Raw genomic sequence first — 57173 nt, 5'->3', positions numbered from 1 at the left:
CAGACGTTGGGTGATGCGCTTGATGACGCTTCCCTTGCCTGCCGCGTCCCGGCCTTCGAAGATCACCACCACTTTTTCGCCGTGGTGTTCAACCCAGTCCTGCAGCTTGATGAGTTCTGCCTGCAGCTTGATCAGCTCAGTGAAGTATGTGCGACGGTCCAGAGTGTCGGCATGCTGCTTCTTGTAGACCTTGCGCAGTTCGAGTGACAGGACAGATTCCGAGAGTTCGAGTTCGAAGTCTTCGTCAGACTCATCGTCGAGTTCGGCTTTCAACCATTCCAACGCACCCTTGTGGGTTTCCGACATGTCGATCCTCTAATCATTGTCCTCACGAGCCTGCGCCCGCGTTCCCTACTACGAAACTTTAAGAAGCGGGGGCAACCAGATCGACCGTGATCTGATTCCGATTCTGAATGGAAACGATCAAACCGAAGCGTGCTCCATCCTTGAGGTATTCATGACGTTCCTCCGTGGTTGTGGCTGACAGGAGGTTCTGCTGATAGCCCTGTGCGGCGAAGCCTCCCGCATAATGGCCGATGACTTCAGGCAGCGCAGCCTGACCTTGATAACGTACCTGAACATGCTGGTCGGTACGCAACCACTGGACCCGGACCAGACCCGGAAAACGAGCGACGGGTCCCGGGTCGGTTCCCGATACGTCGCTGGTTGGCAGAGTGTTCGCGGAAAGCGCCGGTAGCAATGCCCCCAGCGTTTCCTGGGCACCCGGAATGATCTGCTCGACTTGCGCCGTCGCCGACCGCACGGTCTCCTGGGCTCCTGGCATGAATTGCTCGACCTGGGACGAAATCGACCGGACCGTCTCGGGTGCGGCATCCACGCCTTGCTGCGCCATCCCAAAAAGCCAGCCAGCGATGCTGATCGCTGCCCAGGCGAGGAGTCCCATCAACAAGAGCAGGAAGGCGGCGATGAGAATCCAGGTTTTGCGACTGATGGAAGACAGGCCGCTCAAAAGGTTACGAAATAGCGGGTGTGCGAATGCGTTCATTGCTGTGACTCCATCTTGAACAAAGGGTTGAAACAGGCGCCCACCTTAAAGCGTGCCCGGGTTTTGATAAAGACGAATTATGGTTAATAATATTTCGGATAATTCCGATAGGTTGATATGAACCTCAAGCATCTTCATGTGTTCTGGACGGTTTCCCGTCTCGGAGGAGTCAGCCGGGCGGCGGATCAACTCGGTCTCACGCCACAAACCGTCAGTGGTCATCTTTGTCACCTCGAAAAGGAATTGGGGGCCGTTCTGTTTCGTCCGGCCGGTCGCGGTCTGGAACTGACCGAGGCCGGGCACCTTGCCCTGTCTTACACCGATGAAATCCTGAAGCTCGGCGGGGAAATGAAGCAGGCCTTGTCCGCGTCGCTGCAAAGTCCGATGCCGGTGCTGCGTTTGGGGATCACGGATGTCGTTCCCAAGTCGTTTGCCTACCGCTTGCTGGCACCCGTGGGCAAGTTGCCGGATCCGGTGAGACTGGTTTGCCGGGAAGGCAGTCTGGACGTGTTACTGGCCGAGTTGGCCTTGCAGCGAATCGACATGGTCGTGGCAGACCGTCCGATGCCGTCCGGTTTGGCGATTCGGGGTCATAGCCACAAATTGGGCGAGAGTGCGCTGGCTTTTTTCGGGACCGACTCGCTGTGCAATGATCAGGGTGAATTTCCGGGCTGCCTGAATGGCGCGCCGCTGCTCCTTCCCGGATCGCACGCCGCGATTCGTGGTCATATCGATTACTGGTTAAATGACCAGCGTTTGATGCCGCGTTTGATGGGTGAGTTCGACGATAGCGCACTGATGAAAGCCTTTGGGCAGGCCGGCGCCGGGTTCTTTCCGGCACCCGCCATCCTTGCTGATGAAATATGCGCGCGCTATGAGGTCCGATGCATCGGCCGGGTCGATGACCTGCATGAAGTATTCTGGGCCATTACCGCCGAACGAAGGATCAGTCACCCCGCGATCATGACGGTGATGGAATCTGCCCGTGTGGCGTTGTTTCCCGGGGCGAATCACGCAACAGATCAACTTCCCTGATCAGAAGGCATCATGCAGTCAGACAAACAACGGATTCACAGAGCACTACCATCAATCACCTGGAGCGCGATTCTTCTTGTCTGGAATACGTGCTGATGTTTCGTGACCTCAAACTTGGCGTGGAGTTGAACCATGATCGATGAAGGGTCACCCATTCCGTGGGTCTTGGCAGGCCCGATCCTGCGACAATGCGCGCCGACTCGGCTGGTGTGCTGGCTGGCGGTGCGCGAGCCGGTCCGTTTGCGCATTCGTCTCGATCCCGACGAAGGGGCGTCACAAGAACGGGTGCTCGTTCCCGGTGCACCGGGTTGCCGGTTGCTGACCGCCGGAACGCACCTCCACTATCTGTTGATCGACCTGCACTTCGATACCCCCTTGCCGCAGGATTGCTGGATCGGCTACACGGTGGCACTGCAAAGCCTGACGGCGGTCGATGACGCGTGGCTTGAGCATGTGGATTGGGCGACCGAGCTGTGTTACCCCGACAAACAGTCCCCCGGCTTCGTGCTGCCCTCGCGCATTCACAGCCTGCTGCATGGATCATGCCGCAAGCCGCATCATGCCGGCGGTGATGGTCTCATCGAGGCTGATCGTCTGCTGGAAGATCTGCTTGCGCGGAAGGTGTCGCCGACAGACGGCGCCGCGCCGTCGGAAGCGCCCGATGCGCTGCCCGTCTGGCCGTCGGTGTTGATAATGACCGGCGATCAGGTCTATGCCGACGATGTAGCCGGCCCGATGCTGCACGCGATTCATCAGGTGATCGCGCGACTCGGCCTGCCCGATGAGCCGCTGGCCGGCGGTGAGCTGAGCGGCGCCGACAGCGCGCAGGCGCTTTACCGCCATCCGGCTGGATTTTACCGTCGCGAAACCCTGTTGCCGCGCCATGCGCGCAACTACGCACTGGTCGAGGTGTTGTTCGGCGGCGTGGAGAAGCCGGTGTTCACCACCGACAGCGCCCACAATCATCTGATCTCGCTCGGCGAGGTGCTGGCAATGTATCTGTTGGTGTGGTCGCCGGCCCTGTGGTCGCAGATCGACCTCACGCCGCCTGCCCATCTGGATGCCGACTCCCTGAAGCGCTACAACGCGGAGCGTGACGTGATTGAGGCGTTTGTCGCAGGGTTGCCGGCGGTGCGGCGGCTTTTTGCCCATTTGCCGACAGCGATGATTTTCGATGATCACGACATCACCGACGACTGGAACCTGAGCCGCGAGTGGGAGGAGGTGGCCTACGGTCATCCGTTCTCACGGCGGGTGATTGGCAACGCCGTGTTCGGCTACCTGATCAATCAGGCCTGGGGCAATCACCCGGACGCTTTCGATGCACAACTGCTGGATCAGGTTCAGGTCAGCCTCGAGACGCCCGGAGCCGAAGCACATGACGCGCTGATCGAACGGTTGTTGCGCTTCGACCGCTGGCACTACACCTGGCCTACCCAGCCGCCGCTGGTGGTCATGGATTGTCGCACCCACCGTTGGCGATCGGAGTCTGCCGCCCGCAAGCCTTCCGGCCTGCTGGACTGGGAGGCGCTGACCGATCTGCAGCAGACCATAAAGGGATTACCAGCGGTATTGCTGGTGTCGCCGGCGCCGATCTTCGGCGTCAAGCTGATCGAGTCGATTCAGCGCGTGTTCTCCTGGTTCGGCCAATCCCTGATGGTCGACGCCGAGAACTGGATGGCCCACCCGGGGGCGGGCAACGCCATCCTCAACATCTTCCGTCACCCGAAAACCCCGCAGCACTTCGTGGTGCTGTCGGGCGATGTTCACTACTCCTTCGTCTATGACGTCGAGCTGCGCGGTCGGGTGCGCGGTCCGGACATCTGGCAGATCACCAGCAGTGGGCTGCGCAACACGTTTCCGCCCCGTCTGCTCGATGTGCTCGACCGCAGCAATCGCTGGCTGTACTCGCCGCGTTCGCCACTCAACTGGCTCACGCGCCGTCGTCACATGCGCGTCATCCCGCGCAAGCCCGACGGGATCGCGCACGGTCGCCGCCTGCTCAACGGTAGCGGTATCGGCCTGGTCGAACTCGACGCGGAGGGCGTGCCGTGGCGCATCCGACAACTTCTCCATGATGGCCGGAACGTCAACTTCTCGCGCCGTGAGGCGGAGTCGCGTTGGGATTGAGCGGTCTGGCGCACTGGCGTCACCCGGAACAGCGGTGAAAAAATGGTGTGCCATCCCTTCAAGGATGCGTGACCCATTGGCCGAAACCGTCACGTCAAATGTGAACTCGCGGAAGTTGATGAAATAGAGTTGGCGTTGATTGACGTTCGCCTCCTATCTCGGATCCCGGCAAGCAGAGACCAGCGCGGCGCGAAGGTGAGGTCGGTGGGTGTCAGGCACTTTGAAGATACGTGCTCGACCCGGTTTTGCAACCATCGACAGGAATCGTTCGGCAGTCCAATACCAAGGGCGGTAAAGATAATCGTCGAAGAAAATGGTTGTGCCAGGTTGGGCGTAGTAGGCCGTGGCCAAAGCGCATGCCAGCCGGAATCGCCCGTCAATCAAGACCAGATCAGGTTGATGTCCCGCCACCCAGGGGCGTGATGGGTAGCGCAGCCAACGGCGCATGCTTTTTAACTGCAAGGGATAGCCAAGCGGTCCGACACGCCCAATATCGACGTGAATGGGGTGCCAGTCCAGGTTTGGCGAATCCCTTTGAATGCAACCATCTACAGCGTTGAGAAAACGGACATCGGATTCGACCGAGATCAAGGATTTGACCTCATGAGCGGCAGCGAAACGCGTAGATCCGCCCGCCCCATACTCTAGGAAGCAACGACTGTCTTGCAATAAACGACCCAGCGCATGAATGCAGGTCTTGGTCATCCACGGTGTGTCGCCAATCAAGGGTTCAGCGCGATAGGTCTTGGAAGTCTGGGTCGCCATAGTCATTTGTCAAAAAGTGAATGATGTTGTGGTGTCACGTCGTGTGACTGCTATTTTGAGCCGGGAACTGCGCGGCGCGTAAGACCGCGAGTTCGGCGCGAATCGCCTGAAGCTCGCTCATCACTGCCTGGTGCTCCTCGACCACAAGTGTTCGCGTTTCTTCTTGCTCTACATGTTCCGTGGCACTCATCGCATCCACCATGATCGCGATGAACAGGTTGAGCACGGCGAAGGTCGTGAGCAGTATGAAGGTGATGAAGAAGATCCACGCGAAGGGATGAGCCTCCATGACCGGGCGGACGATGCCCATCGACCAAGACTCCAGGGTCATGATCTGGAACAGGGTATAGAGCGAGGCGCCAATCGAACCAAACCAGTCAGGAAAATCAGCAGCGAATAATTTCGTCGCCATGACCGATGCGATATAGAACAGTAACAGCAACAGGCTCACCACCGAACCCATGCCCGGGAGGGCGCGCAACAATGCGCTGACGACCTTGCGCATCGACGGCAGCACAGAAATCAGGCGAAGTGCGCGCAGGATGCGCAGGGAGCGCAGTACCGCGAGTCCCTCATCGACCGGCGCGACGGTGATCGCCACGATGGTGAAGTCGAAGACGTTCCATCCGCTACGAAAAAAGCTCGCCCGATACACCACCAACTTCAAAACGATCTCCACGACGAAGATTGCGAGGGCGATCTGATCGAGGGCGAGGAGCAACGACCCTGCATGTGCCATGGCGGTGGGCCAGGTTTCCAGGCCCAGCGTGATGGCGTTGACCACGATCACCGCGATGATGAAGTTCTGGAATGCTCGCGATTCCACAAAATGCTGAAGTTTGATGATCATGATTTCGATCCGATGAGCGCAGGAAATGCCTGCCGGACGCCGCGATAAGGATGGATCACGCTGACATTGGCGATCGCGGGCTCAAGTTTTCGGATCCATAGCCATGAAGTCATTTCACGCTCCAAACAAACAAAAAGGGTCTGATCCCGATGGGCACAGACCCTTGATGCTGTTTGCGAGCACGGACCTTGCCTAGCGGCAAGGTCTCGCTTGCAACGGTAATTTCCGTCGCTTCGGGCACCGGGCGGCGATCTGATGATCGGTCTGCCGTGATGACGATACCCGAACGGATGAAGCTACTCCCCTTGATGCTGGGAAGTCTATGAGATGCTGAAACAAAGTCAAGTGAAGCGAAAATTAATGCTTGAATGAACCCGTCCGTTCTGGAGATACCGGTAGCGCGCGCCAACGAACGGCGACCTGCGGTTGCACAAGTAGCCGACGAAGGTTTACGGCTGAGGCCATATTGTTGGTATCAACAATCAGGTCGGCTTCAATGTGGCCGCGACACTGAGTATGCCTTTGTCACCGGGCAACAAGAAGTCTGGTCCTGACGTTCAGTCGGGAAAGCCAAATGACGACTGATGGCGAGGTGCTGAAATAGGATTCCCGAAGGCCCATGGCCGCAAACGCTGCATTGCTGGCGTAGAGGCTGAGAAAAGCTACTTCAGCTTTGGGTCGTCAACATTCGTTCGCACGAACTACTAGGTCGACGCCTGCTCCCCCCGTCTTGCAATCAATCGGCCGAATCATGCGGTCATGAAAAGGTGAAATATGCGTAGAAATGCCGGTGTCCCATCGGGACACCGGCTGGTGGAGGAACGTCAAGCCGCAACCAACTGCCGCGCCAGGGCGACCTCGATCGAGTCGCCATCCTGGTTGAGCACGTCGAGCCCCGATTCCGGGACATCGCCCGACGTGCTTTGCGACACGAGGATCTTCTTGGCCATCAGAGACAGGCACGTCATCTGCGACGTGGCCGCGTACCCCAGGTAGACCACCTTCACGGGTTGCTTCTGACCGATGCGCCAGGAACGGCGTGCGGCCTGCTGCAAGGTGTAGATGTTCCACCCCGACTGCATGAACACAATCGTCGGGAACTCCAGCAAGTCCAGCCCCGTCTTGACCAGCTCGGGGTTGGTGATGAGGACATCGATGCCCCGGTCGAGCTGCTCGGCGATCCAGTCTTCCCGGCGGCTGGCATCCACGCTTGCGCGCAGTACCGCCACATTGAAGCCTTCCTGCTCCAGCAGCACCTTCAAACGCGACGTGGTGTCGCGCGTGCCGGTGTAGACCGAATAGACCAGTGTCTTGCGACCCTCGGCCTTCTCGGCGCGGCAGATGTCGAGCATCTCCCGCTCCTTGGGCATGATTTCCAGCTCATTGAACTGAGCCGGTGTGAAGGCCAGCGTCTGGCGCGTGCGCGGGTGGCGCACGGCTTCCGCCCTGAAGCAGCAGTCGGGCCATGCGAGCAGCACGTTGAGCACGACCCCCAGCAAGGTGGTATCCCGCTTGCGCAGGGCCTCCTTGAGTTCGGCGGTCAGCCGCACGGACAGATCACGGTAGGCATCAGCCTGCTCCGCATCCATGGCGATCTCCCGGAACTCCTCGTCATACGGCGGCAGGACGCCGCCGATGTCGCGCAGTTTCAGGAAGACCGTGTACGGCAGGATGCAGCGCAGCACGCCCTTGGGGCCGAAGCCCGGCGCCTTGACCGTTCTGACCGTGACCTTGCTGCCCTTGGCCGTCTTGTGCGCCGGGCCATCGGACTCGGAGTAGATGTCCTTGAGGACACCATGATCCCGCATGAACGCCATTGCCGCGGCGCTCATGCTGCCAGTGCCGCTCGGACGGTAGCCGTCTTCGATCATGCGCCCAGGCAAGGCCCGGAACAGCAAATGGAACAAATCATCGGCATAGCCGCCCATCAGGGTACCTGTGAGCAGCACAGTCTTGCGAGCCTTGGCTGCCAAGACACCCATCGCCTGGCCTTGTGCCGACCCGCCCGTTTTGTACTCGTGGGCTTCGTCGGCAATGAGAAGATCGAACGTGCATTGCGGGAGGTAGCGTTTGACGTACTCCGAGGGTTGGTAACCCCCTTCGCCAAAACCGAACTCCATGCTCGACATCGCGCGTTCCATGCGCTGGGCCTGCCGGTCGGAAAAAACCAACTCCCCCCGGTCATCCATCAGGTTGATGAAGTTGTGGAGGTTGTCGCCGAGCATCGAGGCCAGGAAGCCGTCGCCGAACGTTTTCATCAGCTTCTGTGCAGTGACTTCGCCGATCGTCGGAATACGCTTCAAGGCCCGCAGCACGGCGGAGGACTGATCGCTGCCGGACAAGGTTCGCGGACGAACCAGCGTCCACAGTGCGCCGTCGCAGACATTGCACTTGCGGCGGGATTCCTCTGCTTCCAGATCAAGCGGGTTGATCGGCTCGCCGTCCAGGTTGTTGATGACCGTACCGCAATGGGGGCAAGCCCCTACAGCACCGTAGCGGGTTGGTCTGCGCACGAAGGCGGGTTTCGAGTGGAAGCCCATGCGCATCCGCGCGATCCTGGGCAGGCGCGAGGCTCATCTGCGGCGGGGGCACGGTCGAAGGGGCCGGTTCGGCCTCGGCAACAGGGCAACTCGGGGTCTCCGGTGCCGTGGGTGGAGCGGTGTCGCCCAGCAGGTCGAGCAGCGCGGCCACGCCGGTGTCCGTGGCTGCGGATGCGATCGGCGCCGTGCTCGCGGGTGCAGCTTCGATGCCTTCCACGTGCGGCCCATCGGCCACCGCCTGTTCCTCTTCGAGCTGCACACGGCCTGCGAACGGCGCCGGCCGGTCGGCGGCATCCCAGATCATCGCCGGCGAGAGTTTCAGGAAGGTGAAGGCGTGCGACCAGCCGGCGTCGCTGGTGACGGTAGCCTTCCAGATCGCCTTCCCATCCGGCGTCGGTTGCACGATGCCGTGATCCTGCAGCACGTTGAACACCGCCGTATTGCTCGCCGGGATGCCGTCGATGCCCTGTGACAGCAAATGTGCGCGCAGCTTGTCGGAGACGGTCTTGCTCACCAGCCACAAGCCATCTTGGGTCAGCCAACCGTCCGCCGGGCCGGCCTGGTTCAGCTTGAACGCTTCCTTGAGCAGGTAGCGCAAGCCGTCGAGCAATTTGCGTTGCAGCGCATGCTTGGGCGCCACCAGCGCCTTGCTGGGATCGCCGCCGAGTTCCTGGGCGACCGATGCCTGATCGGCCTGCACGACCAGCTCGCCGAGCGTGCCGGCGTGCTCGTACTGGCCGGCCAGCACATACAGCAGCGCGGCCCAGAGGTCGGGATAGCCGCTGAGCCAGTCGAAGATGTCCCGATCGAGAAGGCACGCGTAGAGCAGCCCGGTGGCGGCGCTGTGCAGGCGGTACTCGCGCTCCTTTCGGTAACGGAAGCGGTAGGGCTTTCGCAGCGGGCCGTGCCAGGGATGCCAGACGCTGCCGTCGGCATGTTCGACGTGCAGATCGACCGCAATCTTGCCGATGTCGTGCAGCAGGGCCGCGTAGGCCGTGCCTGCGGTCCAGGCTTCGGCCTGGGCCGCCTGTGCCTCCGGCGTGACGCCCGCAGGCAGCAGGTATGACTGCCGCAGCTTCAGCGCATAGGCGACGATCTCCAGGCCGTGGTCCAGCATGCCGCCCGGATAGGCGTGGTGGTGGTTCTCGGAGGCCGGGAACTGCTGGACCAGCTCGGCGTAGCGCTCCAGTGGGGCGAGGTAGAGCGTGGCGAACTGCCGGCGCGAGAGCGATGTGCGCTGCCAGATGTGTTCCAGCAGTTTCTGCCGGCGCGGCGTGGCCAGCAGCGATGCGGCCGGCTCCGGCCGCATCGACCCTTTCGGAGTTTCGATGGCGGAGGTGGGCGGCGTGCCGGCGGTGGGTGGCACCCGTTTGCGCTGGAACAGCGAGAGCATGGCGAACCCCGGATGACGGGCTGCTCGGGGCGCCTTTTGGCCTTTTCAGGATAGGGCCTTTCCCCTTGGCACCCTTCCTTTGCCCCTTCCCAGCCCTTTGGCCTTTGTCGGAAGCCTTTGGGTATAGGGCCGCTGCTTCGCGGGTGCCACGATGAATGCGGCATGGGGCAATCCCGGCAAGTGGGGCGCTGCGGGACGTTCGTCAGCTCTGGCCCAAGCCGGTGTCGAGGGCGGCGGATTGCGCTGCGAAGTCGTCGGGACGGCGCTTGCGGAAGGTTTCGAGATTGCTCAGCTTCCAGCGCAGTGCCGGCAGTTGAGCGGCGTGTTGGCATTGCACCAGCGACCAGTCCGGTTCTGCGCGCACCAGCCCGCTCAGAAACCGCCTGTGCGCGGTGCTCAGTCGCTGTGGCAGCTCGCGCCGCACCCTGGCGCGAGCTTCGAGCAGTGTCTCCAAGGAGCAGTCCACTTCGGTCATGCCGACAAAGGCCCGCTCGTACTCGCCGGCGATGTCCTTGTCGTTGCCGAACAGCACTTCGTGGGGCGGCCGGTTGTGGCCCGCCAGATAGATCACGAAGCACTCGACCATGCCGTCGCTGATGTCGCCCGATTCGTAGAGCTGCCACACGTCGAACAGGTCGAACAGGTCGCGGGGGTGCTGCCGATCCAGCGCGGCCACCAGCTTGCTGGCGTACAACTCGTCCGGTGCCAGAACCGGCAGCTCGAACTCGACGCCGAACAGATCGCTGGTCTTGGCGCTCAGCGGCCGCCGCTCGACGGGCAGCACGCTGCCTCGGAACACGACGTTGACCTCGATCTTCACCTGGTTGGCGTCGTTCTCGACGATCAGCTTGGTGTCCCCCAGGTCCTTGGCGCGAACCAGGCGTGTCTGCACGCCCAGTGGTGCAACGCGAGTGGCGATGGCGGCCAGCTCCTGGTTGATGGCTTGCAGCGCTTCGTCGCGCGGCGTCTGCCATGGGAGGTACACCACGTCGATGTCCACCGACAGGCGCGGCATGTCCCGCACGAAGAGGTTGATGGCCGTGCCGCCCTTCATGGCGAAGATGTCGTTGGCGAACACGTCGGGCGCGACGGCCAGCAGCAGGCGAACGGTGTCCGCGTAGGTCTTATCCATGAGGTTTCAGGCTCAGCAGGGTTCCGTCATCGAGCCGGCTCATCCAGCGCGTGTTGCTGCCGGTGCGAACCGGGTACTGCTCCAGCAGGGCATCGACATCCACGAGGCTGGTCTCGCGCGCCCAGGTGAGGAACAGGCGCACGGCCTTCACGCTGGTGCAGCAGGACAGCAGTTGTCCGAGCAAATCCTTGCGGGGGGAACGCAGTCCATCAAAGATGTTGCGGGCCTCTTCGAGGCTCTGCTTGACGCCGGCTTCGTACAGCAACTCCAGAACGGCACGCTCGGAGGCAGCCACCCGCAGATCCTCGGGCAGGCCAGGCGGCGTGGTCAGGGTCTTGCCGGCCAGCGCCGTGTCCGGCCAGTCGAACAGGCGGGCGTGGACATAGCGGGCCGGAAAGCGCGAAGTGAACCAGGCCGGCAACGCGAAGCGACCGTCGCCCCACAGCACCAGCGCCTCCCGGCTGCCCAGGTTGTGCCGCACACCCTGCAGGGCCAGGGCGCTCTTGCCGCCGACGTGCAGGCCGGGCACGCGCTGTTGCAGGAACTTCAGCGCACCGTAGACCCCGAACTCATCGTTCGGGAAGGCATAGACGCCATGGGCCAGGCGCACGAGCCACCCGCCGTCGGCATAGTGGGCGGCGAGCTGGGGCGACACCCCGAACTGGCTCAGGGTGGCAAGGTCGAACGGCGCCCCGCGGGGGAGTCCCGCCTGCAGTCGCTTGATTACCTGGTGCCGAGTATTTCCATCCATGTTATAAAAATAACACAGAATCCAATCGACCCCTAGAGCCATTGCAAGAACGTGCAGGGAAAGTAGCATAAAGCTTGATTTCCATCGCAGAATCTAATCGACCTGCGACCCAGGCCGACCGGCTCTGCCAGCCGCAACCCGCCCTCCTGATCGCGGTCTATGCTGGAGGGCAGGCCCCGACCGGCCGCTCCATGAGGTGAGGTACCACTGAAGCCGAGGCACATGAGCATGACCACCAACACGCACAACGGGAGATGGAGCCACAGGCCGGGCCGGGGGGCTGGCCGTGCCTGGCGTGGATACCTGCGCCGCGAGCAGCGTGTCGCCGGCTGGCTGGTGACGCGCGGGGTGCCCGCGGGCGCGGCGACGGCGGTGCTCTGGATCGTCAAGCTCGCCGTGCTCGGTGCGCTGCTCTACTCCGCGTTCTGGCTGGCCCTGCTGCTTGCCTTTGCGGTGACTGCTGCATGGCTCGTGCAGCACGACGACCCTGATCAAGAGGAACCGCAACCCGAGTGGAGGGAAGGCCCCAACGGATTCGGGCTTTATGACAAGAGCGACTGGCGCATCGACCCGCATGTGACCGACGACGACTGAACGGCGGTCACTTCTTCGATACGGCGCTCATTGCCATACCAGCGCCACGCCCCCCAGCGCCCTTGGCGTCCGAGGTGGCGGTGGACAACCCCTGCACGATATTTCCCGTGCGAACGCCTGCCCAAGCCAATGCCATGACCCAAAACGTCGGCAGCACGATGAACATCATCGCCATGACGAAGTTAAGGAGCATGTCGCCAAAGGCGTTGTTCAAACCGATCAACGGATCGAAGTTCGTGTGCGGCCTGTCCGCGCCAAACCCCCAGCCGTAGAGCGCGTCCAGGATCGTGCTGTCGATCCAGCGTGCGAGCTGGAACCAGAAGTCCACGAAGAACAGCGCGAACTGGACGCAGCTCACCGTCACCACCGTCTTCAGGTCGTAGGTGCCGATCAGCAGCACCAGCGGGATGCAGATGACGAGCGCCATCTTGAGCATCGTCAGCACCATCGGCAGCGCCTGGCACACCACGTCCATCGCGGGAAAGAAGCCCAGCGAGCCGACGGTCAGCCCCAGGTCGCCCGCGCCGCGCGTGACGATGTTCGGCAGCGTCTTGTCGATCTGGCCGCCGTAGTCGGTGTAGACGGCCCCCTGGTTCATCTTCTGCTGCCGCGGTGAGACGACGGCGCGGATCACCGAGTCATTGACCTCGCTCTGCGACAGGAAGCCCGCCCAGCGCCCGATGCGGGTCAGCAGGTCCGGGTCGACCTGTGCCAGCAGCCGGCTACGCAGTCCCTGGCCGCCATCGGCCCACCACTGTCGGCAGGACGGATAGCCGCCGCCGCTGTCCACCTGTGCCAGCCCCGCATCGCGGGTCGCGTCGTAGGGCCAGGCCGTGCGCGGCGTGCGGGAGTGGTAGGTGTCGTAGAAGCCGGCCGTGTCGAGGAAGTAGCTCGACCCAATCCAAGTCACGTCGTTCACCTGCTCGTCGAAGAGCGTCGGCCGGTTCATGAACAGCTTGGCGCGCGACGGCCCGTAGCAGTCGTGCGTGAAGTCGGCGACCTCCTGTGCCAGCACCGGATCGTCGATGCGCGTGGCATCGACTTCCATGCGAATCTGACGCAGGTCCGTGCCGCAAGGAATCGCCGCCACCGCGGCGCCGGTGACCGCCTTTGAGATGGCGTGCATGAAAAACCACCACACCGGCACCAGCGCGCTCTGGTTGTTGAGCGCCGTGTAGACGTTGGACCAGCCCGTGTCGTTGGGCAGCGGGACGTTGACCTGGCATTGCGCGGAGCGCGTGGTGTCGAACCTGATCGTGGCGAGATCCACCGGGATGAACGGGATGCCGGCGAACATGATGACCGCGATCGCCACCCACACCCGGTTCTCGATGCGCATCGACGACAGCACGCCCTTGTTGCCCTCGTCCGCACCTTCGCTGCGGGCCTTGAGCCATTCCTGGATCACGATGGCCACGAACGGCAGCGCGACCACGGCGATCACGGCCGCGGTCTCCGTGCGCAGCAGGCGCTGATGCGTCTCGCGGGACGGCTCCCGCCGCAGCAGGCGCCGACGCATCCACCACCAGCCGTAGGCCGTCGCTCCGTAGAGGCACAGCCGCCACACGAAGAAGTGGCCGGCGTGCGCCTGCAGCCAGTGCTGCCAGCCCGCGACGCCGCCGACCACGTGGATGCCCGCGATGTTCACCGCCACCGCGGCGGCGACCACGAGCAAGGTCCACAGCAGTGCCACGCCGACGCGGCGGTTGAACAGCCATGGCAGCCGCAGCCAAGCCAGCTGGCTCATGGCGTACCGCTCAGCGGCTTCTGGACTTCCGCAGACGGTCGCGCGTGGTGTCGCCCTCGAAGATGCCGCGCGAGCCGGCGGCGCGGGTGCTGTGGCGCTGGATGATCGCCATCGCCGAGTTGCCGGCCAGCGTGCGCCGCAGCTCCAGCTCAGTATTGAGGTTGTTGATCTCCTGCTCCAGCGCGCTGTTCTCCAGGTCGACCGCCCGCACGGCCAACTCGTTGGCGGCGACGTTCGGCTCCTTCTTGCCGGTGAGCAACGTGCGTTGCAGCAGCAGAGCCTTCTCCAGCACGCTGGACAGCGCCGCCTCGGACGCCAGGCGCTTGCCCAGCACGTCCTGGTCGGGTTCATCACGCAGGGCCTCGATCACGCCGCGGGTGATCGGCAGCAAGCTGCTGCCGGCCGCGTCGAGATTGGCCGGCGGCGTCGGCCGGGTGCCCGTCACCAGCTCCTGCAGCACCTGCAGCTTGGTCTCGTACTCTTCCTGGATCACTGGCGTGAGCCCGACGCCAGGCGTGGTCTGGGTCTTCGTGCAGTTTTCGCAGGTGCGTTGCTCGCGTTCGCCCAGCACGCGGTTCGCAAAGGCCGCGGCCGCGCCAGGCGACGACCAGGTCTGGCAGGTCAGGCGGTTGCCGCAGGCGCTGCGCGCGATCGACGAGGTATCGGTGATGCTGCGCCCGTTGAGCAGGTTGTAGCCCGCTCGCGTCACATCGCCGACCACCTTGATCGAACTCTGGCCGGAGCCGCCCGCGTTGCCGCCGCCGACCCATGGCACGCCGTTGTTCCCTTTGTTGGACTCGGCCTGCTCGATGGCGGAGACGGCATCGGTGCTGCTGACCGCATCCCGCAGCGCCATCCCTTCGGCGAGCTGGTCCCAGCCGGCCTGGCCGCCGGCCATGTCCGCCATGCGATTGGCGATGGCCCGGCAGGTCATCTTCGAGCGGTCGAAATCCAGGCGCGCCTGGAGGATGCCGTTGGTGAGCAGGTTGTACAGGCCCGGGTCGGCGCGCTGGATGATCAGGGCCGGCAGCGAGGCCACGGCGCTGGTGGCGTTCTGGATCACGTTGCTCATGATCGTCTGGAAGCCGTTGGTGATGCCGTTGAGCTGGTTCTGCAGGGTCGTGGTGATGCTCATGTCGCCGCAGATCAGGTTGCTGTTCCAGCCGACGCCGACGCCGATGCTCTGCATGTTGCCGCCCCCCCCATCGACACCGCCCGGCCGCCGCCGATGCTGTAGAGCACGTCGTCGCCGATCACGCTGCCGCTGACGTTCACGCCATTGGGGTCGATGCGGGTCTGCGCCCAGGCGACGCCGACGACCAGCGTGATGGCCGGCACAAGCAGCGTGGCCCGCAGGGGCGACTTCGCCCGGCGCAGGAAGTCAGGGAGGGAGGCGTTCATCGTGGGTTCCTCACATGAAATCGACGCTGCCGAGGAAGACCTGGCCACGGCGCCGGCAGCAGGAGTACGGCCGCCACAAGGCCCAGGCGTAGTCGCCCTGCTGGGCCTGCACGCGGGTGCGGCTGTGCGGGAAGACCACGCAACTGTTCGAGAGCGTGGGCGTCAGCTCCTGCCACTTGCAGGCGTTCATCGAGATCTTCTGCGGGCTTCATCACTCGTGCGCCAGAAAGTCCGGCCAGCGCAGCGCATGGCCATACTCGGGCACCGTGACCTGCCAGCCGAGTTGCTGCTGCAAGAGGTCAGCGAAGGTTTGCGCGGCCGACGATTCCCCATGCACCACGAAGGTTTGCGCCGGTGCTTGAATGAAAGCACGTGCCCAATCCAGCAGCGCCTTCTGGTCGGCATGCGCCGAGAGGCCGTCCACGCTGTGGATCGCCGCACGTACCGGGATGTCCTCGCCGAAGATGCGTACACGTTCGGCCCCCTCGATCAGGCGCCGGCCAAGCGTCCCCTGCGCCTGGAAACCGGGAAACCGGGAAACAAGATGCTGCATTCGCGGCGTGGCAAGTTGTGGCGCAGGTGGTGCCGGATACGTTCCGCATCGCACATGCCGCTGGCAGAAATAATGATGGCCCCGGAGCGAATCCGGTTCAGCGCCATGGACTCCTCAGCGCTCGCTGTGAAATCCAGGTACGGGAGGTTCTCGCCGCGCGCGTGCCATCCGGCCAACCGCTTCGCCTGTTCGTCGAACAATTCGAGATGTTCACGCGTGATGCGTGTGGCCTCGGTGGCCATCGGCGAATCGACAAACACCATTGGACGCTGCAGACGTCCTTCGCAGGTGAGACGATGTAGGTGGTAGAGCACCTCCTGGGTTCGGCCGACCGCAAAGGCCGGAACGATGACATTGCCGCCGCGCTCGAACAGGGTTTTCTCGACGATGCCGATCATGTCCGCTTCGGTCGCCGAAAAATCCTTGTGCCGGCGGTCACCGTAGGTGGACTCGATGACGAGGATGTCGGCTTCCTCAATGGGTGTCGGGTCGCGCAGGATGGGGCGTCCCGGCTGACCCAGATCGCCGCTGAACACGATCCTCGTGGGGTAACCGTACTCGGTAATCCACACTTCCACGATGGCCGAACCAAGGATGTGTCCGGCATCACGAAAGCGGGCGCGCACCCCGACGCGGGGTGCGAACTCCCGGTCGTATTCGATACCTCGTACTTGCTGCAGGCATTCGTGTGCATCCTGCAGGGTATACAGGGGTAGCGGCACGGTCTTTTCTTTGAGCCGCTTGGCAACCCGCTTGGTATCGATTTCCTGGATGTGAGCGCTATCGGGCAGCATCACCCCGAGCAGATCAACCGTCGCTGGCGTGGCGTAGATGGACCCCTTGAACCCGGCGCGCGTGAGTTTGGGCAATAGCCCGCTGTGGTCGATGTGGGCGTGGGTCAGCAGGACGAAGTCAATGGACGCCGGGTCGAACGCGAACGGCTCGTGGTTGCGTGCTGCTGCTATACGCCCACCTTGAACCATGCCGCAATCGACCAGGAAGCGGACATTAGCCGCTTCGACCAGAAAGCACGATCCGGTGACTTCTCGGGCTGCGCCCAAAAAACTGAGTTTCATAGGGCGTTCACTCGGGTTTTCGCATCGGGCAAGTGCTGAGGCCGAGCAGGCGATAGCCAGGACAGCGGCCTGCCAGGCCGGTGAGGAGTGGCATGATTCCAATGAGTCCCAGCCAACGCCAGGATGAGTCCAGCCACAATGGGAGACTGAGCAAAATCAGTCCGATGACGATGCGCACAATGCGGTCGAGATTTCCAACGTTGATTTGCATGACGGTCTCCTTGTGTTGAATCAGCGGCTTGAAAACGCGACGGGGGCGGCAGCGCCCCGCAGCGGATGGGTTGCGGTCGATGCCGTCGTGGATACGTCCCAGCCACCACCAAGGGCCTTGTACAGCGCCACCAGTTGCACGGCGGCGTTGGTATGCGCGCGTGCGGCTGCGGTTTCGGCCTCGTGCAGACTGCGCTGGGCAGCCAGCAGTTCGACCAGCGCAATGTCGCCCGCCGCGTAGCGCGCCTTGGCGTGGCCGTAGCTGGTGCGCGCGGCATCCAGTGCCATACCGCGGCGCTCCAGTGTGTCCAGCCCGCCGTGGTAGTCGCCAAGCGCGCGCTCGGCATCGCCCAGCGCCGCCAGCACGGCCTGCTCATAGGCCAGCGCGGCCTGTCGCTCGGCCGCCTCGCGTGCCCGAATTTCGGCTCGCACACGGCCACCGTCGAACAGGCGCCAGGAAATCAGCGGCAGGATGGAAAAACGCGAGCTGGATGCATCGAACCAATCGCCCGTACTGAGCGCTTGGAACCCGCCGCCGACACCGATGGAGAGTTTGGGGAACAACTCGGCCGTGGCCACGCCGATGTCGGCGGAACTCGCTGCCAGGTGACGTTCCGCAGCCAGCACGTCCGGGCGCCGGCGCAGCATCTCTGCGCGCTCGCCCACCGGCAGCGCCCGCAGCGTGCTCGGCGTCAAGGGGCCATCCAGCAGTGCCAGCTCCCGCTCCGGCGGCGCGCCCAGCAGCACGCCCAGGCTGAGTATCGCGGCGCGCTGACGCGCCTGGATATCCGGGATGAGCGCGTTGACTGCTGTCCATTGGGCGTACGCCGCCTCCACGTCGGCGGCCGACGCGTCGCCCAGCGCATGCCGCAGGCGCACCAATTCCAAGGTCTGCTGCAGCGTATCCAGTGTGGCCTGTTGTGCGTGCAACTCGTAGCGGGCGCCGACGGCGGTGAACCAGGTGCGCGCGACCTCGGCCACGACGCGCATGCGTACTCCCTGTGCCTCGGCTTCGGTCGCCTGCAGGCGGGCGCTGGCGCCTTCCAGCGCGCGCCGCTTGGCCCCGAACAAGTCAGCCTCCCAGGCCGCGTCGAAGCCCGCGTCGTAGATGGTCTGCGTGGCGTCAAGGCCGGGGATCGAGCCTACGGGCAGGGGTCCGTTCTCGCTTTGACGGCGCCGGTTGACGCTCGCGCCAGCGGCGGCGGTGGGCAATGCCTCGTCGGCCACACGATCGCGCAGGGCGCGTGCCTCATCGATGCGTGCCGCAGCCTGGCGCAGATCCAGGTTCTGTGCCAGCGCCATGGCCATCAGGCGATCGAGGATGGGATCGTCCAGTGCAGACCACCATTGGCTCAAGTCTGCGGACTGGGATTCGCTTGCCAACGGCAAGCTCCAGCCGCTGCCGACGTCGACCGGCGGCGGCTCGCGGTAGTCGGGGCCCACGCTTGCGCAGGCAGTCAGCAGCACGCAGGACAGGGCCAGCGCGAGCGGACGCGCGCGCCCAGGGGTCAGGCCGGTGACGGTTGCGCGAAGAAAGGGAGTGCGGGGCTTGGATTTCATTGCAGGTGTCCTCGGACGAATACGGTGGCCATCGTCAGCGTGACCAGGGCGATGACCGCCAGCGGCCACAGGCTGGCGAGAATGTCACCGGGCGGCATGGCCTTGAGAAAGCTGCCTTCGACGATGATGAGGAAATGGGTCAGTGGAATGGCCTGAGCCAGCCATTGCAGGACGACAGGCATGTTTTCCACAGGTGTCGCAAAGCCGGACATCAGCACCGCCGGCACGCCGATGGCGAACGCCCCCAGGATGGCCTGCTGCTGCGTCATGCTGACCGCGGAAATCATCAGACCGATGCCGACCACCGACAGGATGAACAGCACCAGACTGGCGAGCAGGAGCGCAAACGAGCCCGTAAACGGGATGCCGAACAGGAAGACGCCCGCGCTGATCATGAACAGGCCCAGCGCAGTGCCAATTGCGAGTGCCGGCAGTGATTTGGAAATGATGATCTCTGGCGTCGAGGTGGGCGACACCAGCAACTGGTCGAAGGTTCCGAGTTCACGTTCGCGCGCAATCGACAGCGAGGTGATGAGCAGCGCGCTGAACAGCGCCAGGATGCCCGTCAGGCCGGGCACGATGAACCAGCGGTAGACCAGATTCGGGTTGAACCAGTGGCGCACGACCACGGGCGTTGGTGCCTGGGCGTCGGGCACGACCTCGGCGCCGACATCGGCGGCGATGGTGGACAGATAGGCCACGGTGATCTGCCCGGAGTTGCTGCGCCGGCCATCGACCAGTACCTGCGCGCGGCCACTTTCGCCGGCGGCGATGGAGCGCGAGAAATCCACCGGGATGGCGAGCGCGGCGATCACCTCGCCACGGTCGATCAGCTCGTGGAGCTGCTGTTGGCTGTCGACATGCCGGACGTGGGTGATGAAGCGGGCGCTGTCTAGGCGCTGTACCAACTCGTGCGACCAGCGCCCCGCATCCTGATCGTAGACGGCGATATCGACGTTGCGCACTTCCAGCGTCGCGGCAAAGGCGAACACCAGCAACTGCAGGATCGGCGGCACGAACACCACCATGCGGCTGCGCGGGTCGCGCAGGACGCTGAGCACTTCCTTGATGAACTGGGCGCGCAGGCGGGTGAACGAGAATGCGGAAGTCAACATCGCGTCACTCCAGGTTCTTGCGCGTGGCGCGCTTGGCGATCACGAAGAACAGCCCCCCGATCGCCGCCATGGCCGCCAGGTTGGGCAGGAACACGGCCCAGATGTCGCCGGCCAGGAACACCGTCTTCAGCGAATCGACGAAGTAGCGCGCCGGAACCACCAAGGTGATGGCGCGGATCGGTGCCGGCATGGCGTCGATCTCGTACAGAAAGCCCGACAACATGAAGGCCGGCAGGAAGCCCGTGAACAGCGCAATCTGCGCTGCCAGGAACTGGTTGCGTGCCAAGGAGGAAATCAGCAGACCCTGACCCAGCGCCGGCACCATGAACACCGCCGACAGCAGCAGCAGCGCCGCCAGCGAGCCCCGCATCGGGACCCCGAACACGAACACCGCCAGCGCCGCCGCACCCAGCGTGGACAGCATGCCGAGCACGAAGTACGGCAGCAGCTTGCCGATCAGGATTTCGGCCACCGAGGCCGGCGTGGACAGCACCGCCTCCATGGTGCCGCGCTCCCATTCACGCGCCACCACCAGTGCAGTCAGCATGGTGCCGATGATGGTCATGACGATGGCGATGGCACCGGGAATCAGTGCGCGGCGGCTTTCCAGCTCGGGGTTGAACCAGTAGCGCGGTTCCAGCATGACGGCCTGCGCTGGTGCTCCGACGTCCAGTCCGGCACGCCAGGACTGGACCACGCCGCGGGCGTAGTTCTCGACGTAGTTGGCGGTATTGGGGTAGGAGCCGTCGGTGACGATCTGCACCAGCGGCTCGCTGCCACGCTGGGCCAGCCGCTGCTCGAAATCCTGCGGGATCACCACGTAGCCGCGCAGGTCGCCTGAGACCAGCTGGTCGGCCACTTCGCGCCGGTCATGGGCGAAGTGGGCATCCAGGAACTTTGTGCCAGCAAAGGCCGCCGCAAGCTCCTGCGCTGCAGCGCCGGGCGACTCCAGCACCACGCCGACGCGGACATCCTTCGCATCCAGCGACACCGCATAGGCGAACAGCAGCAGCAACACCACCGGCAGCACGAACGCGATCAGCAGCGTCGAGGGGTCGCGCAGCGCCTGGTAGCTTTCCTTGGTGACCAGGGCGATCAAGCGCCGCAGATCAAAATGGCGCAGGTCGGTCTGCTGTGGTCCATTCCCGTCCTTGTGCTTTGTGGTGCCGTTCATGTGGCGGCCTCCAGCTCGCGGTCCGCCGACTCCACCAGGTGAATGAAGGCGTCCTCCATCGTCGGGTCGGGTCGTTCGGGGCTGACCGCCGAACGTTTGAGCGCGTCGGGCGTATCCAGCGCAATCAGTTGCGCACGCGAGAGCATGGCCACGCGGTCGCAGTATTCGGCCTCGTCCATGAAGTGGGTGGTGACCATGATGGTCACGCCCTTGCGGGCCAGTCCGTTGATGTGGGTCCAGAATTCGCGCCGGGTGATCGGGTCCACGCCCGAAGTGGGTTCATCTAGGAACAGCACGGGCGGCCGGTGCATCAGCGAACAAGCCAATGCCAGGCGCTGCTTGTGGCCCAGCGGCAGGGAATCGGGCGTGGCGGACAGCCAGTCGCCCAGATCGAAGGTTTCGATCATCTCGGCAATGCGCTCGCGCCGGGTGTTGCCTTCCAGTCCGTAGACGCCGGCCGAGAATTCCAGGTTCTGCTGCACCGAGAGCAGGCCGTAGAGCGAAAACTTCTGCGCCATGTAGCCGAGCCGGCTCTTGGCTGCGCCGGTGGCGCGGCGCAGATCATGGCCCACCACATGCGCTTCGCCAGCAGTGGGTTTCAACAGGCCGCACAACATCTTGAAGGTGGTGGACTTGCCGGCGCCGTTAGGGCCGAGCAGGCCGAAGATTTCGCCCTTTTGCACCTCGAAGCTGACGTTGTCGGTGGCGGTGAACTCGCCGAAGCGCTTGGTGAGGTTTCGGCACGACACGGCAATGTCGGAACCCAGCTCAACCGGCGGCAGACGCTCGGCCAGCGTCGAAGTGCCGCCGGGGCCGCCACCGAGCAGATCGATGAAGGCGTCTTCGAAGCGCGCGGGCACCTGCGCCAGCTCCACTCGCGCCTGATCGGACAGGGCCTGGAGCTGCTCCGCTTGAGCGCCCTCGCGCAACACCACGCGCACGCCGGCGCCCTGGATCACGCCATCGCTCACGCTGGGCAGGTCGAGTGCCTGGGTCAGGACCGCTCGGCGCTCGGCACCGACGTCTTCCAGACGGAAACTGCGGCCTTCGAGCTGCGCGGTCAGCTCCTGCGGCGGGCCATCGAACAGGAGCTGCCCTTGGTTCAGCAGCAGCACGCTCTCGCAGCGCTCGGCTTCGTCGAGATAGGCGGTGGACCAGACCACGGCCATGCCTTCATCGGTCAGCGCCTGCACCATGCGCCACAAGTCCTGGCGGCTGACCGGGTCGACACCCACGCCCGGCTCGTCCAGCAGCAGCACCTTCGGCCGCGCCATGAGCGCACAGGCAAGGCCCAGCTTCTGCTTCATGCCGCCGGAGAGCTTGCCGGCCAGGCGTTTGGTGAAGGGTCCGAGCCGCGTGAAGTCCAGCAGCTCGGCAAACAGATCGGCGTTGCGGTCCGCATCCATGCCGCGCAACTGCGCATACAGGCGCATGTTCTCCATCACCGACAGGTCTTCGTACAGGCCAAAGCGTTGCGGCATGTAGCCACTGGCGACATGAATGGCGTCGTTGTCCTTGACCACGTCATAGCCTGCCAAGGTGACGTGGCCGGCGTTCGGCACCAGGAGGCCGGTCAGAATCCGCATCAGCGTCGTCTTGCCGGCGCCGTCGGGGCCGACCAGACCCGCCAGCCGTCCATAGTGGATGCGCGCGCTCAAGCCCCGCAGCGCCTTTACGTCGCCGAAATGCTTGTCCACGTCTTCGATGACGATGGCAGCGTCTTCGCCCGCACCCGCAGGCACGGCGGCGATAGCAGGGCTTGCCTGCATTTCAACGCTCCCCCGCCGGGATACGGGTGCCGGCTTTCGCATCGACCTCGATCGTCACCGGCATGCCCTGGCGCAAGGCACTATCGCTGTCGGCTTCGTCGATGACGATGCGCAGGCGGTAGACCAGATCCGTGCGCAAATCCGTCGTCTCCACCGTCTTGGGGGTGAACTCGGCGCGCGGCGAGATGAAGCCGATCTGGCCGCGATAGACCTTCTCTGATGAATCGCTTTTGACGCGCACCACAGTACCGGGAGCGATGCGCCCCAAGTCCGACTCGCCCACGTAGGCGCGCACGTAAACCGGCTTGTCCAGGCTCAGGCTGTAGACCGCGCTCTGGCTTGCGACCATGCTGCCGGGCTCCCGCACTCGTGCGATGACGGTGCCGCTACTGGGCGCCATCAACTCGGTGTCCGCCAAGGCTGTCGTGGCTTGCGCTGCGGCAGCCTGTGCGGCCGCAAGGCGAGCTTCTGCCGCGGCGATGTCTTCCTTGCGAAAACCTTCGGATGCTTGCGACAGGGCCGCCTTGGCCGCTTCGACGCCAGCGGCTGCCTGGTCGCGCGCCGTGCGGGCTGCATCGACCGTGCGCTGGCTGCTGGCGCCCGATGCCAGCAGGCCACTCTGGCGCTGGAAATTGCGCTCGGTCTCGGTGGCGAGCGCCTGGGCCTGCCTGAGGGCTTCGCGCGCCTGGGTGATTTCCTGCGGTCGCAGACCGCGGCGCAGCTTGGCCAGTTCCGCCTGCGCCACCTGCACCTGGGCCTGTGCTGCCGCAAGTGCTTCCCGATAGGGTTGCGCGTCAAGCGCCGCCAGGCGCGCGCCCGCGCTGACGGCATCGCCCTCATCGAAAGCCATTTGCATCACGCGCCCGGGCTGACGGAAGGCCAGTTGCACCTCGCGGATGTCGACGTTGCCGTAGAGGCGCAATGCATCTTGTTGTCCATGGTCGCGCGACAACCAGAACGCCAGTGCGCCGCCAAGAGCGAGCACGACGACGGCGATCACGACCCAACGGGTTTTCTTGAAGAGGAGGTTTGGAGTTTTCATCGATGGGTTTCCGCTGGATAAAGGTGCTCAGTGCTCGCGTGCGACCGGCGCATTCGCCGCTGACCGGCGCCAGGCGATGGCCGCTATGCCAGCCCACACCAACGTGCGCAGCGTCATGGCGACCACCGTGCGTCGCTCCCAGGCGCCACCCAGAGCCACATGCACTCCGAAAGCGAGGAACACGAGTGCGGTCGCCACCGTGATGACAATCGCTAACCACGCGGCCCAGCGCCGGCGCATCCACAAGCCGACGCCGGCGACGATGTAGGCGAACCCGGCCAGAAAATTGAACCAGAGCACGAAGGGCACATAGTGGCCGGCGGCTTGGCGCGCCGCGCCGTCGACAAACAGAACGGCGCCGCCCTCCCGAAGAGTGAGCAGACCGAAGCCGATCGCAAGCAGGGAGATCAGCCAGTGCCAGATGCTGCGTTGTGGATGAGTGGTCATCTTCATGGCCTTTACTTGATCGGGGAAACTCCCAGGCCTTCGTCGTCGTCGCGGCGTGCGTGTGCATTCCGCCGGGCGGTCGGGCTGAGTGTTGAATGACGCGGATTCGCGCTGGAGGCGCAACGCGATCGCATGACCGTGGTGTGCCTCTCGGCTGACCGAGGAACTGCGTGGCGGCAGGATGGAAGGCGTTTCATCGGGTGTGCGTGATGCCACGGAGATAGATGGCAAACACGGCTGGCGCGTCGCGGCGGATGCGTGCTACATCGCCCGCCAGCAACGACTGCATCACCAGCCCTTGAATTGTGCCGATGAACAAGACGACGGCCGCGTCCACATCCAGTTCTGAATGCAGCTCGCTTCGCGCCTTACCGGCTTCGAGCAGTCGACGCAACCGCTCACCATATTGACGGGTCAAGGTCTGCACCATTTGCTTGGGCAGGGTCTCCCCCGGCCGCTGTAATTCGCCGAAGAGCATCCTCGGCACCCCCGGGTGCTCGGCCACGAAGTCGATGTGCGTCTTGAAGATCGCTTCAAGAGCTGCGAGGGGGGACGTAGCACCTTCTGCGGCCTTGTCTACTCGAGCGAGCAGGCGTTCCGTAACCCAGGACATCACCGCCTGCAGGATTGCGTCCTTAGTCGGGAAGTGACGGAACAGTGCTCCCTGGGTCAACCCCATGCGCTGCGCGATGGCCGTGGTCGTGATGTCGCTGGGGTTCTGTTCGGCAGCCAAGTCGACCACTGCCTCGACGGTGGCCGCGCGCCTCTCATCAGCCGGTAGATGCCTGGAGTGTCCGCTCATTGCTTGCATCCCAAAAAGTGAGTAATCTATTACTATCTTACCACTGTGCAGCCAGACCGCAAGAGGGGAAGCACGAAAAAGAGGTCTCGATGAACAGCAGAACTGCTATCTCAGACGGCTGCCAACGGTCGATTTCTGGCGGGCGCAAACGTCGCCCTCCGCACCTCATTGGCGGAAGGGCGCCGGCACATCGCAAGCCTGGCGGGGCGTAAGTGGGCGGGATGTGGATGGAGATGCTGGCGCCCGAGAGGCCGAACCAGAAGAAGACGAACAGGAGGTGGCCTTGGATTTCAGATTGCTGCGCTACTTCATCGCAGTCGCGGAAGAACTGCATCTGGCCCGGGCAGCCGAGCGTCTGGGCATCGAGCAATCGCCTGTGTCACGTGCGATGCGCGACCTAGAAAGCCAGCTTGGCGTGCAGTTGTTCGACCGCAGCACACGCCTGACGCGGCTGACCTGGGCCGGCCAGGTGTTCCTCGGCGAATGCCGGCGCGTGCAGGCCACCGTGGAGCAGGCAGTCAAGAGCGCCAAGGCGGCGGCACAGGGCTACCAGGGCCATCTGCGCATCGCGATCTGCGACGGCCTGGCGCAGCCCCGCATCGCCACCTTGCTGGCACGCAGCCGCGAGGAGGAGCCCGAGATGGAGATTCGCGTCTTCGAGCTGCCGTTCGCGCAGCAGCTCAAGACGCTGCACGACGATCTGCTGGACATCGGCTTTGCGTTGTCAAACGCGGTACATGATGGCCTCGTCGCCGAGCCGGTGTGGACCGATCCGCTGTCGGTGATCGTGCCCGCACGCCACCCCTTGCTGGCACACGTGCAGGTGCCGCTGGCCGAAGCCCTGAAGTTCCCGCTGGTTCTGTGCCATCCCGAATCGGGATCGGGCTGCCGCCATCAGATTCAAGCGCTGCTGCAGGACGCAGGCACGCCGCTCAAGCTGGTCGATGAAGTGACCAGCCTGGGCGTGATGCTGACCCTGGTCGGTGCCGGCTACGGCATCGGCTTCGCCATCGCCTCGCAGGTGCAGACGCTACAGCGCCCGGACATCTCCATTCGTCCCTTGGCCGGCAGCCCACCGGTGCTCTCTACCTACCTGCTGCGCCGCCGGGGCGAACCCTCGGAGCCCATGAAGCGGTTCATCGAGCGGGCGAAAGGCGGGCGGGACCGGGCCTGTCGATGATGAGTCAATCCTTTGAGGACGCAGCTCACCTGTCCGTAGCGGCCTGTGGCGTGATGTGCCAGTGGACAGATAGACTTCGGTATGAAATCCGATGCTCTGGCTGTTGATGGATGTGCTTGGCTCGCTTTGGATCACCCGCAACGGCCTGCGTTGACCAGGCCGAAGACTTGAGTCCACAATCGAGTCCATTCCGTGACGCTTGGATCGGAAAAAACGTTCGTAATAAACGAGTTAGCGACCGGGTGCTGTTCCCTTCACCCGCTCCAGCACTCTCGAGATTCTCCTTCTGCATCACACCCGTTCTACGACCAAGGTCCAAGCGGTTTTGCTTGGTATCCGCCGCGTCTGCCCCTATAATCGCGCCCCAGTTTTCACATGCCCACCAGGTGACCCATGAGCTACGACCAGATCCCCGCCGGCAAGGACATCCCCAACGACATCTATGTCGCCATCGAGATCCCGGCCAACCATGCGCCGATCAAGTACGAGATCGACAAGGACAGCAGCACCCTGTTCGTCGACCGTTTCATGGCTACACCGATGTTCTACCCGGCCAACTACGGCTACATCCCCAACACCCTGGCCGATGACGGCGACCCGCTGGATGTGCTGGTAGTCACTCCGCACCCGGTCACTCCCGGCGCCGTGATCCGTGCGCGTCCGGTTGGCGTGCTGCACATGACCGATGATGGCGGCGGTGATGCCAAGCTGATTGCGGTTCCGCATGACAAGCTCAGCGCGCTGTATCGCGATATCAAGGAATACACCGACCTGCCGGAACTGCTGATTCAGCAGATCCAGCATTTCTTCGAGAACTACAAGGATCTGGAGCCCGGCAAGTGGGTGAAGATCGACCGCTGGGGCAACGCCGACGAAGCCCGTGCGGAAATCGTCAAGGCAGTCAACGCTTACCAAAAATAAGTGTTCTGCCACGGTGCCCTGTCCCCTGTCTGCCCTGGCAGCCAGCGGTCAGGGCACCCGAAAGAAGCCGGCCCACAAGGCCGGCTTTTTTTGTGCCCAACTACAAATCATCCACCGGCAGGGGCAGACTGAGACGGGTGTGCAGCGGCCCGAACAGATCCCGCGCGGCATAGCGTGCATAGACCAGCCGACTCACCGGCAAGCGGCTGTGCGGTGCTGCTGGCAAGGCCGCCAGACGCTCGCACAACTGTTCGCGACTGATGCGCCGGCGATACAGCCCGAGGGTCAGGTGGGGTACATAGGTGCTTTGGCGCACCTCATCGGCATGCCGCGACAAGGCCGCACGCCAGCGCGGCAGCCAGCCCTGCGGATCCTGCAGCGACAAAAAGGCGGCACTGGCAAAACTGTCCGGCTCACCCAGTTGCAGGCAGGCGGGTGCGTCCAGCATCTGGCTTAGCGCCGCTCGCTGGGCATTTCGTTGTGCCGGGGTAAAGTCGTCATCAAAGCGCCGCTGCGACTGCTCGAAACCACAGACAAACAGGGTCACATGCGGCTGGCGGCGGGTCGGATGCAGCAGATCGGCCAGCTCCCGCTGCAGCAGCTGCAGATGCCGCAACAGCAGTGGGCAGTCCACCGGCAGCATCCACAGGGCATAGCGTGTGCGCCCGCGATGCCATTGCGGATAATCCTGTAGCGGCGCCGGCAGGGTATGCAGAAAGGCGTCTGACTGGCGGTATTCGGGCATTACGGCATTCCATAATCAGGCTGTCTAGCCTAGCACAGCAGGAATTCGCGCCAGTGCTGGCGGGACATTGTTCCTTGAACCGGGCCAGCCCAGGGCGTAAGATGCCGGCGCTCTTCGTGCAGGTGTGCCTTGAAAGGCATGAAACGAGAAGTCGGTGAGATTTTGCGAAATCAATCCCGACACTGCCCCCGCAACGGTAATTGACCCCGATCCGTCGGCGTCCGCTCCACACCACTGTGCCATGGCATGGGAAGGTCAGCGGATGAGCGTCAAGAGTCCGGAGACCGGCCTGCACGGATTTCGACTGGTGTTGCGGAGGGCATCACCGTCAAGTGCCGTGCCCGTGCTTCCAGTGCCAGTGCGCCGCTTGTCCGCCCTCCTCAAAAGTTTTTTCATCTTTTGAGGCTATTGCATGAAACTGTCCCGAATCACCCTTGCCCTGGCACTGCTGCCACCACTGGCTGTGGCCAATCCAGGCAACCAGCGCGAACAGGCGCTGAAACTCTCGGAAACCCTGATCACCGCCAACCGCGATCTGCAGCAACGCGATCAAAGCCCGGTGGCCAACAGCGTGTTCACCCGGGCCGATATCGAACGCCTGCGCCCGGCCAGCGTGCAGGAACTACTGACCCACGTACCCGGCGTACAGGTGGCCAGCTACGGTGGTCGTGGCGCAGTCTACGGCCTGTATATCCGTGGCACCAGCACGGCGCAGACGCTGATCCTGATCGACGGCGTGCGCGTCGGCTCGGCCACTGCCGGGGGCGCCAGCCTGCAATACCTGACGGTCGACCAGATTGAGCGGGTGGAAGTGTTGCGCGGTGCCCGCTCGGCCATCTATGGCGCCGATGCCATGGGCGGCGTGGTGCAGATCTTCACCCGGCGTGGTGACGGCCCGGGCCTGCAGCCCTATGTACGGCTGGCCGGTGGCAGCAAAGGCACCTGGGAACGCAGCCTCGGCCTGTCCGGCGGCGATGCCGCCACCCGCTACCACCTAAGCGCCAGTCTGGAGGAAAGCGCCGGCTTCGACCGCACCCGCGACTCCTTTGCCAGCGATGCCGACCACGATGCCTACCGCAACCGTTCGCTGGCCTTCAGCCTGAGCCACAGCTTCGCCAACGGCGTCGAGGCCGGCCTGAACCTGCTCGACCAGCGCGGTACCACGGAAATCGACAACCCCTTCGGTCGCTGGGACCCCAGCGTACCGCCGTTTGGTGCCAGCGTACCGGCCAGCAACTGGGACCGCTTCGCCGTCAACAGCAGCAGCGCCTACCTGGAACTGCAACCCGGTGCCGACTGGCGCAGCCGCCTTGAGCTCGGACACAGCGAGGACAAGCAGGAAAACTTCGACAAGCTGTTCCCCGGCAGCACCGTCAACAATAGCTACCGCGATTCGCTGAACTGGCTGAACACCCTGACCCTGTCAGATCGCCAGACCCTGCGCCTGGGTGCCGACTACCTGAACGACAAGGTACGCAGCAGCAACGACTTCACCCGTAGCAACCGTTACAACCGCGCGCTGTTCGTGCAGCACAGCCTGCAACAGGACGGCTTTGCCACCGAGCTTGGCCTGCGGCATGACGACAACCAGCAGTTCGGCCACGAAAACACCGCGAATGCCGCGCTAACCCTGCAGCTGAACGCGCAGAACCAGCTGACCCTGGGCTACTCGGAAGGCTTTCGCACACCAACCTTTGCCGACCTGTACTGGCCACTGGACTTTGGCTACAGCGGCAATCCCGACCTGAAACCGGAAAAATCGCGCAACTACGAACTGCTCTGGCGCAGCCAGCTGGGCCCGCAGACCCGCCTGGAAGCCTCGCTGTTCCGTACCGATTTCCGTGACCTGATCAGTTTTGTCAGCGATCCGGTAACCTGGACCAGCACCATGGAGAACGTCGAACGGGCGCGTATCCAGGGGGTCGAGGCCAGCCTGCACCAACAGCTGTTCGGCTGGCAGGGCAGTCTGGGCGTGAGTCTGATTGATCCGCGCAACCGCGACAGCGGCCACACCCTGAGCAACCGGGCGCGGCGTACCCTTAATCTGGATATGGACCGGGATGTCGGCGCGCTGTCGTTCGGCGCCAGCCTCAAGGCGGTCAGCAACAGCTATGGCGACAAGGGCAACGACATCACCCTGCCCGGCTATGCCACCCTCGACCTGCGTGCCGGCTGGCAGGCCAGCAGCGAACTGGCACTGGACCTGAAGCTGAGCAACGTACTGGACAAGGATTACAGCCGTCTGGTGTACAACTATCAGGGTGAAAACTTCGGCTACCGCGAACCGCGCGCCAGTCTCATGCTCGGCGTCACCTGGACCCCGGCGCTCTGAGATGCAGCCGCTGCAGTCGCCCGCCAGCCTGAGCAGCCGCGCTTTCCTGCGCCGGCTGCTTGGCGGGCTGCTGATGCTGCTGACACTGCCTGCCGCCAGCGACACACCCCAGCGGGTGGTATCGCTGGACCTGTGCATGGACTGGTCGCTGGTCTGGCATGCCGACCCGCAACAGGTGGCGGCCCTCTCGCCCTTGCACCGGCGCTACCCGGTGCACTGGATCGGCGAGCACTGGCCAATGCATGACGGCTCGCTGGAACAGGTTGTGCAGCTGCAACCGGATCTGGTGCTGGTTGGCCAGTACAGCGCCCTGATGCTGCGCCAGCGCCTCAGTGAACTGGGCCTGCGGGTCGAGGTACTGGCGCTGCCGCAGACCCTGGCCGAGGTGGTCGACTACGAACGCCGGCTGCTCAGCCTGCTGGGCAAGGACCCGGCACTGGCCGCCGCGCTGCCCCCAACCAACCGGCCGGCCGCCGATGCACCTCGGCTGCTGCTGCTCGGCGCCAACGGCATAGGCACCGGCAGCGGCACCTTTGAACACCAGATCATCGAACAGGCCGGCTGGCGCAATCACCTGCAGCGCCCCGGCCACCAGCGACTGGATCTGGAACAGCTCGCCAGCGACCCGCCGGATGCCATACTCTTTGCCGCACCGGAACACCGAGCACTGGCCAACCAGTTTGCCGAACACCCGGTACTGCGCCAGGGCATTGCCGCCGACCGCTGGCTGACTACCGACTACTGGCGCTGGCAATGCCCCGGCCCCTGGACCTGGGAACTGACAAGGCAACTCGCGCAATGGATCGACTAGTAACCCCGGCCCTGGGCCTGCTGATGCTGCTGGTGGCGCTGGCCTCGCTGGCGCTCGGCAGTGCCACGGTCAATCCGCTGCAGGGCTTGCTCGACTGGCTGCGTGGCGACAGCAGCCTGGCGGCCATGGTGATCGGCGACATCCGTCTGCCACGCACCCTGCTGGCGCTCAGCGTCGGCGCCGCCCTCGGCCTGAGCGGGGCAGCACTGCAGGGGCTGCTGCGCAACCCGCTGGCCGACCCCAGTCTGACCGGCGCCACCCAGGGCGCGGCACTCGGCGCCGCCAGCGTGTTCTATTTCGGCCTGTTGCCGGGCCTCGGCAGCGCCGCACCCAGTGTCGCCGGTCTGATAGGCGCGGCGCTGGCGCTGCTGCTGATGCTCGGGCTGGCCGGCAGCGCCCGTGCGCACATGGTGATCATGGCCGGACTGGCGATCTCTACCCTGAGCGGCGCGGCACTGGCCGCAGTGCTGAATTTTGCGCCCAACCCCTTTGCCATGCAGGAGCTGGTGTTCTGGCTGCTGGGCTCGGTATCCGAGCGCGGTCTGCAGCACCTGTGGCTGCTGCTGCCGGGACTACTGGCCGGCGGTGCACTGGTGCTGTCGCAGCGCCGGCTACTGGCCGCCCTCAGCTTGGGCGATGAAACGGCACGCAGCATGGGCCTGAATTATCGCCGCGGCAGCCTGCTGGTAGTGCTCGGCTCGGCCTTGCTGGTAGGCTCGGCGGTGGCGGTGGCCGGCGGCATCGGCTTTGTCGGCCTGGTGATTCCTCACCTGCTGCGCCCCCTGCTGCGCCACCGGCCAGATCGCCTGCTGATCCCGGCGGCGCTGGCCGGTGCCACGCTGGTCTGTCTGGCTGACATCGGGGTGCGTCAGCTGCCGCCCGGCCGCGAACTCAAGCTGGGCGTGCTCACCGCGCTGATCGGCGCACCGCTGTTTATCTGGCTGGTATGGAAGGAGCGCCGCGCATGACTCTGATGCAGCTGGAAGCTATCAGCCACGCGGAACGCCTGCAGGCCGTCAGCCTGGATCTGCAGCCCGGCGAGGTGCTCGGCCTGATCGGCCCCAACGGCGCCGGCAAGTCAACCCTGTTGCATTGCCTGGCCGGCATCCTGCCGGCCCAGGGTCAGGCCTGGCTGCAGGGCCAGCCACTGCAGCAGCTGAGCGAGCGTCAGCGAGCCCGGCGCATCGGTTTTCTGCCGCAGCATAATCAAAGCGCCTGGGCGCTCAGCGTCGCTGATATTGTCAGCCTCGGCCGCCTGCCCTGGGGCGATGACGACCGTCAGGCGGCGCGGGCAGCGGCGGCGGCCACCGAAGTCGAGCAATTCTGGCACAGGCGCATCGACCGGCTGTCCGGCGGTGAGCAGGCGCGGGTCTGGCTGGCCCGGGTACTGGCCGGACAACCGCAACTGGTGCTGGCCGACGAGCCAGTCGCCAGCCTGGACCTGTACCACCAGCAGCATGTGCTGCAGGTGCTGCGTGACTATGCCGCCGGTGAGCGCGGCGTCATGCTGTCAGTGCACGACCTGTCGCTGGCGGCACGTTACTGTGACCGCCTGTGCCTGCTGCACCGGGGCCGCATGCTGGCCTTTGGCAGTCCCGCCGAAGTGCTGACCCGCGAGCACCTGCGCCAGGCCTTTGGCGTCGACACCCACATTGATCTGCATAACCAGCCACCGGTCATTCTGCCGAGGTAAGCCATGGCCTTTCGTTTCAACGGCAATTTCGACGAACTCTGCTACCCCTTTATCTACGAGCAGTCCTGGCTGTGCGACTTCGAGGTGGTCACCGATGAACTCTGCGCGCTGCTCGGTGCGGCGATTTCCCATATGGACGACTCGCTGGACGATCTGCGCGCCGATCTGGAGCGCATCCAGCCGCTGGCTTTCCATGTCAACGGCTCGATCCGTGGCCGGCTGGCAGTCAGCGAGGCCGATCTGCAGTGGCTGGCTGCACGCCTGCAACACTACCGCGAACAGGTCCCCGAGAGGCTGAACGGCTTCGTCCTGCCGCGCGGCCTGCCACCGGTGCCGCAGCTGCACATGGCCCGCTCCGGCTGCAAGAAGGCGATCCGCCTGATGGTCCGACTGGAACAGGACGGCATGCAAGTACCGATGCTGCTGCCGCGCCTGTGTAACCTGCTGTGCAATCTGCTGCATGTGTTGACACTGGTGGTCAACCAGCGCCGAGGTCTGATCGAACCGGCCTTTGTCAGCCAGAGCTATGGCAAGCCGGTAGGTGGGGAGCAGCCGGCATGATCGAACTGATTCTCGGTGGTGCGCGCTCCGGCAAGAGCCGGCATGCCGAACAACAGGCACTGGCCAGCGGCCTGCCGGTGACCTGCATCGCCACCGCCGAGGCGCTGGATGCCGAGATGGCCGAACGCATTGCCAATCACCAGCGCCAGCGCCCGGCCGGCTGGCAACTGGTCGAGGAGCCGCGCCAGCTGGCCGCCGTCCTGCAGCAGCAGGCGGCAGCGCAACGCTGCCTGCTGGTCGACTGCCTGACCCTGTGGCTAAGCAATCTGCTCGACGACCCGGCGCAGTGGCAACAACAACGCCAGGCCCTGCTGCAGGTGCTGCCACAGCTGCCGGGGCGCATCCTGCTGGTCAGCAATGAAACCGGTCTGGGCGTGGTGCCGATGGGCCAGTTGACCCGCGAGTTTGTCGACCAGGCCGGCTGGCTGCACCAGCAGCTGGCGCAGATCAGCCAGCGGGTGACCTTCTGCGTCGCCGGTCTGCCGATGATTCTCAAGGACAGCCATGACTGACCGGCATTTCGACCAGATGGGTACGCACTTCGCCCGCAAGATCTACGCCAGCAACAAGGGCGCCATTCGCCTGGCCGTGCTCTGCCGAGACCTGGAACAGTGGCTGCCGGACAACGGGCCGTTGCGGGTACTGGACGTCGGTGCCGGGCTTGGGCATATCGGCGACTGGCTGGCGCGGCGCGGGCATCGGCTGACCCTCAGCGACCCCTCGGCGGAAATGCTCGAGGCCTGCCGCGAACGGCTGTCAGACCTGCCACCAACCTGGGTGGATTTTCTGCAATCCAGCCTGCAGGCGTTGCCGGACGGGCTGCGCGACTTTGACCTGCTGGTCTGCCATGCGGTACTCGAATGGCTGGCCGACCCGCAGGCAGCCATCACCCAGCTGGCCGCGCGCCTGCGCCCCGGCGGCTGCCTGTCACTGGCTTTTTACAACCGCGATGCGCTGATCTACCGCAACCTGCTCAAGGGCCAGTTCCGCAAGATCGACAAGGGCCGGCTGGCCGGCAGCAAACGCAGCCTGACCCCGCAGCAGCCACTGGACCCGCGCCAGGTCGCCGACTGGGTTGCCGCCAGTGGCCTGCACCTGCAGGGTCAGAGTGGCATTCGGGTATTCCACGACTATATGCCCGACGAGTTTCGCCACCAGAGCAGCCTGACCGAGTTACTGGAGCAGGAACTGCGCTACAGCCGACACCCGGCCTATGCGCCGCTGGGTCGCTACCTGCACTGGTGGCTGGTCAAGCCGAAGGCCTGAGCAGTCAATCCGGTATCCAGCGCCCCCGCCGCCACAGCCAGACAAAGCAGCCAGCCAGACTCAGGCCGCGCGCCAGCATGAAAAGATGAAAGCCCAGCCACAGGCCGTGATTGCCGGCATCGCGCAGCAGCCAGGCGAGCGGCAGATACACCAGCAGCACCGAACCCAGCATGGCATTGCGCATCTCGCGGGCGCGGGTGGCGCCGATAAACAGGCCATCGAACAGAAAACCCCAGACCGCCACCAAAGGCAGCAGGGCCAGCCAGGGCAGATAGCGGACTGCCAGTTCACGCACCTCCGGCAGGCCGGTCAGCAGCTGGATCAGCCAGGGTCCTAGCAGCATAAAGGCCAGTGCAAAGCCGATCGACATCAGTAATGAGCAGCCCAGCGATACCACCAGCGCCCGCCGCAGGGCGGTGCGGTCACGACGGCCAACGGCATGTCCGCCAAGCGCCTCGATGGCGTGCGCCAGCCCGTCCAGCCCATGCGAGGCCAGCATCAGAAAATTCAGCAGTACCGCATTCGCCGCCAGTACCGCGTCACCCTGGCGTGCACCCTGCACCAGCAGCAGGTAGAACACCAGCTCCAGCGCCAGGGTGCGCAGCAGAATATCCCGGTTGACCCGCAGCAGCGGTGCGGCACCGCGCAGGCGCAATGCATCCAGCCAGCGGAACTGCCCAGCATGCTGGCGCAGCAGCTGCAGGGCCAGCCACAGGCCAAACAGCAGGCCGGTGTATTCACTGATCACCGTGGCCCAGGCCACGCCGGCCACGCCCCAGCCAAAGCCCATAACCAGCAGGATATCCAGCAGCACGTTGGCCAGATTCACCAGCAACAGCAGATACAGCGGCGCCCGGCCATTCTGCAGGCCGACAAACCAGCCGATCAGCGCCAAATTGGCCAGTGCCGCCGGCAGACTGAGCAGACGGATGCCAACATACAGCCGCGCCTGCTCAATCAGTGCCGGGCTGCTGTCGATAAAGCGCAGTGCCAGTTCCAGCAGCGGGCGCTGCAACAGAACCACCGCAATGGCGATCAATACCGCCAGCCACAGCGCCTGCAGCAATACCAGCCGCAGCCCCTGCCCATCGGCGCGACCGCAGGCCTGGGCAGCAAAGCCGGTGGTGCCCATGCGCAAAAAACCGCAGGCCCAGAGCACGAAGGTCACCAGCATGCTGCCAACCGCCACCGCACCAAGGTAATGGGCATGCTGCAGATGGCCGACCACGGCGGTATCGACCAGACCGACCAGCGGCACGCTGAGATTGGACAGGATCATCGGCGTGGCCAGCGCCCAGACCCGCCGCCGGGTGTCGGCGTGCTGCCAGTCGGCACGCCACTGCTGCAGAGTCAAGGATCAGCCGCCGGCACGCTTGACGCGAAAACCCTCTGCGGCCAGCCAGTCACAGAGCAGCGCAACCTGATCGCCCTGGATCTCGATCACCCCATCCTTCAGCGCACCACCGCAGCCGCAGCGGGCCTTGATGCGTTTGGCCAGCGCCTTGAGTTCCTCGCCGGCCAGCGGCACACCGGATACCGTGGTGACCGTCTTGCCGCCGCGCCCCTTGGTCTCACGCCGCACCCGCACCACGCCGTCACCGGCCGGCACCACGGCTTCGCCACAGCGACAGTCAGCCTGCGGCTGCCGACAGTCCGGACACATGCGCCCGGTCTCGGTGGAATACACCAGACCACCCAGTGCTCCCAGCCCCGTGGATTTTTTCATCCTGCAAAGTCCTTCAGATTGCCACTGCGCCAGGCTTGTAGCGCCTGCATCGAGTCGGGGGTGTATTGTTCGCCGGCGCGTTGCCAGGGTGCCTGCGGATCAACCCAGCGCACCGCCAGCACTTCTTCCGGCTGCATGCGGATAGGCCCGTCCCAGATACAGCTGAACACGCCGCCCCAGAGCCGGCTTTCCGGCGAGTCGAAATAGAAACGCCCGTGCCCCTGCAGGGCAACGCCGACCACCCCCAGTTCCTCTTCCAGCTCTCGCGCCGCACCCTCGGCATAGCTCTCGCCTGCCGCCACCAGTCCGCCAGCACAGACGTCCCAGTAACCGGGATATAAACGCTTGTGCAAGGTACGCCGGTGCATACAGAGCTGGCCGCTGGAGTTGAATACGAATACATAGGTGCAGCGGGTAATCAGACCGTCGCGCTGAGCCTGACCGCGACTGACCTCGGCCAGCGGATGGTCATCGGCATCTACACTGATCACCCGCTCGGCGGCCGAGCGTGCCAGATAGGCATTAACCTCGCCGGCATTCATGTTCAGCCCTGTTCCAGCAGTCGACGCAGATCGATCAGGCCAGCATTGGCCCGCGACAGGTAGTTGGCCATCACCAGCGAGTGGTTGGCCAGCAGGCCCAGGCCACTGCCGTTCAGGATCACCGGACTCCAGATACTCTGCTGGGTCGCCTCCAGCTCACGAATTACCTGCTGCAGGCTGGCACGGGCGTTCTTCTTGTCCAGCACATCGGCAAAGTCGTGTTCGATGGCCCGCAACAACTGCACAAGCGCCCAGGCGGTGCCTCGCGCCTCGAAGAACACATCGTCAATTTCGCTCCAGGCGGTGCGATCGACACGCGGATCGTTACTGTTACGCGCGACACTGGCAGACAGCCGCTGCGACAGTGAACCCAGGCGGGTATTCACATCACCGAGCCACCCGGCCAGGTTGTCGGCACGGGCATGGAACTGCGCATCACCGGCATGCAGTCGCTTGATATAAGCATCCAGCGACTTCAGGCCGTCACGGTATTCGCTCTCGCTGGCCGGCATGGCCCAGCTGTTGTGATCGAAATGGAAACGCGGTTCGGCTCTGGCCAGATCGCGATCTTCGGCCGACTGCGACTGCGAGCGGGCCATATCACGGCGCAGGCTGCGGGTCATGTCGCGCACTTGCACCAGCACCCCGAACTCCCAGTTCGGCATATTGTCGAGGAACACGGAGGGCGGCAGTATGTCGTTGCTCAGGTAACCACCGGGCTTGTCCAGCAGGTGCTGCATCAATGCCTGCAGGGTGGATGCGGTATGTGTACCGGCGGGCTGCCCTGACTGCGGTTCAAGCAGTGGTTGCAGATCCGGCTCACGGCTCCAGTACCAGCCCAGCAGCAGATTCAATACCAGCAGCAAGGCCAGCGCGATCAGCAGCGCGCGGGTGCGACCACTGGCCATCGAGGCGCCGGCGCTCGGCCGGTGTTCGGCAAGCAGACGTGACCAGCGCTGCCTGAGTGTTTTGGCTTTCATGCAATTCTCCTTGATGGTGCCGGAACGGCACCCGCTCTCAGCGCAAAGAATATCATCACCGGGCGCTGGCTGCTTGCGCGGGACATGCCGTGACAGTTTGCCCCTCGGCAGGCCGGTTGCGAGTCTATATGATGACAGCAAACCCACAGAACGGATTGCCCCATGCTGTTGCGTAGTGCTCTGCTCGTATTGGCCCTGCTGACCCTGCCCGGCCTGTCCCAGGCCAGTGGCGGCGCACTTGGCGGGCTGTTTGGCGGCGGCTCACAGAACAACTTTCTGCCGGTCGACCAGGCCTTCCGCCCGCAAATCAGTCAGGCTGACGCACAACAGGTGCGAGTCTGGTTCGACATCGAGCCCGGCTATTACCTGTACCTGCACCGCCTGGGCTTTCGCTTCAGCGAGGCCCCGGAGGCGCTGGCGAATATCCGCCTGCCGGCCGGCGAAGCAAAAAGCGATGAGTTCTTCGGCGATGTCGAAGTGTTCTACAACGGCGTCGAGATCATTCTTGAGCTGACGCCAGGTATTGCGCCCGGCGGCCTGCTGGAAATCGATTTCCAGGGCTGCGCCGATGCCGGGCTGTGCTACCCGCCGGAAACCGTCAGCCTGCCGTTGCCGCAGACCGGCGCCGGCAGTCCGCGTGATGGCCCGGCCAGCAGCGGCTTTGGCGGTGCGCTGAATGACGGTCGTCTGGGGCTGGCACTGCTGCTGTTTTTCCTCGCCGGCCTGGGCCTGACCTTCACCCCCTGCGTGCTGCCGATGCTGCCGATCCTCTCGGCCATGGTGGTTGGTCGCAGTGACATCAACCGCCCGCGCGCCTTTGCCCTGGCGCTCAGCTATGTGCTCGGCATGGCCCTGAGCTTTGCCCTGGTCGGTGCGCTGATCGGCCTGTTCGGTGCGGCACTGAATATCCAGGCCCGACTGCAGTCGCCCTGGGTGCTGGGCACCTTTGCGCTGTTCTTTGTGATTTTCGCACTGGCCATGTTCGATGTGCTGCAGCTGCGTCTGCCGGGCTTTATCCGTGGCCCGGCGGAACGTCTGGCCGGGCATACCCGGGGCGGCTCGATTCCCGGTGCGGCAGTGATGGGCGTGCTGTCCACGCTGGTAGTGTCCCCGTGCATTTCCGCGCCGCTGGCCGGTGCACTGGTGTATATCAGCAGTACCGGCGATGCGCTGGGCGGCGCCGCCACGCTGTTTGCCCTGGCGATCGGCATGGGCGTACCGCTGCTGCTGGTGGCGGTGTTCGGCAACGCGCTGCTGCCGCGCTCCGGCGACTGGCTGAATACGGTCAAGCAGATCTTCGGCTTTGGCCTGCTCGGGGTGGCTATCTGGCTGCTGGAACGCGTACTGCCCGGCTCCGTCAGTCTTGCCCTGTGGGCGGCGCTGGCCGCCGGTCTGGCGGTACGCTTCGGCCTGTTCGAGCGGGTACCGCAGGGCGCTGCCGGCAAACTGGGCCAGACTCTGGCGCTGCTGGCGGCACTCTATGCGGCAGCGGCCCTGTTTGGCGCACTGGCTGGCGGCAGCGATCCACTGCGGCCACTGGCTCCGCTGACCGGCAGTCAGACACAGGCCGCCAGCAGTACCGATAGCGGCTTCTTCACCCGCGCCGAAACAACCGCCGAACTCGACCGTCTGCTCGCACAGGCAGCTGCCGAACAGCGGCCGGCGGTGGTCGAGCTGTATGCCGACTGGTGCATCAGCTGCAAGGTGATCGAGCGCGAGGTGCTTGGCAATGATCAGGTGCGCAACCAGCTGGCCGGTCATCAGCGCATCAAGTTCGATGTCACCCGCAACAGTCCCGAGCAGCGCGACTGGATGATGCAGCGCCAGCTATTCGGTCCGCCCAGCTTTCTGTTCTACGACGCCAGCGGCATTGAACTACAGCCACTGCGTATCCTCGGCGAAATCGACCTGAGCGCCTTCCTGGCCCATATGCAGCGGGTTACGGCCAACTGATATCAGCCCTATTGCGCTGATCATGCACCGATCAGGAGGCCATCCACGGATTCTGGACAGGCCGAATGCTTTCCGGCAAACTGCCGCACAACCCTGACTCGCCGGTCGTCCGGCGGGCATGCACCAGCCACCGTCAGCCGGATACAACAATCGATGGCCAGCCTATTGGTCCTGCACGGACCCAACCTGAACCTGCTTGGCACCCGCGAGCCCGGTGTCTATGGCGCCGTGACCCTGGAGCAGATCAATCAGCGCCTGCGCGAACTGGCCAGCCTGCGAGGCCACCATCTGCTGACCCTGCAGAGCAACGCCGAGCATGAACTGATCGAGCGCATCCACGCCGCGCGCGACGAAGCCATCGACTTCATCATCATCAATCCGGCCGCATTTACCCATACCAGCGTGGCAATACGTGACGCATTGCTGGCGGTGAGCATCCCATTCATCGAAGTGCACCTTTCCAACGTGCACAAGCGTGAGCCCTTCCGCCACCACTCGTATTTTTCCGACGTGGCCGAGGGCGTGATCTGCGGTCTGGGCGCCAAAGGCTACGAGCTGGCGCTGGACGCGGCACTGCACCGAATCGAACACCCTTGAACACAACACCATTACAAGCTGCGGAGTGCAATCACCCATGGATATTCGCAAAGTCAAGAAGCTGATCGAACTGCTGGAAGAGTCCGGTATCGACGAACTGGAGATTCACGAAGGCGAAGAGTCGGTGCGCATCAGCCGCCACAGCAAGCAAGTTGCCCCGCAACAGTACTTCGCCCATCCGGCACCGGTCGCCGCTCCGGCCCCCGCCGCCGCACCTGTAGCCGCCGCCCCGGCAGCTGCCCCGGCCGCACCCGCCGAGCCGAGCGGGCACCTGGTACGCTCGCCGATGGTCGGCACCTTCTACCGTTCGCCCTCGCCGTCCGAGCCGTCCTTCGTCGAAGTCGGCCAGACCGTCAAGGCCGGTGATGTGCTGTGCATCGTTGAAGCCATGAAGATGATGAACCATATCGAAGCCGACAAAAGCGGCGTGATTCAGGCCATCCTGGTCGACAACGGCCAACCGGTCGAATTCGATCAACCCCTGTTCAGCATCGCCTGAGCCCAACCCGGAGGCTGCGATGCAAAAAGTACTGATAGCCAACCGCGGTGAAATTGCCCTGCGCGTGATCCGCGCCTGCAAGGAACTGGGGTTGAAGACCGTAGCGGTGCACTCCACCGCCGACCGCGAGCTGATGCATCTGGCATTGGCTGACGAAACCGTCTGTATTGGCCCGCCCAGTGCGGCGGATTCCTACCTGAACATTCCGGCGATCATTGCCGCCGCCGAGGTTACCGGTGCCGATGGCATCCACCCCGGTTACGGCTTTCTCGCCGAGCGTGCCGACTTTGCCGAGCAGGTGGAACGCTCCGGCTTTACCTTTATCGGTCCAAGCGCCGAGGTGATTCGCCTGATGGGCGACAAGGTGTCGGCGATCGAGGCGATGAAGAAGGCCGGCGTGCCCACGGTGCCCGGCTCCGACGGCCCGCTGCCGGAGGATGACGACCAGCGCTGCCTGGAAATCGGTCGCCGCGTTGGCTACCCGGTAATCATCAAGGCCGCCGGTGGCGGTGGTGGTCGTGGCATGCGGGTGGTGCATCAGGAAGAGGATCTGCTCAAGTCGATCCGCCTGACCCGTACCGAAGCCGGTGCTGCCTTCGGCAACCCGATGGTCTATCTGGAAAAGTTCCTGACCAACCCGCGCCATGTGGAAGTTCAGGTGCTGTCGGATGGTCAGGGCAATGCCGTGCATCTGGGCGACCGCGACTGCTCGCTGCAACGCCGCCACCAGAAGGTTATCGAGGAAGCGCCAGCCCCCGGCATCGATGAGAAGGCCCGCGCCGAAGTACAGGCACGCTGCGTTCGGGCCTGCGTTGAACTGGGCTACCGAGGTGCTGGCACTTTCGAATTCCTCTATGAGGACGGCCGTTTCTACTTTATCGAGATGAACACCCGCGTGCAGGTGGAGCACCCGGTTACCGAAATGGTCACCGGTATCGATATCGTCAAGGAGCAGATACTGGTTGCCGCCGGCAACAAGCTGAGCATCAGCCAGGATCAGATCAAGGTGTTCGGCCACGCCATTGAGTGCCGGATCAACGCCGAGGATCCCGCCACCTTCATGCCCAGCCCAGGTACCGTGACTTTCTTCCACGCCCCCGGTGGCAACGGTGTCCGCGTCGACTCGCACCTGTACAGCGGCTACAAGGTTCCGCCCAACTACGACTCGCTGGTCGGCAAGCTGATCACCTACGGCGTTACCCGCGACGAGGCGCTGGCGCGTATGCGCAACGCGCTTGACGAGCTGGTAGTGGACGGCATCAAGACCAACACCCCGCTGCACCGCGAACTGGTGCGTGACCCCGGCTTCTGCAAGGGTGGTGTGAATATCCACTATCTGGAACACAAGCTGGGAATGCACTAAAATCCGCCCAACGCTGAAGGCTGGAAGCTGCACCACGCAGTGCTTCCAGCCTTCAGCTTCAAGCCTCAAAGCCCGGGCCTGCCCGGGCTTTCGTCATCTGGAATGCCCATGTCCTGGCTGCAACTTCGTCTTGCGATTTCCCCTGATCAGGCCGACGGTCTGGAAGATCAACTGCTGGCTCTGGGCGCTGTCTCGGTAACCTTTATGGATGCCGAGGACCAGCCGATTTTCGAGCCCGACCTGGGCACCACCCCGCTGTGGTCGAATACCCACCTGCTGGCCCTGTTCGAGGCCGACACCGATGGCGATGCACTGATCGACCAGCTCCGTCTGCTGAATGGTGGACAGTTACCCGAATACAGCCTGGAGCCGCTTGAGGATCAGGACTGGGAACGCAGCTGGATGGACAACTTCCAGCCGATGCGTTTTGGCCAGCGCCTGTGGATTGTACCGAGCTGGCATCAAGCCCCGGAGCCGTCGGCGGTAAACCTGCTGCTGGATCCGGGCCTGGCCTTCGGTACCGGCACCCACCCGACCACTGCCCTGTGCCTGGAGTGGCTGGATGCCGAACCGCTTGCCGGCAAGAACCTGATCGACTTCGGCTGCGGCTCCGGCATTCTGGCGATCGCCGCCTTGCTGCTGGGGGTTGAGCAGGCAGTAGGTACCGACATCGATCCGCAGGCGCTGGAAGCCTCACGCGAGAATGCCCGCCGCAACGGCATCGATGACCAGGCCTTGCAACTCTATCTGCCGGCCGACATGCCACAGGCCCCGGCCGCGGTGCTGGTAGCCAATATTCTGGCCGGCCCGTTGGTCAGCCTGGCGCCACAACTGACCGCGCTGGTCGAGCCCGGTGGCCGACTGGCGTTGTCCGGCATTCTCGCCGAACAGGCCGATGAGGTGCTGGCGGCCTACCGTGACGCCTTCGAGCTGGACCCGCCGGCAATACGTGACGGCTGGGTGCGCATCAGCGGCCAGCGGCACATGACAGATCCGGCAGTTTGACTCACAATGCCGGCAGTTTGAACGAGCAGACAAGGCACAGGAAGCCCCGTCGACCATGAGTGAAATGCTTGCCACCCAGTGCCCGCACTGCCAGACACGCTTCCGTCTGACCGGGGAACAGATGCGCGCTGCCGGCGGCAAGGTGCGCTGTGGTGCCTGCCTGAAGATCTTCGATGCCATATCCCCGGCACCTGCCGCACCATCAGTCGCCCCATCAACACCGCCACACGCTGCCACTCCAGCCCCCTCACAGCACAGGCTACTGATCCATGACGATATGGATCTGGATCACCTGGAGCTCGAAGAGCTGGGTCTGGATGAATCCTTGATTGAAGAAATCCAGGCTTCCCGGGTACCGCCTGCGCCCCGGCACGTCGCGGAGCAAAGCGTCGCAGACATACAACCCGCGCTGCGTCAGGCTCCATACGAACTGACACCGGCAGCCGACGACTTTGCCGCCCCCCCGCGTACCGGCCGGCAACCGCGCGCCCTGCAGGCACGGCGTGACGAACCGGAGGATCAGCCAGAGCAGATTCAGGACACCCGCATTCTGCCGCTGATTGCCGAACACTCGCTGGATGAAGAACTGTATCTGGAAGACGACCCACGACCATTACGCCGACGTAACCGCCACAACGGATTGTGGACATTCCTCAGCCTGCTGGCATTGCTGGGGCTGGCCGGCCAGTATCTGGCATACAACTTCAACGCACTCGCCAGCGACCAGCGCAGCCGCCCCCTGCTGGAGCGTCTGTGTTTGCTGGCAAGCTGCGAGCTACCCGCGCAGGTTGATATTGGCCAGTTACGCAGCAGCAATCTGGTGGTTCGCCCGCACCCGGAGTTTCCCGGCACGCTGGCAATCGACCTGATCCTCTATAACCGTGCCGCTTTTACCCAACCTTTTCCTGTGTTGCAGATGACCTTCACCGACAGTCAGGGTCGGACTGTCGCTCAGCGCCGCTTCCATCCGGAAGAGTATCTCGCTGGCGAGCTGGCAGGCGTCCGACTGATGCCAACCCAAACACCGATTCATATCGGCCTGAGCATGCTGACTCCGGACAACCGCTACAGTGGCTATCATCTTGACTTTTTCAGCCCCTGACCTGCGCCTGCTCAAAAAACACACAAATCATCTTTAACCGGTCATGCCAAGCAGGTATGATTGTCGGCCTTTTCAGCCATAATCGTCATCGACCCGGCCTGCATTGCAGTTCCGGCGTGGTGCCGTCAGCCCAATGAACCAGTGGACCGCAGGGATGAGTCAGGCAGTCATCAGTATCGGACCCTACAGGCTGGACAGCAGGACAGTGCTGGCACCAATGGCCGGGGTCACCGATAGCCCGTTCCGCCGTCTGTGCCGCGCCCAGGGTGCCGGCCTGGCAGTCTCGGAAATGGTGACCAGCGATATCCGCCTGTGGAACACGCGCAAATCCCGCCAACGCCTGCTACACGATACCGATGACCAGCCGCGCTCAGTACAGATTGCCGGCAGCGACCCGCAGATGATGGCCGAAGCTGCACGCATGAACCAGCAACTGGGTGCGCAGATCATCGACATCAACATGGGCTGCCCTGCCAAGAAAGTCTGTAACAAGGCAGCCGGCTCAGCATTGCTGCGCGACGAAGTGCTGGTGGCACAGATTCTGGAAGCGGTAGTCAGCGCTGTGGACATTCCGGTAACCCTGAAAATCCGCACCGGCTGGTCCCGCGACCAGCGTAACGGCATCCGTATTGCCCGGATCGCCGAGCAAAGCGGTATTCAGGCCCTCGCCGTGCATGGACGAACCCGGGCTGACCTGTATCGCGGCCAGGCCGAATACGACACCATTGCCGAAATCCGTCAGGCCATTCGCATCCCGCTGTTTGCCAACGGCGATATCGACTCGCCAGAAAAGGCACGCGCCGTGCTTGAGCACACTGGTGCTGATGCCGTGATGATCGGCCGCGGCGCCCAGGGACGTCCCTGGCTGTTTGCCCAGATCAATCACTATCTTGAGCATGGTCGTCTGCTGGCAGATCCATCCATGGAGCAGCGCCGGCAGATCATGCTCGACCACCTGCTGGCCCTGCACGACTTCCATGGTGAGCACATGGGTGTGCGCATAGCCCGCAAGCATATCGGCTGGTACTTGCAATATCTGCCCGACTGCACAGATTTTCGCAGCCGTTTCAACCGGCTTGAAACACCCCAGGCGCAGCATGAAAGCATAGTCGCCTTGTTCAACCGCATTATGGAAGGAGGCCTGGCGGCATGACATTACTCAATACATCCCTGACCGATGGAATCGCAGCAGTGAGCGAGCACTCCCCAACCACCACCGCACACAGTAACCCGCGCCCTTTGCGTGACTGCGTTGAAGAATCCCTGCGCAACTACTTCCAGCACCTGGACGGCCAGGACGTCACCGACGTCTACAACATGGTGTTGTCAGAAGTCGAAGCACCGCTGCTGGAAAGCGTGATGGATTACGTCAAAGGCAACCAAACACGCGCCTCCGAGGTCCTCGGCCTGAACCGCGGCACCTTGCGCAAGAAGCTGAAACAGTACGGACTGCTTTAAGCGGCAAGCCAGACTCCCGGATATTTCACGCAATACACCAAAGCTAGAAGCTAGAAGCTAGAAGCTAGAAGCTGATTATTAAGGACCCGACATGACTGACCAAACCACCCGCCTGCCGGTTCGTCGCGCGCTGATCAGCGTCTCCGACAAGACCGGGATCGTTGAATTTGCCCGTGAACTGGCTGCCCAGGGCGTGGAAATCCTCTCCACCGGCGGCACTTTCAAGCTGTTGCGCGAGCAGGGCGTTGCCGCCATCGAAGTGGCCGACTACACCGGCTTCCCGGAGATGATGGATGGCCGGGTCAAGACCCTGCATCCGAAGATCCACGGCGGCATCCTCGGTCGCCGCGCTATTGACGGCGAGGTCATGCAGCAGCACGGCATCAACCCGATCGACATGGTAGTGGTCAACCTGTATCCGTTTGCCGCGACCGTCGCCAGGCCCGACTGCAATCTGGCCGATGCCATCGAGAACATCGACATCGGTGGCCCGACCATGGTGCGCAGCGCCGCGAAGAACCACAAGGATGTCGCCATCGTGGTCAACGCCAGTGACTATGCCGGCATCCTCGATAACCTGCAGGCCGGCGGCCTGACCTATGCCCAGCGTTTCGACCTGGCGCTCAAGGCCTTCGAACACACCGCCGCCTACGACGGCATGATTGCCAACTATCTGGGCAGTATCGACCAGAGTACCGACACACTCAGTACCGAGGGCCGCATCGCCTTCCCGCGCACCTTCAACAGCCAGTTCATCAAGGCGCAGGACATGCGCTATGGCGAGAACCCGCACCAGAGCGCGGCCTTCTACGTCGAGCATGCCGCCGAGGCCTGCGTGGCCACCGCCGTGCAACTGCAAGGCAAGGAGCTGTCATTCAACAATGTGGCCGATACCGATGCCGCACTGGAGTGTGTGAAGAGCTTCAGCAAGCCGGCCTGCGTGATCGTCAAGCACGCCAACCCCTGCGGCGTGGCCGTGGTGCCGGAAACCGATGGTGGCATCCGCAAGGCCTATGACCTGGCCTGGGATACCGACAACGAATCAGCCTTCGGCGGCATCATCGCCTTCAACCGTGAACTGGACGGCGACACCGCCCAGGCCATCGTCGAGCGCCAGTTCGTCGAAGTCATCATCGCGCCGAAAATCTCTGCCGCCGCCCGTGAAGCAGTCGCTTCCAAGGCCAATGTGCGCCTGCTCGAATGCGGCGAATGGGGCGCTGAGCGCGCTGCCGGCTGGGACTTCAAGCGCGTCAATGGCGGCCTGCTGATCCAGAGCCGCGATACCGGCATGATTACTGAAGCGGACCTCAAAGTGGTCACTCAGCGCGCGCCGACCGAACATGAAATGCACGACCTGATCTTCGCCTGGAAAGTCGCCAAATTCGTCAAGTCCAACGCCATCGTCTACGCCAAGAACCGCCAGACCATTGGCGTCGGAGCTGGCCAGATGAGCCGGGTCAACTCGGCGCGTATCGCCGCGATCAAGGCCGAGCACGCCGGCCTGCAGGTCGCCGGCGCAGTAATGGCATCCGATGCCTTCTTCCCGTTCCGCGACGGCATCGACAACGCCGCCGCCAACGGCATCAGTGCGGTGATCCAGCCGGGCGGCTCCATGCGCGACCAGGAAGTGATCGACGCCGCCAACGAAGCCGGCATGGCGATGGTGTTTACCGGGATGCGGCATTTCCGCCACTGAGTAAGGGTTACGGCCGCGCTGAAGCCGCATCTGCCGGCTTGAGCGCGGCCCTGTTTCGAGTCGCTGACGGAAATCCCAAATGAATGTTGAGGCAACAGAATGAACGTATTGATTATCGGCAGTGGCGGGCGTGAACACGCACTGGCGTGGAAGGTGGCGCAGGATGAGCGCGTCGAGACGGTGTTTGTCGCTCCGGGCAATGCCGGCACCGCCACCGAAGCCAAGTGTGAAAATGTCGCCATTGATGTGCTGGATCTGGACGCACTGGTCGCCTTTGCCCGTGACAAGGTGGCGCTGACCATTGTCGGCCCCGAGGCGCCGCTGGTGGCCGGGGTGGTCGACCGCTTCCGCGCCGCCGGCCTGCAATGCTTCGGCCCGACGGCTGCCGCCGCCCAGCTGGAAGGCTCCAAGGCTTTCACCAAGGACTTCCTCGCCCGTCACCGGATCCCCACCGCCGAGTACTGCAACTTCACCGAGATCGAGCCGGCGCTGGCCTACCTGCGCGAGAAAGGCGCGCCCATCGTGATCAAGGCCGACGGCCTGGCCGCCGGCAAGGGCGTGATTGTTGCCATGACGCTGGATGAAGCCGAAGCCGCGGTACGCGACATGCTGGCCGGCAACGCCTTTGGCGAGGCCGGTTCACGGGTGGTAATCGAAGAGTTCCTCGAGGGCGAGGAAGCCAGCTTTATTGTCATGGTGGATGGCGAGCATGTGCTGGCAATGGCCACCAGTCAGGACCACAAGCGCGTCGGCGACGGCGACACTGGCCCGAATACCGGCGGCATGGGCGCCTACTCACCGGCCCCGGTGGTCACCGCCGAAGTGCACCAGCGGGTGATGGACGGGGTAATCTGGCCCACCGTGCGCGGCATGGCCGCTGAAGGCAATGTCTATACCGGCTTTCTGTATGCCGGCCTGATGATCGATGCCAGTGGCGCGCCCAAGGTGATCGAGTTCAACTGCCGCTTTGGTGACCCGGAAACCCAGCCGGTAATGCTGCGCCTGCGCTCGAGCCTGGTGGCACTGATCGAGGCGGCGCTGGCTGGCCGGCTGGATCAGGTCACCGCCGACTGGGATCCACGCCCCAGCCTTGGCGTAGTGCTGGCTGCTGGTGGCTACCCGGGCGACTACGCCAAAGGCATGCCGATCAGCGGACTGAATGCTGGCAGCGTCGAAGCCAAGGTATTTCATGCCGGCACCGCCCTAAAGGATGGTCAGGTAGTGACCAGCGGCGGACGCGTACTGTGCGCTACCGCTCTTGGCGACAGCGTGCTGAACGCACAGCAGAAGGCCTACGAACTGGCTGCCGGCATTGACTGGAATGGTTGTTTCTATCGCAAGGACATCGGCTACCGGGCTATTGCCCGGAAACAGGCAGAGTAATCCCGGGCAACGGCGTGCACTCCACGTGCGCGCCGCTGTCAGGCTATACTGCCAGCGCCATTTCGCCAGCAAAGGATCGCCTGTACGTGTTAACGGCAAGGATATATTCGCAAAACAGACTGTCGCTCCGGCATGTGATCACCTGTTTCCTGCTGCTGTTTTTCGGGCAATACCTGCAGGCAGGCAGCCTGGAGGACATACCAGCTGATTTTCGTGCTCTGGTCGATCCGCAATCCGCACTGTCACTTGATGAGGTTCTGGGCCCACGCTTTGCCAATCGTTTTACCCCGCAACCGGGTACACAGGTCGATGTTCCAAGAGCCAGTGCGCTTTGGCTGCGACTGCCTTTGCAATTGTCAACACGCGAACGCCTGCTGATTGTAGACAATCCCGCCCTAAAAAACGTGCACGCCTATCTGCTGCTCGATGGCGCATTACACACCCCTCTGACCGACCAGCAACACCATTCGGTCTTCCCTGGCTTCATGTTGCCTATCCCCGCCGGCGAACACGAGCACAAGGGAACATACGAGATACTGTTGCGCTTGCAGGCTGAGGCAGCCGTTCAGGCCAACGTACGAATCCTCAGCGGCCTGCAGGCTGCCCACCGGCATGCTTTCCAGCAAAGCCTCTACGGCATATTGCTTGGCTTGCTTGCCGGCCTCTTGCTGCATGCCCTGTTACAGGGGTGTAGCAGTCGTGATATCCAGCACCTGCTACTGGGTGCGGCGACAGCCACTTTTACACTCGCCGTGCTGGCCGATGCCGGCTGGACCTACTGGCTACTCGGTGTTCGACCCGGAAGTTTTGCCGGTCTGATGCTGATTGCACTCTACCCTTGGGTTGCCCTGCTGCTGCTCTGGCGTATTCCCCGCCTGCAAGGCCGGCTGTTACGAGTCTGGCTGGGGGTCACCCTGGGCAGCGCCCTGCTGGTTGCCACAGCCGCACTGGTGCCGCAGTGGAGTAACAGCATCCGCCTGCTGGTCATGCTCGGGCTACCTTTACTGGCCGTGGGGCTACTGATGCAACTGAGCCTGCTCGACAAGCCGCAGCACCCGGCACTGGTCACAGCAACATTACTGCTGCTGATTGCAGGCGTTTTGCACGCGTTGCTCGATTATGCCTTTTACAGCCGTCTGCTGGTATTTCTGCTGATCTGGATCGCATTGGTGTGCTGCGCCTGGGTGCTATTCAGGACCCAGCAGCGCCGTTATGGCAATCGCATGGTCAAGTCCAGTGCCGCGCAAAGCCGACGCGAACAGCGCCAGCTCAAGGCCGCCCTGCTGGCCGATATCAGCCACGAGATCCGCACCCCCATGAATGGCGTGCTGGGCATGATCGAACTCCTGCTTGATACAGCCCTGTCGGCCAAGCAGCGCGACTATGTGCAAACCATCCAGAATGCCGGCAATGAATTGCTGGGCAGCCTTAACAGCGTGCTGGACATGGCCAGACTGGAATCCGGCGAACTCATACTGAACACTGTCAGTTTCGATCTGCACACACTGGTACATGAATCCATGGAACAGTTACGCGATACCGCGCAGCATCGAGATGTCGAACTGATCACCTTTATTCAGCCATCAGTTCCGCAATTGTGTACAGGGGATCCCGTTCGGCTCAAACAGATTCTTGGCATAGTGCTCAAACACACTCTCGAGCACAGCTCCCGTGGAGAAATACTACTGACGGCCGCACTGGAAAAGCCAGACGACTCAAGGGTGCGCTTTATCATCCAGGCCAGCGCCGACAGCCTGGCCGCCATCAAGCAGGCATTGGCACCGGCCAACAAGGCAGTCAACACATCAGGCATTGATAATCCGCTGTCTCTGGCACGCGAACTGATAACCCGCATGCAGGGACAATGGGGCCTGTCATCCGCAGAACAAGGCAGCAATCTGTGGTTCAGCCTACCCTTCAGCCTGCCGGCGCAGGGCATTCGTCCGAGCGAACAGCAGTTACAGCACCTTAAGGATCGCAGGGTCTTGCTGGTCGATGACAACCCCACCTGCAGGCAGGTCTTGCAGCAGCAACTGACCGGCTGGGGACTGCAGGTTTCCAGCGCAGCCTCAGGCACGGAAGCGCTGGCCCTGCTGCGCAGCCATCAGGCCATGAATACAGCCTTTGATATCCTGCTGACCGACCAGGCCATGCCCGGGATGACCGGTATGGAGCTTGCCAAGCGAGTCCACGAGGACCCCGCCCTGAGGGATCAGTTACTGGTGCTGATGCTGACCGGCATAAACGACACGCCCAACCGGACGACTGCACGCAGCCTTGGCATTCGTCGTGTACTGCATAAACCGGTATCGGGCTTCAGTCTGCAGCGCACCTTGCTGGAGGAATGGCAAGAGAAAGACAGCCCTGCGACGGACACAGCGCCGTCTTCAAGAGATGCGTCCCGGGGGACTTTCAAGGTATTGGTCGCCGAAGACAACAGCATTTCCACCCGGGTAATCCGTGGAATGCTCGAACGCCTCGGCGTTCAGGTCGACACGGTGGAAAACGGCTTGCAGGCGCTTGAGGCTGTGCGTAACCGCCACTATGACCTGTTGCTGATGGACTGTGAAATGCCGGAATTGGACGGCTTTTCTGCCGCCACACAGATACGCCAGTGGGAGCGGCAGCAGGCGCAGCCGCTGCTTCCCATTATCGCCTTGACCGCCCATATCCTGCCCGAGCACCTGGAAAAGGCGCGTCAGGCAGGAATGAATGGGCACATGTCAAAACCGGTAGAACTGACGCAACTGCGAGAACTGCTTCAGCAATGGATGCCACAACAGTCTGATCAATCCGCCGAGTGACCGGCGGCCGCAGCGGCATAGTCAACCAGCAGTTCAAGCAGCAGTTCAAGCAGCAGGGATGGAAGCTGAATGGCCATGGTGTAATCCTCCGATTGCACCTTCACTCTGCTCCATCACCCCTGCGACTTCCAACAGATTCCGGCTATAGCAGCCATAGCCTTGGTCTCAGGCACGATCGCGGCGACTGCCACGCTGGGGTTTGCGCGACTTGGCCGGGGCTGATCCGTCGTCCCTCGGAGGCAAACCGGTATGCTGGGTCAGCAAACGACCCTTGCCTGGCGGTGTCGAATTCTTGCGTCTGGCGCTCTGGTAGCCTTCCGCCGCCGGCTGGTAGGCCGGAATCAACTGCTGCTTGCCATTACCAATAAGGTCGGCGCGCCCCATCGCTTTCAATGCCTCGCGCAACAACGGCCAGTTATTCGGGTCGTGATAGCGCAGAAACGCCTTGTGCAGCCGCCGCTGGCGCTCACCCTTGACGGTATTCACCGCCTCGCTCTTGTAGGTCACCTTGCGCAGCGGATTGCGACCGGTGTGATACATGGCCGTAGCAGTGGCCATTGGCGACGGATAGAAACCTTGTACCTGGTCAGCGCGAAAGCCATTGCGCTTGAGCCACAAGGCCAGATTCATCATGTCCTCGTCACTGGTTCCCGGATGCGCCGCAATGAAGTAGGGAATCAGATACTGTTCCTTGCCCGCCTCCTTGGTGAACTTCTCGAACATCTGCTTGAAGCGGTCGTAGGAGCCGATACCCGGCTTCATCATCTTGCTCAAGGGGCCCTGCTCGGTGTGCTCCGGAGCAATTTTCAGATAGCCACCGACATGGTGGGTTACCAGTTCGCGCACATACTCCGGCGACTCGACCGCCAGATCGTAGCGCAACCCCGAGGCAATCAGGATCTTCTTCACCCCGGGTAACTCGCGGGCTTTGCGATACACCTCGATCAGCGCCGAATGATCGGTTGACATATTTTCACAGATGCCGGGATAGACACAGGACGGCTTGCGGCAAGCGGCTTCAATCTCGCGAGTTTTACAGGCCAGTCGGTACATATTGGCCGTCGGCCCGCCAAGGTCGGAAATCACCCCGGTAAAGCCCTTTACCTTGTCGCGGATATCCTCGATCTCGTGCAGGATGGATTCCTGCGAACGGCTCTGGATAATCCGCCCCTCGTGCTCGGTGATCGAGCAGAAGGTACAACCGCCAAAACAGCCGCGCATGATATTGATCGAGAAACGGATCATCTCGTAGGCCGGAATCTTCGCATCGCCATAGGCCGGGTGCGGCACCCGCTGGTAGGGCATGCCGAACACATAGTCCATTTCCTCGGTGCTCAGCGGGATTGGCGGCGGATTCAGCCACAGGTCCTGATCACCGTGACGCTGTACCAGCGCCCGCGCATTACCCGGATTGGTTTCCAGGTGCAGCACCCGGTTGGCATGGGCATACAGCACCGGATCACTCTTGACCTTTTCGTAGGACGGCAGCCGGATCACCGTGCGATCACGTTCCAGCCGCGGGTGCGGCAGCAGCTCAAGCACCTGCACAGCGTCCGCTGCGGCAGCCTCGCCCTTGGCCTGCTCCACCGCACAACTGGCAGAGTCCTGAGTGCTGACATAGGGGTTGATGATCTTGTCAACCCGACCAGGCCGGTCAACCCGGCTGGAGTCAAGCTCGAACCAGCCATCAGGCGTGTCGCGGCGAATAAAGGCTGTACCGCGCACATCAGTAATCTGCTGCACCGGCTCGCCGCGACTGAGACGGTGGGCAATCTCGACAATTGCCCGCTCGGCGTTGCCGTACACCAGCAAATCGGCCTTGGCATCAACCAGAATCGAGCGGCGCACCTTGTCCTGCCAGTAGTCGTAGTGGGCAATGCGGCGCAACGAGCCCTCAATCCCGCCCAGCACCACAGGCACCCCGCGGTAAGCTTCCCTGCAGCGCTGGCTATACACCAGGCTGGCGCGATCAGGCCGCTTACCACCCTCACCACCGGCAGTGTAGGCGTCATCCGAGCGAATCTTGCGGTCGGCCGTGTAGCGGTTGATCATCGAGTCCATATTGCCGGCAGCCACACCGAAGAACAGGTTCGGCTCCCCCAGACGCATGAAGTCGTCCTTGCTGTTCCAGTCGGGCTGGCTGATGATGCCGACCCGGTAACCCTGGGCCTCTAGCATCCGGCCGATGACCGCCATGCCGAAGGACGGGTGATCGACATAGGCATCCCCGGTCACGATGATGACATCACAGCTGTCCCAGCCCAGTTGATCCATTTCTTCCCGGCTCATTGGCAGGAAAGGCGCAGGGCCAAAGCACTCAGCCCAGTATTTCGGATAATCGAACAGCGGACGCGCCACCGGCGGTGTGATGGACATGCTTACTCCTCCCCGTACCCGGTATAAGCGCCGGGTGCGAGGTTTTCAAATCGGGTGTACTTGCCAAGGAAGGCCAGCCGCGCCGTGCCGATAGGGCCGTTACGCTGCTTGCCGATGATGATTTCCGCGATGCCCTTGTCCTGGGAGTCCGGATGGTAAACCTCGTCGCGGTAGACGAACATGATCACATCGGCATCCTGCTCGATGGCACCGGATTCGCGCAGGTCGGAGTTTATCGGGCGCTTGTTCGGCCGCTGCTCCAGCGATCGGTTCAGCTGCGACAGCGCCACCACCGGCACATTGAACTCCTTGGCCAGCGCTTTCAACGAGCGGGAAATCTCGGAAATCTCGTTGGTACGGTTCTCTGAACTGCTGCCACCGATACGCATCAACTGCAGGTAGTCGATCATGATCAGCGACAGCTCACCATGCTCACGTACCACCCGGCGCGCACGGGCACGCATTTCCATGGGTGACAAGCCGGCGGTATCGTCAATAAACAGCTTGCGGTCATTAAGCAGGTTGACCGCCGAAGTCAGACGCGGCCAGTCGTCGTCCTCCAGACGGCCGGAGCGGACCTTGGTCTGGTCGATGCGTCCGAGCGAGGACAGCATACGCATGATCAGTGATTCGCCCGGCATTTCCAGCGAGAACACCAGTACCGCCTTCTCGCTGCGCAGCACGGCGTTTTCCACCAGATTCATGGCAAAAGTAGTCTTGCCCATCGACGGACGCCCGGCCACGATCACCAGATCGGCCGGTTGCAGGCCCGAGGTCATATTATCCAGATCACCGAAGCCGGTGGACAAACCGGTAATCGAGCCATCGCTGTTGAACAGGGTATCGATGCGGTCGATGGCACGGGTCAGCAGTTCATTGACAGGTTGTGGACCACCGGTCTTGGGACGACTTTCGGCAATCGCGAAAATCTTCTGTTCAGCCTCGTCAAGAATCTCGCCGGCCTGGCGACCACGGGGATTGAAGGCGTTATCGGCGATTTCACTGCTGGTACTGATCAGCTGGCGCAGGGTCGCACGCTCACGGATGATCTGCGCGTAAGCGACAATATTGGCGCTAGAAGGCGTATTCTTTGCCAGTTGGCCCAGATACGCCAGTCCACCCACCTGCTCACCAAGACCTTCGCGGTCCAGGGTTTCAGCCACTGTGACCACATCGAACGGCTGGTTGCGTGCGGCCAGACTGCTCAGGGCACGGAAAATCTGGCGATGGTCGTGCCGGTAGAAGTCATTCTCGCTGACCAGCTCGGCAATCCGCTCCCAGGCGTTATTGTCGAGCATCACCCCGCCCAGTACCGACTGTTCCGCCTCAATCGAATGCGGCGGCACCTTTAGTGCGGCAGTTTGCAGATCCAGTTCCTGACTTTCGGCGTACATCCCATCACCCATGTTTGACTGACTGCAGACAAAACAACACGGCGCCTGTCCAGGACAAGCGCCGTGTTGTCAGTCTAGCGACAAGCATTGTGCAGTTCACCCGGGAATCAACGATTGCCGATAACCGGAAGAACCGCAGCGGGATCGCCTTACTCGGCAACCACCACCAGCTTGACGACGCTTTCGATGTCAGTGTGCAGGTGCACAGCCACTTCGAACTCGCCGACATTGCGCAACGCGCCTTCCGGCAGACGGACTTCGCTCTTTTCCAGAGCAACGCCGGCAGCGGTAACGGCATCAGCGATGTCGCGGGTTCCGATGGAACCGAACAACTTGCCTTCCTCGCCAGCGTTGGCGGCGATGGTTACCACCAGGCCTTCCAGTTGGGCAGCACGGGCTTCGGCAGCCGCTTTCTTCTCGGCAGCAGCCTTTTCCAGTTCAGCACGACGGGCTTCGAAGGCCGCAATGTTGCTGGCAGTAGCGGCAGTTGCCTTGCCGAACGGCAGCAGGAAATTACGCGCATAACCGGCCTTGACGGCGACCTTGTCGCCCAGATTGCCAAGATTGGCAATTTTTTCGAGCAGGATGACTTCCATTACGTTGACCTCTTGAAATCAGTTTTGACTGTCCGGATCGTCGCCACTACCGGCATTGCCACGCAGGCGACCACGAAAATCGAACAGGCTGTCAATACAGGCAAACAGCATGATCAGCACAAATGCAATCTGCAGCATGAACAATGCAAACAGATAAAACCCTATCAGCCAGCCGGTGTTCAGCTGCTTCAGCCCAATCAGGCCGTGCACCAGCGCAACACCGGACAACAGCAGCGGCAGCACGGCCAGCGGAAACAGCATGGCCAAATCAGCGGCCTGCAAGCTCAGCAGCACCAGTACGGCCAGCCCGAAGGCGGCCAGTGGCGGCAGACGCAACGCGTGGAATTCCTCACGAAACCCACCCGGATTGTACAAACGCGCCTGCATCGAGCGTCCCAGCATCAGGCTCCCCAGTGCAAAGAGCACATGGGTTGCCGCCAGCAGGCCAGCCATCAACGGCATGACCAGCGGCTGGATGCGCGCGGTCAACTGTTCGTCGACCTGGTGCCCCATATCCTGCAGCACCTTCGGCCAGACCTCGATGAAATGCGCCGCCACCTGCTGCAACACATCATGCATCAGGCTCATCAGCAGCAACGCCATCAGCAGGCCGAGCGGCACACTCACCAACAGCACCAGAGCCCAGCTACGACGCTGACGCAACAAATGCGACAGCGCTATCACAGACACCAGCACCAGCAGCGGTGTGCTATCGCCGAGAACCGCCCAGACCACGGCTGGCAGGCCACCCCAGAGAGCAACCGGCAGAGCGTCATTCAGTCCACGACGCAGAATCACCAGCGCCATGACCGCCGCACCCAGCCAGAACATCAGCGGCACAGCCAGCGCCACACCCACCACCAAAGTGGCTTCGCGGCGACCGCGCATGACGTATTCGGCTAGTCCGCGCATGCGCTTAAGGGTTCCTGATCATCTCGATCGCTGAATCAGCGACCGTGGCTGTCGGTGTACGGCAGCAGAGCCAGGTAGCGAGCGCGCTTGATGGCGGTCGCCAGCTGACGCTGGTACTTGGCCTTGGTACCGGTGATGCGGCTGGGTACGATCTTGCCGGTCTCGGTGATGTAGGCCTTGAGGGTG

At 63.2% G+C, this 57173-nt stretch carries 50 protein-coding genes, 4 pseudogenes and 1 riboswitch (2 of these 55 cut by a window edge); of the genes and pseudogenes, 23 read left to right on the top strand and 31 right to left on the bottom strand.

Going from position 1 to position 57173, the window contains the following annotated elements; all coding sequences use genetic code 11:
- Both ppk2 and BMZ23_RS01100 read right to left on the bottom strand, forming a co-directional pair.
- Window positions 1–306: the start of a polyphosphate kinase 2 gene (gene ppk2, locus BMZ23_RS01105; RefSeq protein WP_075146809.1), read on the bottom strand. The gene continues 609 nt to the left of window position 1, outside the view; only the first 306 of its 915 coding nucleotides appear in the window; it begins with the start codon at window positions 304–306; the stop codon falls past the left edge of the window.
- 58 nt (window positions 307–364) lie between these two features.
- Window positions 365–1006 (bottom strand): hypothetical protein, encoded by a 642-nt coding sequence (locus BMZ23_RS01100; protein ID WP_075146810.1) that lies wholly within the window; start codon window positions 1004–1006, stop codon window positions 365–367.
- A 117-nt stretch (window positions 1007–1123) separates the two neighbouring features.
- Between BMZ23_RS01100 and nhaR the strand changes: the two genes are divergently transcribed.
- On the top strand, window positions 1124–2041 hold the full coding sequence (gene nhaR, locus BMZ23_RS01095) for a transcriptional activator NhaR (protein ID WP_093471523.1): 918 nt from the start codon (window positions 1124–1126) through the stop codon (window positions 2039–2041).
- A gap of 132 nt (window positions 2042–2173) precedes the next feature.
- Window positions 2174–4171, top strand: a complete 1998-nt coding sequence (locus BMZ23_RS01090) for an alkaline phosphatase D family protein (RefSeq protein ID WP_177197183.1) — start codon at window positions 2174–2176, stop codon at window positions 4169–4171.
- A 153-nt stretch (window positions 4172–4324) separates the two neighbouring features.
- Here BMZ23_RS01090 and BMZ23_RS14775 read toward each other — a convergent pair whose 3' ends face one another.
- From BMZ23_RS14775 to BMZ23_RS01065, 6 genes and pseudogenes are all read right to left on the bottom strand, one after another.
- Window positions 4325–4936: a hypothetical protein gene (locus BMZ23_RS14775; protein ID WP_143069539.1), complete on the bottom strand. Its 612-nt coding sequence runs from the start codon at window positions 4934–4936 to the stop codon at window positions 4325–4327.
- Between the two features lie 34 nt (window positions 4937–4970).
- Window positions 4971–5786 carry an ion transporter gene (locus tag BMZ23_RS01085; RefSeq protein ID WP_075146814.1) on the bottom strand — a complete coding sequence of 272 codons (816 nt, stop codon included), beginning with the start codon at window positions 5784–5786 and terminating at the stop codon, window positions 4971–4973.
- An 824-nt stretch (window positions 5787–6610) separates the two neighbouring features.
- Window positions 6611–8335, bottom strand: a pseudogene (locus BMZ23_RS15390) (helicase-related protein); the annotation flags it as partial.
- A pseudogene (gene mobH, locus BMZ23_RS01075) lies at window positions 8298–9719 on the bottom strand (MobH family relaxase); the annotation flags it as partial. The pseudogenes mobH and BMZ23_RS15390, both read right to left, overlap by 38 nt.
- A 202-nt stretch (window positions 9720–9921) precedes the next feature.
- The gene (locus tag BMZ23_RS01070) at window positions 9922–10851 is read right to left on the bottom strand and encodes a nucleotidyl transferase AbiEii/AbiGii toxin family protein (RefSeq protein WP_093471520.1); all 930 of its coding nucleotides are present in this window, start codon (window positions 10849–10851) and stop codon (window positions 9922–9924) included.
- On the bottom strand, window positions 10844–11602 hold the full coding sequence (locus BMZ23_RS01065) for a type IV toxin-antitoxin system AbiEi family antitoxin domain-containing protein (protein WP_177197196.1): 759 nt from the start codon (window positions 11600–11602) through the stop codon (window positions 10844–10846). Before BMZ23_RS01065 ends, BMZ23_RS01070 begins: the two co-directional genes overlap by 8 nt.
- Window positions 11603–11824: 222 nt before the next feature.
- Between BMZ23_RS01065 and BMZ23_RS01060 the strand changes: the two genes are divergently transcribed.
- Window positions 11825–12196, top strand: coding sequence for a DUF3742 family protein (locus BMZ23_RS01060; RefSeq protein WP_093471514.1), 372 nt, complete (start codon window positions 11825–11827; stop codon window positions 12194–12196).
- Between the two features lie 7 nt (window positions 12197–12203).
- Here the strand turns inward: BMZ23_RS01060 and BMZ23_RS01055 are convergent, their stop codons facing one another.
- The 13 genes and pseudogenes from BMZ23_RS01055 to BMZ23_RS01000 all read right to left on the bottom strand — a co-directional run bounded on the left by BMZ23_RS01055 (window position 12204) and on the right by BMZ23_RS01000 (window position 25092).
- Window positions 12204–13943, bottom strand: a complete 1740-nt coding sequence (locus BMZ23_RS01055; RefSeq protein WP_342707810.1) for a conjugal transfer protein TraG N-terminal domain-containing protein — start codon at window positions 13941–13943, stop codon at window positions 12204–12206.
- A pseudogene (locus BMZ23_RS01050) lies at window positions 13940–15344 on the bottom strand (integrating conjugative element protein). The gene BMZ23_RS01055 and the pseudogene BMZ23_RS01050 overlap by 4 nt, the downstream one beginning before the upstream one ends.
- 10 nt (window positions 15345–15354) lie before the next feature.
- Window positions 15355–15522: pseudogene (locus BMZ23_RS01045) on the bottom strand (TraU family protein); the annotation flags it as partial.
- Between the two features lie 33 nt (window positions 15523–15555).
- Window positions 15556–15897, bottom strand: coding sequence for an MBL fold metallo-hydrolase RNA specificity domain-containing protein (locus BMZ23_RS15105; protein ID WP_245748080.1), 342 nt, complete (start codon window positions 15895–15897; stop codon window positions 15556–15558).
- Window positions 15834–16973 carry an MBL fold metallo-hydrolase gene (locus tag BMZ23_RS01040; protein ID WP_245748079.1) on the bottom strand — a complete coding sequence of 380 codons (1140 nt, stop codon included), beginning with the start codon at window positions 16971–16973 and terminating at the stop codon, window positions 15834–15836. Before BMZ23_RS01040 ends, BMZ23_RS15105 begins: the two co-directional genes overlap by 64 nt.
- Window positions 16974–16980: 7 nt before the next feature.
- Window positions 16981–17184, bottom strand: coding sequence for a YgaP family membrane protein (locus BMZ23_RS01035; RefSeq protein ID WP_010792188.1), 204 nt, complete (start codon window positions 17182–17184; stop codon window positions 16981–16983).
- A gap of 20 nt (window positions 17185–17204) precedes the next feature.
- On the bottom strand, window positions 17205–18743 hold the full coding sequence (locus tag BMZ23_RS01030) for an efflux transporter outer membrane subunit (protein ID WP_093471511.1): 1539 nt from the start codon (window positions 18741–18743) through the stop codon (window positions 17205–17207).
- Window positions 18740–19858, bottom strand: a complete 1119-nt coding sequence (locus tag BMZ23_RS01025; protein ID WP_093471508.1) for an ABC transporter permease — start codon at window positions 19856–19858, stop codon at window positions 18740–18742. Before BMZ23_RS01025 ends, BMZ23_RS01030 begins: the two co-directional genes overlap by 4 nt.
- Window positions 19859–19862: 4 nt before the next feature.
- Entirely contained in the window at window positions 19863–21032 is a 1170-nt protein-coding gene (locus BMZ23_RS01020) for an ABC transporter permease (RefSeq protein WP_010792191.1), read from the bottom strand.
- On the bottom strand, window positions 21029–22801 hold the full coding sequence (locus tag BMZ23_RS01015) for an ATP-binding cassette domain-containing protein (protein WP_093471505.1): 1773 nt from the start codon (window positions 22799–22801) through the stop codon (window positions 21029–21031). Before BMZ23_RS01015 ends, BMZ23_RS01020 begins: the two co-directional genes overlap by 4 nt.
- A gap of 1 nt (window position 22802) precedes the next feature.
- On the bottom strand, window positions 22803–23843 hold the full coding sequence (gene hlyD / locus BMZ23_RS01010; protein WP_010792193.1) for a secretion protein HlyD: 1041 nt from the start codon (window positions 23841–23843) through the stop codon (window positions 22803–22805).
- 27 nt (window positions 23844–23870) lie between these two features.
- Window positions 23871–24296 carry a hypothetical protein gene (locus BMZ23_RS01005; RefSeq protein ID WP_014819567.1) on the bottom strand — a complete coding sequence of 142 codons (426 nt, stop codon included), beginning with the start codon at window positions 24294–24296 and terminating at the stop codon, window positions 23871–23873.
- A 187-nt stretch (window positions 24297–24483) separates the two neighbouring features.
- A complete protein-coding gene (locus tag BMZ23_RS01000) occupies window positions 24484–25092 on the bottom strand; it encodes a TetR/AcrR family transcriptional regulator (RefSeq protein ID WP_023443938.1) in 609 nt (202 codons plus the stop codon).
- Window positions 25093–25375: 283 nt separating this feature from the next.
- Between BMZ23_RS01000 and BMZ23_RS00995 the strand changes: the two genes are divergently transcribed.
- Window positions 25376–26272, top strand: a complete 897-nt coding sequence (locus BMZ23_RS00995) for a LysR family transcriptional regulator (protein WP_010792197.1) — start codon at window positions 25376–25378, stop codon at window positions 26270–26272.
- Between the two features lie 393 nt (window positions 26273–26665).
- Entirely contained in the window at window positions 26666–27193 is a 528-nt protein-coding gene (gene ppa / locus BMZ23_RS00990; protein WP_093471502.1) for an inorganic diphosphatase, read from the top strand.
- 100 nt (window positions 27194–27293) lie between these two features.
- On the opposite strand, the gene BMZ23_RS00985 is transcribed toward ppa, so the two are convergent.
- Complete coding sequence (locus BMZ23_RS00985; protein WP_093471499.1) at window positions 27294–27938, bottom strand: 2'-5' RNA ligase family protein; 645 nt, start codon at window positions 27936–27938, stop codon at window positions 27294–27296.
- A gap of 103 nt (window positions 27939–28041) precedes the next feature.
- Window positions 28042–28245, top strand: a riboswitch (cobalamin riboswitch).
- Window positions 28246–28350: 105 nt separating this feature from the next.
- Between BMZ23_RS00985 and BMZ23_RS00980 the strand changes: the two genes are divergently transcribed.
- Genes BMZ23_RS00980 through BMZ23_RS00950 form a run of 7 tightly spaced genes read left to right on the top strand, consistent with a single transcriptional unit; the run spans window position 28351 to window position 34601 of the window.
- On the top strand, window positions 28351–30270 hold the full coding sequence (locus BMZ23_RS00980; protein WP_093471496.1) for a TonB-dependent receptor domain-containing protein: 1920 nt from the start codon (window positions 28351–28353) through the stop codon (window positions 30268–30270).
- Between the two features lies 1 nt (window position 30271).
- Window positions 30272–31081: an ABC transporter substrate-binding protein gene (locus BMZ23_RS00975; RefSeq protein ID WP_245748078.1), complete on the top strand. Its 810-nt coding sequence runs from the start codon at window positions 30272–30274 to the stop codon at window positions 31079–31081.
- Complete coding sequence (locus tag BMZ23_RS00970; RefSeq protein ID WP_093471493.1) at window positions 31069–32049, top strand: FecCD family ABC transporter permease; 981 nt, start codon at window positions 31069–31071, stop codon at window positions 32047–32049. Before BMZ23_RS00975 ends, BMZ23_RS00970 begins: the two co-directional genes overlap by 13 nt.
- Window positions 32046–32774, top strand: a complete 729-nt coding sequence (locus tag BMZ23_RS00965; protein ID WP_093471490.1) for an ABC transporter ATP-binding protein — start codon at window positions 32046–32048, stop codon at window positions 32772–32774. Before BMZ23_RS00970 ends, BMZ23_RS00965 begins: the two co-directional genes overlap by 4 nt.
- Window positions 32775–32777: 3 nt before the next feature.
- Complete coding sequence (locus tag BMZ23_RS00960; RefSeq protein WP_093471487.1) at window positions 32778–33335, top strand: hypothetical protein; 558 nt, start codon at window positions 32778–32780, stop codon at window positions 33333–33335.
- A complete protein-coding gene (gene cobU, locus BMZ23_RS00955; RefSeq protein ID WP_093471484.1) occupies window positions 33332–33847 on the top strand; it encodes a bifunctional adenosylcobinamide kinase/adenosylcobinamide-phosphate guanylyltransferase in 516 nt (171 codons plus the stop codon). The genes BMZ23_RS00960 and cobU overlap by 4 nt, the downstream gene beginning before the upstream one ends.
- Window positions 33840–34601, top strand: a complete 762-nt coding sequence (locus BMZ23_RS00950; RefSeq protein WP_093471481.1) for a methyltransferase — start codon at window positions 33840–33842, stop codon at window positions 34599–34601. Before cobU ends, BMZ23_RS00950 begins: the two co-directional genes overlap by 8 nt.
- A gap of 4 nt (window positions 34602–34605) precedes the next feature.
- Here BMZ23_RS00950 and BMZ23_RS00945 read toward each other — a convergent pair whose 3' ends face one another.
- From BMZ23_RS00945 to BMZ23_RS00930, 4 genes are read right to left on the bottom strand one after another with little or no spacing between them, the layout of a single operon-like run.
- A complete protein-coding gene (locus BMZ23_RS00945) occupies window positions 34606–35949 on the bottom strand; it encodes an MATE family efflux transporter (protein ID WP_245748092.1) in 1344 nt (447 codons plus the stop codon).
- Between the two features lie 9 nt (window positions 35950–35958).
- Window positions 35959–36327 (bottom strand): translation initiation factor Sui1, encoded by a 369-nt coding sequence (locus BMZ23_RS00940; RefSeq protein WP_093471478.1) that lies wholly within the window; start codon window positions 36325–36327, stop codon window positions 35959–35961.
- Window positions 36324–36869, bottom strand: a complete 546-nt coding sequence (locus BMZ23_RS00935; protein WP_342707808.1) for an NUDIX hydrolase — start codon at window positions 36867–36869, stop codon at window positions 36324–36326. The genes BMZ23_RS00940 and BMZ23_RS00935 overlap by 4 nt, the downstream gene beginning before the upstream one ends.
- A gap of 2 nt (window positions 36870–36871) precedes the next feature.
- On the bottom strand, window positions 36872–37777 hold the full coding sequence (locus BMZ23_RS00930) for a DUF2333 family protein (protein ID WP_245748091.1): 906 nt from the start codon (window positions 37775–37777) through the stop codon (window positions 36872–36874).
- 237 nt (window positions 37778–38014) lie between these two features.
- Between BMZ23_RS00930 and dsbD the strand changes: the two genes are divergently transcribed.
- The 11 genes from dsbD to BMZ23_RS00875 all read left to right on the top strand — a co-directional run bounded on the left by dsbD (window position 38015) and on the right by BMZ23_RS00875 (window position 51709).
- Window positions 38015–39802: a protein-disulfide reductase DsbD gene (gene dsbD, locus BMZ23_RS00925; protein ID WP_425431648.1), complete on the top strand. Its 1788-nt coding sequence runs from the start codon at window positions 38015–38017 to the stop codon at window positions 39800–39802.
- A gap of 153 nt (window positions 39803–39955) precedes the next feature.
- The gene (aroQ, locus tag BMZ23_RS00920; RefSeq protein ID WP_093471466.1) at window positions 39956–40399 is read left to right on the top strand and encodes a type II 3-dehydroquinate dehydratase; all 444 of its coding nucleotides are present in this window, start codon (window positions 39956–39958) and stop codon (window positions 40397–40399) included.
- Window positions 40400–40436: 37 nt separating this feature from the next.
- Entirely contained in the window at window positions 40437–40898 is a 462-nt protein-coding gene (gene accB / locus BMZ23_RS00915) for an acetyl-CoA carboxylase biotin carboxyl carrier protein (RefSeq protein ID WP_093471463.1), read from the top strand.
- Window positions 40899–40917: 19 nt separating this feature from the next.
- Window positions 40918–42261 carry an acetyl-CoA carboxylase biotin carboxylase subunit gene (gene accC, locus BMZ23_RS00910; RefSeq protein ID WP_093471460.1) on the top strand — a complete coding sequence of 448 codons (1344 nt, stop codon included), beginning with the start codon at window positions 40918–40920 and terminating at the stop codon, window positions 42259–42261.
- A gap of 108 nt (window positions 42262–42369) precedes the next feature.
- Window positions 42370–43266: a 50S ribosomal protein L11 methyltransferase gene (gene prmA / locus BMZ23_RS00905; protein ID WP_093471457.1), complete on the top strand. Its 897-nt coding sequence runs from the start codon at window positions 42370–42372 to the stop codon at window positions 43264–43266.
- Between the two features lie 55 nt (window positions 43267–43321).
- Complete coding sequence (locus tag BMZ23_RS00900) at window positions 43322–44368, top strand: DUF3426 domain-containing protein (protein WP_093471455.1); 1047 nt, start codon at window positions 43322–43324, stop codon at window positions 44366–44368.
- 154 nt (window positions 44369–44522) lie between these two features.
- Window positions 44523–45521 carry a tRNA dihydrouridine synthase DusB gene (gene dusB, locus BMZ23_RS00895; RefSeq protein WP_093471452.1) on the top strand — a complete coding sequence of 333 codons (999 nt, stop codon included), beginning with the start codon at window positions 44523–44525 and terminating at the stop codon, window positions 45519–45521.
- The gene (gene fis, locus BMZ23_RS00890; protein ID WP_093471449.1) at window positions 45518–45826 is read left to right on the top strand and encodes a DNA-binding transcriptional regulator Fis; all 309 of its coding nucleotides are present in this window, start codon (window positions 45518–45520) and stop codon (window positions 45824–45826) included. The genes dusB and fis overlap by 4 nt, the downstream gene beginning before the upstream one ends.
- 91 nt (window positions 45827–45917) lie before the next feature.
- Window positions 45918–47522: a bifunctional phosphoribosylaminoimidazolecarboxamide formyltransferase/IMP cyclohydrolase gene (gene purH / locus BMZ23_RS00885; protein ID WP_093471446.1), complete on the top strand. Its 1605-nt coding sequence runs from the start codon at window positions 45918–45920 to the stop codon at window positions 47520–47522.
- A gap of 99 nt (window positions 47523–47621) precedes the next feature.
- A complete protein-coding gene (purD, locus tag BMZ23_RS00880) occupies window positions 47622–48905 on the top strand; it encodes a phosphoribosylamine--glycine ligase (RefSeq protein ID WP_093471443.1) in 1284 nt (427 codons plus the stop codon).
- A gap of 134 nt (window positions 48906–49039) precedes the next feature.
- Window positions 49040–51709, top strand: a complete 2670-nt coding sequence (locus BMZ23_RS00875) for a response regulator (protein WP_143069538.1) — start codon at window positions 49040–49042, stop codon at window positions 51707–51709.
- 165 nt (window positions 51710–51874) lie between these two features.
- On the opposite strand, the gene BMZ23_RS00870 is transcribed toward BMZ23_RS00875, so the two are convergent.
- The 5 genes from BMZ23_RS00870 to rpsR all read right to left on the bottom strand — a co-directional run.
- A complete protein-coding gene (locus BMZ23_RS00870) occupies window positions 51875–54085 on the bottom strand; it encodes a YgiQ family radical SAM protein (RefSeq protein ID WP_093471437.1) in 2211 nt (736 codons plus the stop codon).
- Between the two features lie 2 nt (window positions 54086–54087).
- A complete protein-coding gene (gene dnaB, locus BMZ23_RS00865; protein WP_093472087.1) occupies window positions 54088–55479 on the bottom strand; it encodes a replicative DNA helicase in 1392 nt (463 codons plus the stop codon).
- Window positions 55480–55628: 149 nt separating this feature from the next.
- The gene (gene rplI, locus BMZ23_RS00860; RefSeq protein WP_093471434.1) at window positions 55629–56075 is read right to left on the bottom strand and encodes a 50S ribosomal protein L9; all 447 of its coding nucleotides are present in this window, start codon (window positions 56073–56075) and stop codon (window positions 55629–55631) included.
- An 18-nt stretch (window positions 56076–56093) separates the two neighbouring features.
- Window positions 56094–56987: a YybS family protein gene (locus BMZ23_RS00855; RefSeq protein ID WP_093471431.1), complete on the bottom strand. Its 894-nt coding sequence runs from the start codon at window positions 56985–56987 to the stop codon at window positions 56094–56096.
- A gap of 35 nt (window positions 56988–57022) precedes the next feature.
- Window positions 57023–57173: the 3' portion of a 30S ribosomal protein S18 gene (gene rpsR / locus BMZ23_RS00850; RefSeq protein WP_093471428.1), read on the bottom strand. It continues 80 nt past the right edge of the window; the window shows 151 of its 231 coding nt (coding positions 81–231); its start codon lies beyond the right edge, outside the window; the stop codon is at window positions 57023–57025.

The organism is Halopseudomonas yangmingensis, from assembly GCF_900114825.1.
Taxonomy (GTDB): Bacteria; Pseudomonadota; Gammaproteobacteria; order Pseudomonadales; family Pseudomonadaceae; genus Halopseudomonas; species Halopseudomonas yangmingensis.
Note: the sequence above shows the minus strand (reverse complement) of the source record. Positions and strands in the feature narration are given on the sequence as shown.

Excerpts from the sequence above, each read along its gene's own strand:
- BMZ23_RS01100 (WP_075146810.1), bottom strand. The coding sequence starts at position 1,006 with ATGAACGCATTCGCACACCCGCTATTTCGTAACCTTTTGAGCGGCCTG.
- nhaR (WP_093471523.1), top strand. The coding sequence starts at position 1,124 with ATGAACCTCAAGCATCTTCATGTGTTCTGGACGGTTTCCCGTCTCGGA.
- BMZ23_RS01090 (WP_177197183.1), top strand. The coding sequence starts at position 2,174 with ATGATCGATGAAGGGTCACCCATTCCGTGGGTCTTGGCAGGCCCGATC.
- BMZ23_RS14775 (WP_143069539.1), bottom strand. The coding sequence starts at position 4,936 with ATGGCGACCCAGACTTCCAAGACCTATCGCGCTGAACCCTTGATTGGC.
- BMZ23_RS01085 (WP_075146814.1), bottom strand. The coding sequence starts at position 5,786 with ATGATCATCAAACTTCAGCATTTTGTGGAATCGCGAGCATTCCAGAAC.
- BMZ23_RS01070 (WP_093471520.1), bottom strand. The coding sequence starts at position 10,851 with ATGGATAAGACCTACGCGGACACCGTTCGCCTGCTGCTGGCCGTCGCG.
- BMZ23_RS01065 (WP_177197196.1), bottom strand. The coding sequence starts at position 11,602 with ATGGATGGAAATACTCGGCACCAGGTAATCAAGCGACTGCAGGCGGGA.
- BMZ23_RS01060 (WP_093471514.1), top strand. The coding sequence starts at position 11,825 with ATGAGCATGACCACCAACACGCACAACGGGAGATGGAGCCACAGGCCG.
- BMZ23_RS01055 (WP_342707810.1), bottom strand. The coding sequence starts at position 13,943 with ATGAGCCAGCTGGCTTGGCTGCGGCTGCCATGGCTGTTCAACCGCCGC.
- BMZ23_RS15105 (WP_245748080.1), bottom strand. The coding sequence starts at position 15,897 with ATGCAGCATCTTGTTTCCCGGTTTCCCGGTTTCCAGGCGCAGGGGACG.
- BMZ23_RS01040 (WP_245748079.1), bottom strand. The coding sequence starts at position 16,973 with ATGAAACTCAGTTTTTTGGGCGCAGCCCGAGAAGTCACCGGATCGTGC.
- BMZ23_RS01035 (WP_010792188.1), bottom strand. The coding sequence starts at position 17,184 with ATGCAAATCAACGTTGGAAATCTCGACCGCATTGTGCGCATCGTCATC.
- BMZ23_RS01030 (WP_093471511.1), bottom strand. The coding sequence starts at position 18,743 with ATGAAATCCAAGCCCCGCACTCCCTTTCTTCGCGCAACCGTCACCGGC.
- BMZ23_RS01025 (WP_093471508.1), bottom strand. The coding sequence starts at position 19,858 with ATGTTGACTTCCGCATTCTCGTTCACCCGCCTGCGCGCCCAGTTCATC.
- BMZ23_RS01020 (WP_010792191.1), bottom strand. The coding sequence starts at position 21,032 with ATGAACGGCACCACAAAGCACAAGGACGGGAATGGACCACAGCAGACC.
- BMZ23_RS01015 (WP_093471505.1), bottom strand. The coding sequence starts at position 22,801 with ATGCAGGCAAGCCCTGCTATCGCCGCCGTGCCTGCGGGTGCGGGCGAA.
- hlyD (WP_010792193.1), bottom strand. The coding sequence starts at position 23,843 with ATGAAAACTCCAAACCTCCTCTTCAAGAAAACCCGTTGGGTCGTGATC.
- BMZ23_RS01005 (WP_014819567.1), bottom strand. The coding sequence starts at position 24,296 with ATGAAGATGACCACTCATCCACAACGCAGCATCTGGCACTGGCTGATC.
- BMZ23_RS01000 (WP_023443938.1), bottom strand. The coding sequence starts at position 25,092 with ATGAGCGGACACTCCAGGCATCTACCGGCTGATGAGAGGCGCGCGGCC.
- ppa (WP_093471502.1), top strand. The coding sequence starts at position 26,666 with ATGAGCTACGACCAGATCCCCGCCGGCAAGGACATCCCCAACGACATC.
- BMZ23_RS00985 (WP_093471499.1), bottom strand. The coding sequence starts at position 27,938 with ATGCCCGAATACCGCCAGTCAGACGCCTTTCTGCATACCCTGCCGGCG.
- BMZ23_RS00980 (WP_093471496.1), top strand. The coding sequence starts at position 28,351 with ATGAAACTGTCCCGAATCACCCTTGCCCTGGCACTGCTGCCACCACTG.
- BMZ23_RS00975 (WP_245748078.1), top strand. The coding sequence starts at position 30,272 with ATGCAGCCGCTGCAGTCGCCCGCCAGCCTGAGCAGCCGCGCTTTCCTG.
- BMZ23_RS00970 (WP_093471493.1), top strand. The coding sequence starts at position 31,069 with ATGGATCGACTAGTAACCCCGGCCCTGGGCCTGCTGATGCTGCTGGTG.
- BMZ23_RS00965 (WP_093471490.1), top strand. The coding sequence starts at position 32,046 with ATGACTCTGATGCAGCTGGAAGCTATCAGCCACGCGGAACGCCTGCAG.
- BMZ23_RS00960 (WP_093471487.1), top strand. The coding sequence starts at position 32,778 with ATGGCCTTTCGTTTCAACGGCAATTTCGACGAACTCTGCTACCCCTTT.
- cobU (WP_093471484.1), top strand. The coding sequence starts at position 33,332 with ATGATCGAACTGATTCTCGGTGGTGCGCGCTCCGGCAAGAGCCGGCAT.
- BMZ23_RS00950 (WP_093471481.1), top strand. The coding sequence starts at position 33,840 with ATGACTGACCGGCATTTCGACCAGATGGGTACGCACTTCGCCCGCAAG.
- BMZ23_RS00940 (WP_093471478.1), bottom strand. The coding sequence starts at position 36,327 with ATGAAAAAATCCACGGGGCTGGGAGCACTGGGTGGTCTGGTGTATTCC.
- BMZ23_RS00935 (WP_342707808.1), bottom strand. The coding sequence starts at position 36,869 with ATGAATGCCGGCGAGGTTAATGCCTATCTGGCACGCTCGGCCGCCGAG.
- BMZ23_RS00930 (WP_245748091.1), bottom strand. The coding sequence starts at position 37,777 with ATGGCCAGTGGTCGCACCCGCGCGCTGCTGATCGCGCTGGCCTTGCTG.
- aroQ (WP_093471466.1), top strand. The coding sequence starts at position 39,956 with ATGGCCAGCCTATTGGTCCTGCACGGACCCAACCTGAACCTGCTTGGC.
- accB (WP_093471463.1), top strand. The coding sequence starts at position 40,437 with ATGGATATTCGCAAAGTCAAGAAGCTGATCGAACTGCTGGAAGAGTCC.
- accC (WP_093471460.1), top strand. The coding sequence starts at position 40,918 with ATGCAAAAAGTACTGATAGCCAACCGCGGTGAAATTGCCCTGCGCGTG.
- prmA (WP_093471457.1), top strand. The coding sequence starts at position 42,370 with ATGTCCTGGCTGCAACTTCGTCTTGCGATTTCCCCTGATCAGGCCGAC.
- BMZ23_RS00900 (WP_093471455.1), top strand. The coding sequence starts at position 43,322 with ATGAGTGAAATGCTTGCCACCCAGTGCCCGCACTGCCAGACACGCTTC.
- dusB (WP_093471452.1), top strand. The coding sequence starts at position 44,523 with ATGAGTCAGGCAGTCATCAGTATCGGACCCTACAGGCTGGACAGCAGG.
- fis (WP_093471449.1), top strand. The coding sequence starts at position 45,518 with ATGACATTACTCAATACATCCCTGACCGATGGAATCGCAGCAGTGAGC.
- purH (WP_093471446.1), top strand. The coding sequence starts at position 45,918 with ATGACTGACCAAACCACCCGCCTGCCGGTTCGTCGCGCGCTGATCAGC.
- purD (WP_093471443.1), top strand. The coding sequence starts at position 47,622 with ATGAACGTATTGATTATCGGCAGTGGCGGGCGTGAACACGCACTGGCG.
- BMZ23_RS00870 (WP_093471437.1), bottom strand. The coding sequence starts at position 54,085 with ATGTCCATCACACCGCCGGTGGCGCGTCCGCTGTTCGATTATCCGAAA.
- dnaB (WP_093472087.1), bottom strand. The coding sequence starts at position 55,479 with ATGTACGCCGAAAGTCAGGAACTGGATCTGCAAACTGCCGCACTAAAG.
- rplI (WP_093471434.1), bottom strand. The coding sequence starts at position 56,075 with ATGGAAGTCATCCTGCTCGAAAAAATTGCCAATCTTGGCAATCTGGGC.
- BMZ23_RS00855 (WP_093471431.1), bottom strand. The coding sequence starts at position 56,987 with ATGCGCGGACTAGCCGAATACGTCATGCGCGGTCGCCGCGAAGCCACT.